This window comes from Paenibacillus sp. ov031, assembly GCF_900143165.1.
GTDB lineage: Bacteria > Bacillota > Bacilli > Paenibacillales > Paenibacillaceae > Paenibacillus > Paenibacillus marchantiae.
On sequence record NZ_FRDO01000001.1, the window covers coordinates 1,271,454 to 1,329,124 of the forward strand.

At 44.0% G+C, this 57,671-nt stretch carries 47 protein-coding genes, 1 pseudogene and 1 riboswitch (2 of these 49 cut by a window edge); of the genes and pseudogenes, 33 read left to right on the top strand and 15 right to left on the bottom strand.

Going from position 1 to position 57,671, the window contains the following annotated elements:
- Nucleotides 1-1,336, top strand: partial view of a response regulator gene (locus BUA17_RS05495; RefSeq protein WP_072732853.1) — the 3' portion only. It extends 236 nt beyond the left edge of the window; the window shows 1,336 of its 1,572 coding nt (coding positions 237-1,572); its start codon lies off the left edge, out of view; it ends in the stop codon at nt 1,334-1,336.
- Nucleotides 1,337-1,494: 158 nt separating this feature from the next.
- Nucleotides 1,495-3,543, top strand: a complete 2,049-nt coding sequence (locus BUA17_RS05500; protein WP_064638366.1) for a glycoside hydrolase family 16 protein — start codon at nt 1,495-1,497, stop codon at nt 3,541-3,543.
- Between the two features lie 267 nt (nt 3,544-3,810).
- On the opposite strand, the gene BUA17_RS05505 is transcribed toward BUA17_RS05500, so the two are convergent.
- The gene (locus BUA17_RS05505; protein WP_072732854.1) at nt 3,811-5,202 is read right to left on the bottom strand and encodes a M56 family metallopeptidase; all 1,392 of its coding nucleotides are present in this window, start codon (nt 5,200-5,202) and stop codon (nt 3,811-3,813) included.
- 9 nt (nt 5,203-5,211) lie between these two features.
- Entirely contained in the window at nt 5,212-5,586 is a 375-nt protein-coding gene (locus BUA17_RS05510) for a BlaI/MecI/CopY family transcriptional regulator (RefSeq protein WP_063565003.1), read from the bottom strand.
- Nucleotides 5,587-6,014: 428 nt separating this feature from the next.
- On the opposite strand from BUA17_RS05510, the gene BUA17_RS05515 reads away from it, so the two are divergent.
- The 4 genes from BUA17_RS05515 to BUA17_RS05530 all read left to right on the top strand — a co-directional run bounded on the left by BUA17_RS05515 (nt 6,015) and on the right by BUA17_RS05530 (nt 9,189).
- A complete protein-coding gene (locus BUA17_RS05515; protein ID WP_072732855.1) occupies nt 6,015-6,641 on the top strand; it encodes a hypothetical protein in 627 nt (208 codons plus the stop codon).
- A 247-nt stretch (nt 6,642-6,888) separates the two neighbouring features.
- Complete coding sequence (locus BUA17_RS05520; protein ID WP_072732856.1) at nt 6,889-7,482, top strand: YdeI/OmpD-associated family protein; 594 nt, start codon at nt 6,889-6,891, stop codon at nt 7,480-7,482.
- A gap of 183 nt (nt 7,483-7,665) precedes the next feature.
- On the top strand, nt 7,666-8,694 hold the full coding sequence (locus tag BUA17_RS05525) for an ABC transporter substrate-binding protein (RefSeq protein ID WP_072733492.1): 1,029 nt from the start codon (nt 7,666-7,668) through the stop codon (nt 8,692-8,694).
- A 123-nt stretch (nt 8,695-8,817) separates the two neighbouring features.
- Nucleotides 8,818-9,189: an iron chaperone gene (locus BUA17_RS05530; RefSeq protein ID WP_063565000.1), complete on the top strand. Its 372-nt coding sequence runs from the start codon at nt 8,818-8,820 to the stop codon at nt 9,187-9,189.
- Nucleotides 9,190-9,271: 82 nt separating this feature from the next.
- On the opposite strand, the gene BUA17_RS05535 is transcribed toward BUA17_RS05530, so the two are convergent.
- A complete protein-coding gene (locus tag BUA17_RS05535) occupies nt 9,272-10,162 on the bottom strand; it encodes a LysR family transcriptional regulator (RefSeq protein WP_072732857.1) in 891 nt (296 codons plus the stop codon).
- 111 nt (nt 10,163-10,273) lie between these two features.
- Between BUA17_RS05535 and BUA17_RS05540 the strand changes: the two genes are divergently transcribed.
- From BUA17_RS05540 to BUA17_RS05555, 4 genes are all read left to right on the top strand, one after another.
- Nucleotides 10,274-11,659 carry an MFS transporter gene (locus BUA17_RS05540; protein WP_072732858.1) on the top strand — a complete coding sequence of 462 codons (1,386 nt, stop codon included), beginning with the start codon at nt 10,274-10,276 and terminating at the stop codon, nt 11,657-11,659.
- A 264-nt stretch (nt 11,660-11,923) separates the two neighbouring features.
- Nucleotides 11,924-14,065 (top strand): M1 family metallopeptidase, encoded by a 2,142-nt coding sequence (locus tag BUA17_RS05545; protein ID WP_139295614.1) that lies wholly within the window; start codon nt 11,924-11,926, stop codon nt 14,063-14,065.
- 345 nt (nt 14,066-14,410) lie between these two features.
- On the top strand, nt 14,411-15,856 hold the full coding sequence (locus tag BUA17_RS05550; protein ID WP_072732860.1) for an amino acid ABC transporter substrate-binding protein/permease: 1,446 nt from the start codon (nt 14,411-14,413) through the stop codon (nt 15,854-15,856).
- On the top strand, nt 15,849-16,577 hold the full coding sequence (locus BUA17_RS05555; RefSeq protein ID WP_072732861.1) for an amino acid ABC transporter ATP-binding protein: 729 nt from the start codon (nt 15,849-15,851) through the stop codon (nt 16,575-16,577). Before BUA17_RS05550 ends, BUA17_RS05555 begins: the two co-directional genes overlap by 8 nt.
- Nucleotides 16,578-16,664: 87 nt before the next feature.
- Here BUA17_RS05555 and BUA17_RS05560 read toward each other — a convergent pair whose 3' ends face one another.
- Complete coding sequence (locus tag BUA17_RS05560; RefSeq protein ID WP_072732862.1) at nt 16,665-17,516, bottom strand: MurR/RpiR family transcriptional regulator; 852 nt, start codon at nt 17,514-17,516, stop codon at nt 16,665-16,667.
- A 180-nt stretch (nt 17,517-17,696) separates the two neighbouring features.
- Between BUA17_RS05560 and BUA17_RS05565 the strand changes: the two genes are divergently transcribed.
- The 6 genes from BUA17_RS05565 (at nt 17,697) to BUA17_RS05590 (ending at nt 23,991) form a co-directional block, all read left to right on the top strand.
- Nucleotides 17,697-18,716, top strand: coding sequence for a Gfo/Idh/MocA family oxidoreductase (locus BUA17_RS05565; RefSeq protein WP_072732863.1), 1,020 nt, complete (start codon nt 17,697-17,699; stop codon nt 18,714-18,716).
- A 1-nt stretch (nt 18,717) separates the two neighbouring features.
- Nucleotides 18,718-19,704: a Gfo/Idh/MocA family protein gene (locus BUA17_RS05570; RefSeq protein WP_072732864.1), complete on the top strand. Its 987-nt coding sequence runs from the start codon at nt 18,718-18,720 to the stop codon at nt 19,702-19,704.
- 134 nt (nt 19,705-19,838) lie between these two features.
- Nucleotides 19,839-20,840, top strand: a complete 1,002-nt coding sequence (locus tag BUA17_RS05575) for a LacI family DNA-binding transcriptional regulator (RefSeq protein ID WP_072732865.1) — start codon at nt 19,839-19,841, stop codon at nt 20,838-20,840.
- Nucleotides 20,841-21,095: 255 nt separating this feature from the next.
- A complete protein-coding gene (locus tag BUA17_RS05580; protein ID WP_072732866.1) occupies nt 21,096-21,782 on the top strand; it encodes an SDR family NAD(P)-dependent oxidoreductase in 687 nt (228 codons plus the stop codon).
- Between the two features lie 77 nt (nt 21,783-21,859).
- The gene (locus BUA17_RS05585; protein WP_072732867.1) at nt 21,860-22,768 is read left to right on the top strand and encodes an AraC family transcriptional regulator; all 909 of its coding nucleotides are present in this window, start codon (nt 21,860-21,862) and stop codon (nt 22,766-22,768) included.
- Between the two features lie 230 nt (nt 22,769-22,998).
- A complete protein-coding gene (locus tag BUA17_RS05590) occupies nt 22,999-23,991 on the top strand; it encodes an aldo/keto reductase (protein ID WP_072732868.1) in 993 nt (330 codons plus the stop codon).
- A 66-nt stretch (nt 23,992-24,057) separates the two neighbouring features.
- Here BUA17_RS05590 and BUA17_RS05595 read toward each other — a convergent pair whose 3' ends face one another.
- A complete protein-coding gene (locus BUA17_RS05595) occupies nt 24,058-24,963 on the bottom strand; it encodes an AraC family transcriptional regulator (RefSeq protein WP_072732869.1) in 906 nt (301 codons plus the stop codon).
- A gap of 193 nt (nt 24,964-25,156) precedes the next feature.
- On the opposite strand from BUA17_RS05595, the pseudogene BUA17_RS31540 reads away from it, so the two are divergent.
- The 5 genes and pseudogenes from BUA17_RS31540 to BUA17_RS05615 all read left to right on the top strand — a co-directional run.
- Nucleotides 25,157-25,483, top strand: a pseudogene (locus BUA17_RS31540) (EamA family transporter); the annotation flags it as partial.
- A gap of 6 nt (nt 25,484-25,489) precedes the next feature.
- Nucleotides 25,490-26,035, top strand: a complete 546-nt coding sequence (locus BUA17_RS31545; protein WP_244552115.1) for a DMT family transporter — start codon at nt 25,490-25,492, stop codon at nt 26,033-26,035.
- 57 nt (nt 26,036-26,092) lie between these two features.
- Entirely contained in the window at nt 26,093-26,425 is a 333-nt protein-coding gene (csaA, locus tag BUA17_RS05605) for a chaperone CsaA (RefSeq protein ID WP_063564985.1), read from the top strand.
- A 192-nt stretch (nt 26,426-26,617) separates the two neighbouring features.
- On the top strand, nt 26,618-27,808 hold the full coding sequence (locus BUA17_RS05610; RefSeq protein WP_072732871.1) for a glycoside hydrolase family 5 protein: 1,191 nt from the start codon (nt 26,618-26,620) through the stop codon (nt 27,806-27,808).
- A complete protein-coding gene (locus BUA17_RS05615) occupies nt 27,805-28,656 on the top strand; it encodes a metallophosphoesterase (protein ID WP_072732872.1) in 852 nt (283 codons plus the stop codon). Before BUA17_RS05610 ends, BUA17_RS05615 begins: the two co-directional genes overlap by 4 nt.
- A gap of 66 nt (nt 28,657-28,722) precedes the next feature.
- Here the strand turns inward: BUA17_RS05615 and BUA17_RS05620 are convergent, their stop codons facing one another.
- Nucleotides 28,723-29,364 carry a DUF2306 domain-containing protein gene (locus BUA17_RS05620; protein ID WP_063564982.1) on the bottom strand — a complete coding sequence of 214 codons (642 nt, stop codon included), beginning with the start codon at nt 29,362-29,364 and terminating at the stop codon, nt 28,723-28,725.
- 49 nt (nt 29,365-29,413) lie between these two features.
- Nucleotides 29,414-30,448, bottom strand: coding sequence for a DJ-1/PfpI family protein (locus BUA17_RS05625; RefSeq protein WP_072732873.1), 1,035 nt, complete (start codon nt 30,446-30,448; stop codon nt 29,414-29,416).
- 177 nt (nt 30,449-30,625) lie between these two features.
- Here BUA17_RS05625 and BUA17_RS05630 point away from each other — a divergent pair, with 177 nt between their 5' ends.
- The 3 genes from BUA17_RS05630 to BUA17_RS05640 all read left to right on the top strand — a co-directional run bounded on the left by BUA17_RS05630 (nt 30,626) and on the right by BUA17_RS05640 (nt 33,850).
- Nucleotides 30,626-31,312, top strand: a complete 687-nt coding sequence (locus BUA17_RS05630) for a response regulator transcription factor (protein ID WP_076288593.1) — start codon at nt 30,626-30,628, stop codon at nt 31,310-31,312.
- Nucleotide 31,313: 1 nt separating this feature from the next.
- Complete coding sequence (locus tag BUA17_RS05635; RefSeq protein WP_063564979.1) at nt 31,314-32,645, top strand: sensor histidine kinase; 1,332 nt, start codon at nt 31,314-31,316, stop codon at nt 32,643-32,645.
- Between the two features lie 203 nt (nt 32,646-32,848).
- A complete protein-coding gene (locus BUA17_RS05640; protein ID WP_072732874.1) occupies nt 32,849-33,850 on the top strand; it encodes an NADP-dependent oxidoreductase in 1,002 nt (333 codons plus the stop codon).
- A 73-nt stretch (nt 33,851-33,923) separates the two neighbouring features.
- Here BUA17_RS05640 and BUA17_RS05645 read toward each other — a convergent pair whose 3' ends face one another.
- Complete coding sequence (locus BUA17_RS05645) at nt 33,924-34,769, bottom strand: AraC family transcriptional regulator (protein ID WP_072732875.1); 846 nt, start codon at nt 34,767-34,769, stop codon at nt 33,924-33,926.
- Between the two features lie 331 nt (nt 34,770-35,100).
- Between BUA17_RS05645 and helD the strand changes: the two genes are divergently transcribed.
- The 3 genes from helD to BUA17_RS05660 all read left to right on the top strand — a co-directional run bounded on the left by helD (nt 35,101) and on the right by BUA17_RS05660 (nt 42,316).
- Entirely contained in the window at nt 35,101-37,530 is a 2,430-nt protein-coding gene (gene helD / locus BUA17_RS05650; protein ID WP_072732876.1) for an RNA polymerase recycling motor HelD, read from the top strand.
- Between the two features lie 262 nt (nt 37,531-37,792).
- Nucleotides 37,793-40,642: a glycoside hydrolase family 2 TIM barrel-domain containing protein gene (locus BUA17_RS05655; RefSeq protein WP_072732877.1), complete on the top strand. Its 2,850-nt coding sequence runs from the start codon at nt 37,793-37,795 to the stop codon at nt 40,640-40,642.
- A gap of 327 nt (nt 40,643-40,969) precedes the next feature.
- Entirely contained in the window at nt 40,970-42,316 is a 1,347-nt protein-coding gene (locus BUA17_RS05660; RefSeq protein ID WP_063564974.1) for an amino acid permease, read from the top strand.
- Between the two features lie 18 nt (nt 42,317-42,334).
- Here the strand turns inward: BUA17_RS05660 and BUA17_RS05665 are convergent, their stop codons facing one another.
- From BUA17_RS05665 to BUA17_RS05690, 6 genes are all read right to left on the bottom strand, one after another.
- Nucleotides 42,335-43,096 carry a YqcI/YcgG family protein gene (locus BUA17_RS05665; RefSeq protein WP_072732878.1) on the bottom strand — a complete coding sequence of 254 codons (762 nt, stop codon included), beginning with the start codon at nt 43,094-43,096 and terminating at the stop codon, nt 42,335-42,337.
- Between the two features lie 83 nt (nt 43,097-43,179).
- A complete protein-coding gene (locus BUA17_RS05670) occupies nt 43,180-43,806 on the bottom strand; it encodes a LysE family transporter (protein ID WP_063564972.1) in 627 nt (208 codons plus the stop codon).
- 112 nt (nt 43,807-43,918) lie between these two features.
- Nucleotides 43,919-44,542: a DUF1989 domain-containing protein gene (locus tag BUA17_RS05675; protein WP_244552077.1), complete on the bottom strand. Its 624-nt coding sequence runs from the start codon at nt 44,540-44,542 to the stop codon at nt 43,919-43,921.
- A 112-nt stretch (nt 44,543-44,654) separates the two neighbouring features.
- The gene (locus BUA17_RS05680) at nt 44,655-46,160 is read right to left on the bottom strand and encodes an amidase (RefSeq protein ID WP_072732879.1); all 1,506 of its coding nucleotides are present in this window, start codon (nt 46,158-46,160) and stop codon (nt 44,655-44,657) included.
- Between the two features lie 136 nt (nt 46,161-46,296).
- On the bottom strand, nt 46,297-47,277 hold the full coding sequence (locus tag BUA17_RS05685; protein ID WP_063564970.1) for a DMT family transporter: 981 nt from the start codon (nt 47,275-47,277) through the stop codon (nt 46,297-46,299).
- A gap of 144 nt (nt 47,278-47,421) precedes the next feature.
- Nucleotides 47,422-47,573: riboswitch (FMN riboswitch) on the bottom strand.
- Nucleotides 47,574-47,656: 83 nt separating this feature from the next.
- Nucleotides 47,657-48,154, bottom strand: a complete 498-nt coding sequence (locus BUA17_RS05690) for a DinB family protein (RefSeq protein WP_072732880.1) — start codon at nt 48,152-48,154, stop codon at nt 47,657-47,659.
- A gap of 136 nt (nt 48,155-48,290) precedes the next feature.
- Between BUA17_RS05690 and BUA17_RS05695 the strand changes: the two genes are divergently transcribed.
- From BUA17_RS05695 to BUA17_RS05715, 5 genes are all read left to right on the top strand, one after another.
- Entirely contained in the window at nt 48,291-48,851 is a 561-nt protein-coding gene (locus BUA17_RS05695; RefSeq protein WP_072732881.1) for a CGNR zinc finger domain-containing protein, read from the top strand.
- Between the two features lie 213 nt (nt 48,852-49,064).
- Nucleotides 49,065-50,441 (top strand): amidohydrolase family protein, encoded by a 1,377-nt coding sequence (locus tag BUA17_RS05700; protein WP_072732882.1) that lies wholly within the window; start codon nt 49,065-49,067, stop codon nt 50,439-50,441.
- 615 nt (nt 50,442-51,056) lie between these two features.
- Nucleotides 51,057-52,424 carry a branched-chain amino acid transporter BcaP gene (locus BUA17_RS05705; protein WP_244552116.1) on the top strand — a complete coding sequence of 456 codons (1,368 nt, stop codon included), beginning with the start codon at nt 51,057-51,059 and terminating at the stop codon, nt 52,422-52,424.
- A gap of 313 nt (nt 52,425-52,737) precedes the next feature.
- On the top strand, nt 52,738-53,811 hold the full coding sequence (locus tag BUA17_RS05710) for a hypothetical protein (RefSeq protein ID WP_072732884.1): 1,074 nt from the start codon (nt 52,738-52,740) through the stop codon (nt 53,809-53,811).
- Between the two features lie 27 nt (nt 53,812-53,838).
- A complete protein-coding gene (locus BUA17_RS05715; protein WP_072732885.1) occupies nt 53,839-54,771 on the top strand; it encodes a tyrosine-type recombinase/integrase in 933 nt (310 codons plus the stop codon).
- A 412-nt stretch (nt 54,772-55,183) separates the two neighbouring features.
- On the opposite strand, the gene BUA17_RS05720 is transcribed toward BUA17_RS05715, so the two are convergent.
- Nucleotides 55,184-56,113, bottom strand: a complete 930-nt coding sequence (locus BUA17_RS05720; RefSeq protein WP_063564963.1) for an L-lactate dehydrogenase — start codon at nt 56,111-56,113, stop codon at nt 55,184-55,186.
- A 312-nt stretch (nt 56,114-56,425) separates the two neighbouring features.
- On the opposite strand from BUA17_RS05720, the gene BUA17_RS05725 reads away from it, so the two are divergent.
- A protein-coding gene (locus tag BUA17_RS05725; RefSeq protein WP_083584590.1) for a VPS10 domain-containing protein crosses the window boundary here: on the top strand, nt 56,426-57,671 show its 5' portion. 32 nt of this gene lie beyond the right edge of the window; the window shows 1,246 of its 1,278 coding nt (coding positions 1-1,246); its start codon is at nt 56,426-56,428; its stop codon lies off the right edge, out of view.

Sequence of the window (57,671 nt, forward strand, 5' to 3'; positions counted from 1 at the left end):
CCTCATTATTAGCGGTTATAGTGATTTTACATATGCTCAAAAAGCCATCGAACTTGGGGCAAAGGGATACTTGTTAAAACCTCTGAAGCGAGAGGATCTGCAAACTTCACTAGAGCATGTATGGCAAGAAATCCAGACACGGCAGACGCTTACGTACAACATGCAGCATGTCTCCCGTCTCGCCCGAGAGACAGATCGTAAAGAATTACGAATGTTTATGCAGGGAGCGTTAAACGATGAGGCCTGGATCCTCCAAATCCAGGAACAAAATCCTTCGCTTTGGCACAATTATCGCTTATGTTTGCTGCGAGAGAAATGTTGGATCAACCAGCCGGGTTCCAGCAGCGTCCATAGCATGGAAGCTATTGCTTATAGTGTGTTCGGTAGACAAGGTTGCGTTTGCCTGCAACACAGCCCGTATCTGATCCTTGCAGTGGATGCAGCGATAGATCCGGATGCTTTGCCAGCGGCACTCAAGGAAGGAATGATCGATGCCATAACCGTTATGACTGACCCGCAGCAAGGATTAAAGATGTTGCCCGGCAGCTATACACAAGTACATGAGCTATTCCACCATAGTTATCTGTTTCCAGATCAATATATCATCCTGCCAGCAGCTATTGAGCATATGGAGCAGCAGTGGCAACTTCCCTATGAAGAACTGTATGAACTGTTCCAGTCTGTTGGGACCGACGATAGTGGTAAAATTGCTCAGGGCATTTCCGCAATATTTCATAAAAATGTGCTTCAACGCTATCATATTGGCTATACCCAACAGCTCTGTGGTGCCACAGTGCAGATGATGGAGGAATACGAACGAGTAATTCGCCCCTACATGGGTGAAGAAGCGCTGGATCTTGAATCTTTGCGTAATCTCTTTGATTATCCGGGGATGCGCGATTATATTCAAGCGCTGCAACAGCAGCTGCTTCGACTGAATCAGTTCTATTTTGAATATAAGCACAGTTATCGCAATTCTCAGGATTTAAATGAAGCCATCCGTTTTATACACGAGAGCTATCATAAGCCGCTGGACCTCGCGATGGTATCCAATCATGTGTCGCTTAATTACGCCTATTTCTCAAATCTATTCAAGAAGAACATTGGCAAAGGTTTTGCCGAATATCTGAGAGATGTACGTATGGATAAAGCACGGCGTCTCCTAGCCGAAACCGATCATAAGATTGTTGAAGTTGCTGCTATGGTAGGCTATGAAAGCTACAAAAGCTTTACGCGAGCGTTCCGCCTTGTGATGGAAATTCAACCCACAGAGTATCGACAAATGATGCGCCAAAAGGTAGAACGTGAAGTGCACTATCACAGTACAAATATATAAATTGAATCAAAACCCAAAAAAATGGGATATAACAAAAATAATTGTACCTTTTCAGCAGATTATCCTATTCGATAGAATAAAGATATTCCCCGATGTAAGCGATTACCTTTATACGCATAGATTGGGTGAAACTATGATCCTATCAAAGGAGGGCAATTATGAAACCATCTCATTTTACGGAGAAACGGTTTATGAAAAAGGTACTTGGTTTGTTCTTAGTGGTTGTGATGCTGGCTAGTGTTGGCGTGCTGCCAACTTCAAAAGTTCAAGCAGCTGGAACGACAGTTACCTCAATGGAGTACTTCTCACCAGCAGATGGACCTGTTATTTCAAAATCAGGGGTTGGCAAAGCCAGCTACGGATTTGTTATGCCTAAGTTCAATGGAGGCTCCGCTACGTGGAATGATGTCTACAGTGATGTGGGGGTCAATGTGAAAGTCGGTAACAACTGGGTTGATATTGATCAAGCCGGAGGTTATATCTATAACCAAAACTGGGGGCACTGGAGCGATGGTGGTTTCAATGGCTATTGGTTCACCCTTTCCGCAACAACCGAAATTCAACTGTACTCCAAAGCAAATGGTGTTAAGCTTGAATATCAACTTGTATTCCAAAACATTAACAAAACAACCATCACAGCCATGAATCCAACACAAGGGCCGCAAATTACAGCAAGTTTCACAGGCGGTGCAGGCTTTACATATCCAACGTTCAACAATGATTCTGCGGTAACCTATGAAGCCGTAGCGGATGATTTGAAGGTGTATGTAAAACCTGTAAACAGCAGCACATGGATTGATATTGACAATAATGCAGCTAGCGGCTGGATTTATGATCATAACTTCGGCCAATTCACCGACGGTGGTGGAGGGTACTGGTTTAACGTAACGGAGTCGATCAACGTCAAATTGGAATCAAAGACTTCTTCAGCTAACCTTGTTTATACCATTACGTTTAATGAACCTACAAGAAATTCATATGTCATTACGCCATACGAAGGAACAACCTTCACAGCAGATGCGAATGGTTCCATTGGAATTCCACTTCCCAAAATTGATGGGGGTGCGCCAATCGCCAAGGAACTGGGCAACTTTGTATACCAGATTAACATCAATGGGCAATGGGTGGAGTTGAGTAACTCCAGTCAGAGCAAGTTTGCATACTCCGCTAATGGCTACAACAATATGTCTGATGCCAACCAGTGGGGATACTGGGCCGATTATATCTATGGTCTTTGGTTCCAGCCAATCCAGGAAAATATGCAAATCCGTATCGGATATCCGCTGAACGGACAGGCGGGTGGAAATATTGGCAACAACTTTGTCAACTATACCTTCATCGGTAATCCAAATGCTCCGCGTCCGGATGTATCCGATCAAGAGGATATCTCCATCGGAACACCAACTGACCCAGCTATCGCGGGCATGAATCTCATCTGGCAGGATGAATTCAACGGAACTACGCTGGATACAAGTAAATGGAACTATGAAACAGGATATTATCTCAATAACGATCCGGCTACTTGGGGATGGGGTAATGCAGAGCTGCAACACTACACGAACAGCACCCAAAATGTTTATGTACAGGACGGGAAGCTGAATATCAAAGCCATGAATGATAGCAAATCTTTCCCGCAGGATCCGAATCGGTATGCACAGTATTCTTCAGGTAAGATTAACACCAAGGATAAACTTTCCTTGAAGTACGGCAGAGTAGATTTTCGTGCCAAGCTTCCTACAGGTGATGGCGTTTGGCCAGCACTGTGGATGCTTCCAAAAGATTCTGTATACGGCACATGGGCTGCATCAGGTGAAATCGATGTTATGGAAGCAAGAGGACGTCTACCTGGGTCTGTAAGCGGTACCGTACATTTTGGCGGACAATGGCCGGTGAACCAGTCTTCGGGTGGCGATTATCACTTCCCAGAAGGGCAAACTTTTGCCAATGATTATCATGTATACTCGGTTGTCTGGGAAGAGGACAACATTAAATGGTATGTCGACGGCAAGTTTTTCTATAAAGTCACTAACCAGCAGTGGTATTCCACAGCTGCACCGAACAATCCGAACGCACCTTTCGATGAGCCGTTCTATCTCATTATGAACTTGGCAGTCGGCGGAAACTTCGACGGTGGCCGTACTCCGAACGCGTCCGATATCCCGGCAACTATGCAAGTGGATTATGTACGTGTGTATAAAGAACAGTAATAAAACAGCCGTTTCCGCGATTGGGGTCGTGTCGAGGCCATTCACCATAGTTATGGGTGATAAGGCAAGCTGAACGGAGAAGAAAAGACAGGCAAGACCAACAACAAAATGTTGTTGGTCTTTGTCGTTTGAGAAGGTAGCCGGTTAGTCTCAAGCGAAACTAATCTTTTCTACAATAATGAAGCAGCCTTCGTTCAACAATTGAACGAAGGCTACTTGGAGTCTTTATATCAAGCCTATTTATTTTGTAATTTCATGAAAATGCTTTTAATGACGGGAAGATTCTTGCGCGGGTACTACAGAAGCCTCTTCACGAACTGCCGCTTGAGCCGAGGGACGAGCTACTACAGCTGCTTCTTCACGAACTGTGGGTTGTGCTGCCGAACGTGCTACTACAGGAGATTCTTCAGGCACAACCGGCTGTGCTGATGGACGCGTTACTACAGGAGCTTCTTGACGGGCTACCGCTTGGTCATCCGAATGTGGTACCACAGAAACTTCCTCACGAGCTGTCGCTTGAGCTGATGGGTGTGTTACTACTGGAACTTCCTCACGAGCTGTCGCTTGAGCTGATGGACGTGTTACTGCAGGAGCTTCTTCACGGACAGCAGTTTGCTGCGATGGGCGCATTACTGCGGAATCTTCTTCACTCGCAACCACCCTCGGAGTATTGCTGGAAGCCCAAGCCGTTGTCACTGTACTAATTGCACCAACAACAAATAGCGTCGATATCGCTATAACAAAGGTTTTCTTGTTCACATTCTTTACGTTAAGCATAAAAGTTAATCTCCTTTTTAGTTGTTTGCCGTCCCCGGATAAAGAGGAACAGAATTGTATAGGTAAATTCCTTGATCCTGCCACTACGTTCAGGATGGTTTCCCCATAGAGTTTACGATCCGCAAGGGACATTCCCTTTACAACTTCTTCATCGCAGGACAGTTCACTCCATGTATGAATATCTTTGGAAAGCATATGAACCAATGGATTGAACCAATGCAATGCACGGGCTACTAATATGAGCGCCTTGATCCATAGGTCTTTCCTTTTCAAGTGGATCAGTTCATGATGGAACACCATACCGATATCCACACTTTCAGAATTCTTTAGAGGCAGATAAATAGTAGGTTTCCTCAATCCAATTAGAAAAGGACTGTGAATTAGAGTGCTGTAAGCAAGCCGAACCTCTCTCTTGAGACCCAGATTCTCCTTGATTACAGGGAGCAGCATCGCAACTTCACTGTTCTTCGGAACGATAGTTCGCGTAAGTTTTAATGTCTTGAGAAACCTGTGATAACAATATGTTTGCCATGCTGCAAAAGCTATGACCCCGATTACCCATAAGCATATTAAAGCGAGAGCTACATTTGCTGAAATGGTCTGTACCTGGATGGCAGGAGTCGGATTGAATGCTCCAGGTAACACTTGTTGAACATTTAAGGGTAACTCGTTTACTGTAGTACTGGATGTGAACAACGAAAAAATCCAATTAAAGACCAGAAAGATGGGCAATAGATACAAAACTAAAGCCATTTTCCCAATTCCAAAACGCCATTTTGCAGGAATGACTTGAAAGGGAGCAAGGCGCAAAGACAGAATGAAAGCGACAACGACACTTCCGGCAACAGTCAGCGTAGACAGTAATACAAGAATGGTATTCATTGACTACACCTACTTTTCTGAAAACCATTGTCTCAGCTCTGCAATGTCTTGATCAGAAAGCTTGTCGCCATCATACAAAGCTGAAATCAAATTTTTTACAGAGCCTTGATATAATCCATCCAGGACTTGTTGTGCCTCCAATAGCTTGTAGTCTTCGGGCGAAATACAGGGAACATACTTGTTGGTACGTCCATCCCTTGTAGCTGTAAGGGCCCCTTTGTCTACTAGCCTAGAGAGAAAGGTGGAGATCGTTTGCGCCTTCCAAGCTTTACCCCTTTGGGAAAACATGTTCAGCAGTTCGGTGGAGGTGACAGGTGGCTCACACTCCCAGATCACTTCCATCAGCTCCATTTCAGTATCCGATAATTTTTGAAGATGGTTCACGGTGAACACTCCTTAACTTCGTTATGCGTCCATATCGAAGGTTATTACTACACTACGTAGTAGATACAATTTACTACAACGTGTAGTAGGTAGTCAAGTATTGAATGGATGCTGCGGAACCAAAGTTAGGTTTGTACCAGCTATATAAGTGCAACTAATGAATATTTACACTGACACTCCGATGACAGAACAACCTTCCGATCGCTGTTATCCCCAGATTTTTTTGATTCCTTTTTTGAAAGGGGAAATCCGGGGATAAAGGCGAACGCTTCGCTTCTTCAGGTTATTTCTGTCCTCTCCGTTATCGTGTAAATGTTTAGTTGAACATATATAGTAAGTTCAATCTTTGATTGATTTTAATGCAGAGACGAATGTCTGGAGTATATACTTAGTCTTAAATCCTGAAATCACTATAGAGGAGAAATCATATGAATCTGTTTCATATACAATCTACATTGCAAGAGGTCGACTGGACCGCGTCGTTCCTGGAGAATAACTTTATCGGCATTGGTTGGCCGGCGACAGGAGATTTGGAGCACGAGTCTACAGAAGAATGGAAAGCGCAACTAGTTCAACGCTACAGGATAGGAAAGGCAGAACTTAGTGATGTCTTAGATACGCTCCATACTTTTGTCTACATCATGCAGGATGGGGATTATGTCTTGATAAACGATGATGAATGGACATATGTAGGGGATTTGGGTGATTATTTTTACGATGATTCCAACGGAACCGGAGAGGAATACATATGCCACCGACGAGGTGTTACCTGGCTGGGACGTATTCCCTTAGCAGAGTTAAGTGACAGAGTACTTGCACTTGTAAGTCATTATTCAATCATTGCGAAATTCGAACATCCAATTTCTCAGGCTCAACTGGAACCTTGGGTTTCGATCACCTCTGAAACTACTGAAGGAGATAATGATTCTTCAGTTAGAGTAGATGAAGGCACTATTCAAGAAGCACTCAATGTTCTAAAAAAGGCATTGCATAGCGAAGAAGAAGATCTGCGAATCCGTGCAGCGGCGGCAATTTTACAATACGCCAAATCCTAGGGGCTTTCTCACTTTGATTTCTTTATTATCGGCTTTCTAGTAAGGGGTAAGAGGTGGGACAAAGGACATATGTATATGAGTTAAATAATAGTTAGTGTTGACCAGACGCCAAATGGTGTCATAATATTTAAGCGACACTACATGGTTTCGAATGAAATTAACTGCTTTCTCTTGGCAATCATATGTAAGAGAAGAATTATTTTAGAAAACACAATAATATGACTAGCATGATGAAGGATGGTCCCTGATGACAACTAATAAAACAAATCCCAAGGTGGATGAATATTTAAACAAAGCAAAGAAGTGGAAAGAAGAATCGGAGAAGCTAAGAGAGATCGTTCTATCCTGTGGCCTTACAGAAGACTATAAATGGATGCATCCTTGTTACACGTTGGAGAATAAAAACATCGTTATCATTCATGGATTTAAGGAGTATTGTGCGCTTCTTTTCCATAAAGGAGCCTTGTTAAAGGATAAGCAGGGTATTCTAATCCAACAAACAGAAAATGTACAAGCTGCTCGCCAGATCCGGTTCACCAATCTTCAACAAATCGTTGACATGGAAACTATCCTGAAAGAGTACATTCTTGAAGCCATTGAGGTTGAAAAGGCCGGATTGAAAGTGGAACTCAAAAAAAATACAGAATATGATGTTCCAGAAGAGTTTCAAACTAAACTGGATGAAAATCCTGCTTTGAAAACGGCATTTGAAGCATTGACGCCTGGACGTCAACGGGCATACCTTTTTTATTTTTCGCAACCAAAGCAATCCAAAACACGCGTGTCAAGGGTTGAGAAATCTACACAGCAGATTCTGGATGGTAAAGGGTTAAATGATTAAACCGTTAATGTAATTTGGGAAGCAGTTTGTTTTAAAATAATTTATATGCGTCGAAGCACCTGCCTTGGTAGGTGTTTTTTTGTTTTGTCTTTTGTCGAATATGAAAGCATCTTGTCAAATGTACTATTGCATGGTATCGTTGATAACGATTATCAATATCATTTGAAAAAAGGTGGGTTTATTTTGCTGAAACGAAAAAATTCGATATGGATTATATCCGCATTGATTGTATTGCTCTTACTGAGTGCATGCGGTCAGGCCGCAACGACAAGCAATACAACGGAGACAACAACAACCGGTGCTGCAGACACTGAATCATCAACCGACTCAACTTCTGCGTCTGGTGCCGCTACCACAACAGGTGCCGAGGGAGAGACCGTTACATATCAGTCAGATGCAGGTGAAGTACAAGTACCTGTAGATCCGAAGCGGATCATCGATCTGACGGCATTTTCAACAGGGTACTTTGTTGCACTTGATGCTCCAGTCGTCGGTGCAACGTCAGGCGCCATAAACAACAAGTACATCAAGGATCAGCTCAAAAGTGAGGGGGCAACAGATCTGGGAGAGCAGCCCACAGCCGAGCAACTGATCAGCCTAAAGCCTGATCTGATCATCGCATACACCAGTATGGAGGGTCTCGACAAGTTGTCGCAGATTGCACCAGTGGTACAGTTACAATATGGTAAGCGCAATTTCAAGGACCTCATGTTGGAGATGGGTAAACTAACCAATAGAGAAGCCCAGGCAAAAGACTGGATTTCGCAATGGGAAGCGAAGATCAATGAGCTCAAGCCAAAAGTACTTGCCGCTGTGGGAGATCGTACAGTTTCCATTTTGAATCCATACGCCAAAGGATTATTTGTATTTGGGCATAATTACGGTCGTGGTGGTGAAATACTCTATGACGAATTTGGCCTGAAGGCACCAAAAAGGGCTCAGACAGAGGCAATTGACAGTGGCACAGGCTGGGCCTCAATCTCGATGGAAGTGTTACCGGAATATGCAGGCGACATCATTTTCACCAGCCCGTGGTCAGGAGATACAACCGATCCGAAGATTGTTTATGATAATACGGTGTGGAAAAACCTAACTGCGGTCAAAGAGGGCCATGTGTTCCAGCTTGATCCGACCTCCGATACATACAACGACCCTGTATCGCTTGAAGGTCAGCTGAAATTTATCTCGGACAGCCTGCTTTCGGTGAAGTAGTCCTTGAGTAATATATATTTTTTCAGCCCTTTGGCGAATCTGGAGCAAAGGGTTTTTCAATTTCATTTTCATGATAATATGAGATGAAGTATGCGAAATAAATCTGGGTTAGGAGAAGATAATATGGACGTTTTTGCAGAATATCTAGCACGAATTGATAACCTGGGACATCGGGATCGTACGGAAGAAGTTTTAGAATGGATTATCAAGAAATACCCCAATTTAGTACCAAAAATAGCGTGGAATCAGCCCATGTTTACCGATCATGGCACATTTATTATTGGATTTAGTGTATCCAAACATCATTTGGCTGTGGCGCCTGAAAAGGCAGGGATTAATCATTTTTCCGATGAAATTGTGAAGGCCGGTTATGAGCACACCAAGGAGTTGGTGCGTATCCGGTGGGATGGGCCGGTTGATTTTTCATTACTGGAACGAATGATTGATTTCAACATTACGGAAAAAGCAGACTGTTCAACCTTTTGGCGGAAATAGGCATGATCGATAGACTACAACAAAAGACTACAACAAAAGACCTCGCTCTCACTTACGTCGGTGAGCGGGGTCTTTGTAATGGTCATTCAGCAATTGGTTTGCACATTGCACCAAAATAATCTATAACTACGCTGCGAAACGCGATAGCTGCTTTTGAGATATATCTGTTTTTATGCGACAATAAAGCAATTTCCCGCACAAGGTTCTGATCCTCGATTCGGAGATATACAATGCGTTCCTGCGGGTTTCTTGCTGTATTGGGTATAAAGGCAATCCCAATCTCCGCCTCCACAAGTGCAGTTAATCTTGCAGGCTCATCTCCTTCATAAACATACTTCGGTACGAATCCGACGGATTGGCATTTGGAGTCCACCAGATCACGAATACCATATCCTTTTGTCACCCCCACAAACCACTCATCCTTAAGCTCCTCTAATGTGATGCTGCTTCGATCCGCATATCGATGACCGAGAGGCACAGCTATTACAATCGGGTCCTGGAACAGCATCTGACATTCGATATCATCTCCCTGGATTGGAGGGGAAGACAGGCAAAAATCAATTTCGCCTCGGTGGAGAAGGATGGACATGTCTTCCAACGTAACCATTTGTACATGAAACTGAACATTCGGCTTATTTTTTCGGAATTCCCGCAAGATTCCTGGTAATGTGCTTGCTGTAGTGACTGCCAATTGAAGTGTACCGTGATCCGGGTTGGAGAGATCAGCAATTTCCTGTTTTCCCTGTTCCAATTCGAATAGGGCTTTTTCGGTCCGTCGGAGGAATGTTCTTCCGAATTCGTTTAACCGCAGCTTTCTGCCCAATCGATCAAATAACGGTGCACCCAAGTCATCCTCCAAACGTTGTATTGTCTTGCTCAGTGAGGATTGAGTGACATGCAGCTTACCCGCAGCTTCCGTAACATGTTCACATCGGGCTAACGTTAGAAAATAGCGTAGCTGAAGAAGTTCCATTTCGCACCACTCTCTTATTCCTTTTAGTTCATCAAATCATAACATAAAATGCGTTGGAATAAATAAAGGGATTCCATTAAGATGACAACAGAAGAAGGAGGGGTATACATAATGAACGCTCGAAATATATGGTTAATGATATCTGTAGGCTTGGGAATCATGCTGAATCCGCTCAATTCCTCCATGATATCTATAGCGATTGCAAGACTACAACAGGAGTTTATACTTGATGTTACGACCGTGTCATGGATTATTTTTTCCTTTTACATTGCAAGTGCTGTGGCTCAACCGGTCATGGGCAAGTGCAGTGATCTGTTCGGCCGCAGAAAGATATTCCTTATCGGTCTGGTTGTTGTCTTTGGTTCCTCCATGTTAGCTCCGTTATCTCCGGACTTTTCTTGGCTTATCGTATTTCGGATCATTCAATCTGTTGGCACAAGCATGATGGTAGCCGTCGGAATGGCGATTGTAAGAATCCACGTTACTGAGAAGCAGGCTGCTGCCCTGTCTATCCTTGCGATGTTCCTGTCCGGTGCAGCCGCGATAGGCCCTTTTATTGGCGGTGTATTGATCCATTGGTGGGATTGGCAAAGTATTTTTCTAGTGAATATTCCATTGGTGATCGCAAGCTTTATATTCGCCTGGAAAACCATTCCCAAAGAAACGACCCTCAAAACCAACCATGGTGACATGTCCATGAAGAAATGGTTCCTGCTGATTGATCCGCAAGGCATACTCTTGTTCACAGTCGCATTGGTGACTCTGCTAATGAGCGTGCTTTCCGTTAAATCAACCGGACATCTTTTAACTTGGCACCTTATGGCAGGGGGGATCGGTTTGCTTGCATTAGCAAGTTTTATACGACATGAATTGAAAACAGCCTCCCCTTTTATTCCGCTGAAAGTATTTGCCAAATATCCTGAAATGACCTGGGTTAATGTACAATTTATGCTGGTTAACACTCTGTTTTACGCTCTGTTTTTTGGTGTGCCATCTTATTTACAGCAGGTACGCCATCTGAACGAAGTTCATACAGGACTAATGATGCTAACCCTCGGTTTATGTTCACTCATCAGTTCTCCTTTTGCCGGACGCTGGATTGACAAATCAGGTACACGGCCAGCTTTGATCGTTTCAGCGGTGTTAATGACGTTCGGGTCCATCTTGATTGTGGCATTGGATAAGACTTCACCAGTGGTGAATGTCATCTTGCCCTTATCTGTATTTGGTATAAGTAATGGGCTCAACAGTGTTGGTATGCAGGCGGCTTTGTTTAAGAGCACACCCAAAGATATGATCGGTGTCGCTTCAGGTATTTTTAATACATCGAGATATCTGGGGACCATTTTGTCATCGTTGTTGATTGGAATTGTCATGGGAGACACATTCAGTTTTATAGGATTTCAAATGCTCGGAATCATCCTGACGGTATTAGCTGCATCTTTAATCATGATGACCTTACGACGCCAGAAATCATCGGCAACGCAGACGTTATAGTGTCGAATCTCACAATTCACATCATTACGTAGTCATATATTGCTTTCGAAATTGAAGCGGAGACAATCCGATATAGCGTGCTCATTTAATACAAACAGCTTCTTTTTTTAAACGAAATTTAAGATACGCATTAATCCAGTGTAAGGTTGATCTTCTATACTTGCCTCTGAGCTTCAAAAATCATTCGAGGGAGAGATTTATATCAATCATTCACGTTCATACACATCAAATCGAATCAGAATAACAGCCATCAGCGCACTCGCTATGATTCTGACCACATGCCCGATCATAAGTACGGGTAGTGCTGCCGCTAATGCAGCTCCTGTATCTGCTATTTCACAGGCCACAAAAGATATTCAGGCTCAAGCGCCTATCCAATATCGAATTCAAGCCCGGCTGGATGAGAAGAAGATGACCATAGAGGGGAGTGAATCCATTACTTACAGAAATACGAGCAAAGATACATTGAAGCAACTGGTTTTTCATGCTTATGCTGATGCCAATCTTTCGGAATCGACACAGACGACCATGTTTAAACATTCCAATGAAGAGATTAGCAAAAATAACCCTGATAAGAAACCGGAAGACTTTCTTGGAGGAATTGATATTGAGAAGGTGACGACCGGTGGGCAAGCCCTTGATTTCAGTAATAAAGACCAAGCGATGTCGGTGAAATTGGAGCAACCCCTTCAGCCTGGTGAATCCGTGACGGTTCAAGTCCATTTTAATCTGAAGATTCCCTATGGCTCACAGCGGTTATCGTATTACAAAGATATTATCAATGGGGCTCATTGGTTCCCTGTAATGTCAGTCTATGACGAGGCCAAGCATGAATGGGATAGCAAACCTTACAGTAAAACATTTGAAACGGATTATTATACTTCCGCGGATTATGAAGTTCAGTTCAATGTTCCCGATCAATATCAGGTAGTTATGCCTGGTACGATAACCACACGGGAGGATGCAGAGACTGGACGCAAACTGGTATCCACCGTAGCCAAGAATACGAGGGAGTTTGCTTTCTTTGCCAGCCCGAACTTCAAAGTGGACAGCGTAACCCGGAATGGCCTCACCGTAGAGTATTATTATTTTGACAACCAGCCAGGTAAGAAAAAGATCGTTGATGGGTATGTTGATCAAGCATTCAAAGCCATTGATTTTTTCAGTGATAAATACGGTAAATACCCTTATCCTGAATTCCGGATTGTTGAATCATATGTAGAAGGTGTAGCTATCGAATATTCAAGGCTTATCCAAATGGGGCAAATCGGAATAAATTCTGCTCCAGAACAGGACACCGTATTTGTGCATGAAATCGCGCACCAGTGGTTTCATGCGTTAATCGGGAATAACTCGGAGACAGAGTCTTTCCTGGACGAAGGATTTGCAGATTTCTCCAAAGTGTATTTTTCTGAGAAGCAGGGGGATACGATGAATGGGTTCAAGTCCATCCAATTTGACGATTCCACTGTGGATAAGGCCATTGCTTCAACTAATGACGAGGTGGGAGATTGGGCAAGCCCAGTTTATTACGATAAAGGCCGCCAAGCGATATACCAATTGTACCGTTCCGTCGGGGAAGAGAAATTCGATGCCTTTATGAAAGAGTATTTTAAACGTTATGTATACCAAAACGCTACGATTGACGGACTTCTGCAAACGATAGAAGATGTACTGGGGAAAGAGGCGCGAGATGATATGAAGACGGCTTTATATGTGCCTAATTTTGCGCTGAAGCCCGAATATCAACTGTCGAACGAGGAGAAAACGGCATATCTGCATGATCAGTTTCAATCGTTGTATGAATCAGCATTAACTCAGGTTCCGAATTTACCTTTTGAAACGATGAGCCGTGTGATGGATAAAGCCCTTCAAGGTGAGCCATTAGCCATTGTGCTCAGTGATCAGGAGAGCAAGGCAGCGAACAAACAACAGGAAGCTATGGTAAACCAACTGACAACTCTGCTGGATTTAACCGGAGTGAAGTATGACCTGATCCAGGACCGGCAGGAATTGAAGCAAAAAATGAAAAAAGAACTAGCTACCAGCAACCTGATTGTACTTGGTAACGCCAAATCAAATGGTTTTGTACAAGCATTAAAATCCAGCATTATAGACCGTGCTACCCATATCGGGTTTAAATGGAAAACGACTATGAACCAACCGTCTGCTGCTGGAGCCTATGTGATCAAACACCCTTATAATCAAAATCGTTTGATGCTGCACTACTTCTGGAATGAAGATCATCTGAGCAGTGGGAGTCTTGAACCATTTATGATGAAGATGCAGCAATCCATTGGATTCAGCAGCGCTTATTATCAGTACTATATGTTGGACAAGACGGGCAAGGTAACCCTGGATAAAAAAGTGGAAAATCCACTTTCAAAATTATTCGCTGAGGAATAACCCGAAGTGTTCATTCTTATAAAGAAAGATTAAATACCTTGGCAATTGTCATCGGAAGATCATCATATTGTTTGTTATAGAGTCGCCTATATGGCGACTTTTTTTATTTAAGTTCAATTTAGGTTTTTAAAAGTAGTCCTGAAGGGTAAATATAACGTGGATCTTTAAATGGATGTCAAATAAAACGTTGCGGAGGAAAGTGAAGAATGTTAGGGAAAGCATTGATTGTTAATATACTGCAAATAATAACAATATAATGTGCAAAGACACCTAAAAATGTACGACAGTAACATCAATGACAAGAAAATGATTAGGATTCGGAGAACACCGAGATGAGGAGGACATATGAAAACAACCAAGGTCTCATTTTTTGTACTATCACTAATTCTGCTCCTAGTGGCGGGGTTATCCGGATGGTCGGGGGATGCCAATGCAAACTCCAATTCAGGTAAAACCTATGTGATCGGTACGGACATCACATTTGCACCGTTTGAATATCAAGATGAAAACGGGGATTATGTAGGCATCGATATGGATTTGCTGGATGCGATCGCCAAAGACCAGAACTTTAATTATCAAATCAAAGCCCTGGGATTTAATGCGGCTGTGCAAGCTCTTGAGTCCAATCAGGTGGATGGCGTTATTGCCGGGATGAGTATTACAGATGAACGGAAACAAAAGTTTGATTTCTCAGAGCATTACTATGAATCAGGCGTTGTTATGGGGATTAGTGCCAATAATGATACTGTAAAAAGCTACGAAGATCTTCGCGGAAAAAAGGTCGCCGTGAAAACGGGCACAGAAGGATACAGCTTTGCTGAATCCATCGCCTCAAAATATGGTTTTACCATTGTTCCATTCGACGATTCTTCGCAAATGTATGATGATGTGAAAACTGGAAACTCGATTGCATGTTTTGAAGATGAACCAGTTCTAAGATTTGGGACAAATCAGAATAACGGTTTGAAAATCGTGACCAAGAAAGAAGACGGGGCTTCCTACGGATTTGCAGTAAGTAAAGGGCGAAACCAGGAACTTCTAAAAATGTTTAATGAAGGATTAGTGAATATCAAGGCTAACGGTGAATTTAAGCGCATTACCGAGAAATATCTTGGTGAAAATGCCGTTGTCGCAAACCAAGGTCGTTGGGAATTAGTCCAAAAATCTCTGCCGGCACTGTTCAAAGGTTTGGGAAATACCCTCTTATATACGATAATTTCGCTGTTTTTCGCTTTTATCATCGGCTTGATCTTTGGCTTTATGAAAGTGGGTCAAAATAAGTTCCTTCGTGGGGTCGCTACTGTATTTGTGGATATTTTCCGCGGGATACCGTTGATCGTCTTGGCATTCTTTATTTATTTCGGAATTCCTCAGGCCATGGGCTTCACCATGCCACTGTTCCTGGCCGCCATTCTCACGTTGAGTCTGAATGCAGGGGCGTACGTAACGGAAATTATACGCGGGGGTATTCAATCGATTGATCGTGGACAGATGGAAGCTGCCCGTTCATTGGGACTTCCTTATCGCAAAGCGATGATAAAGATTGTAATCCCTCAGGCCATACGGGTTATGATTCCTTCATTTATTAATCAGATGGTTATTACATTGAAAGATACGTCGATCTTGTCCGTCATTGGTCTGGTGGAGTTGACGCAATCCGGTAAGATTGTCATCGCAAGAACTTTCGCCTCTTTCGACATTTGGTTGACTGTTGCGATTATGTACCTGATTGTTATCATCACATTGACTAAAATTGCTGACTACCTGGAGGTGAGGGTTCGTCGTGGGTAAAATTAACGTTGAAGGATTAAAGAAAAGTTTTGGCACGAACCATGTGTTGAAGGGCATCGATATATCGGTCAACGAAGGTGAAGTTGTCTGTGTCATTGGACCTTCAGGTTCAGGTAAAAGTACGTTTTTGCGCTGCATTAACCAGTTAGATGAGATCACAGCTGGACGGGTTATCGTAGATGATCGGGATCTAAATGATCCCAAAACGAACATTAACAAAGCTCGCGAGAACATAGGTATGGTATTTCAGCATTTTAACCTGTTTCCTCATTTCAGCGTGCTCAAAAATATCATGTTTGCACCCAGAGAACTTGGGATTTTAAAAGAACAGGAAGCACGCGATACGGCACTTCGTTTGCTGGATCGGGTTGGTTTGTCGGATAAAGCTGACAGCTATCCCAACCAACTTTCGGGCGGACAAAAACAGCGCGTAGCAATCGCTCGTGCGCTTGCCATGAATCCGGACGTTATGTTATTCGATGAACCAACTTCGGCGCTCGACCCCGAGATGGTAGGCGAAGTCCTTGGTGTAATGAAGGATCTTGCGAGCGAAGGTATGACGATGATTATCGTGACCCATGAAATGGGGTTTGCCCGTGAAGTTGCGGATCGGGTTGTCTTCATGGACGGTGGATATGTTGTAGAACAGGGCACTCCTGATGAAATATTCGGAAATCCAAAAAATGAACGGACGATCAGCTTCCTGGAGAAAGTACTCTAAAACCATACCAAAAAGCCTTCAAGGCTTCGTTCTTGAAGGTTTTTTGGTATGTTGTAATTACCTGGTTCTACACCCGGACCTCTCATATCACTCATCCAAATTGAAATTCTTCAACGAATAAGTAGTCATTTGCATGTTATTGGCGTAGTCAATTTGAAAAATACAGGAATAAATCACGTTTAATACGTAGTCAAAGGCAATTTGTGATGAAAATGTACCGATCTTTGCATGTTTTGTTTCGTCATTCGGCACCTGGATACAGATCGTGCTCATTTTGGCCAACTCACTTTGATGATTCGCGGTAATCGTAATAAATGGAATTTTTTCACGCGAGAAATGTTGGGCTGCCTTTAGGAAAATGGGCGATTTTTCATGATAGGTCAAAAAAATGGCGCAATCCTGTGGGGTAAGATTTATGGTGTGGTAGGCCCATTCAGATAGCTCTGTTGTGATCACGACGTATTTATTGATTTTAATCAATTTATTCTGAAAGCTCTTCGCGCGAATCTGAGAATCCCCCAACGCATAGATGAAGATTCGTTTCGCCTGATCGAGCAAATGGGCTGCTTCTGTTAGAGAGGCTTCATCCATAAAAGCAAAGTTTTTCTCAATCGTTTCTTTCATTAGTTCAGCTATATCTTTTGCCACCTGGAGTGAAGATTCACCGAGAGCGAACGGATAATTGGGATCGATATTGGAGATGTTCTGAGCATCTTGTTGAAACTCTCGAGCAAGCTTAATGCTGAACTCCTTAAACCCCGAAAGTCCAAGCTTATGAGTCAATCGATTGATGGCAGAATGTGACGTGTATGTAGCTTTGGCAAGCTCTTGAATATTCAAGTGAAGCATTAGCTCCTTATGAGTCAGAATATAAGAAGCAATGCTTTTTTCATTTGGTGTAAAGTTGTTCATGTCTGTTAATTGGGTCAATATTTTCAACAGGTTCACCCCGGATTCATTGAAATAACGTTGATGTAGAGCGTCCAGTAAACATTTTGTTTAAAGAGAGGGCATCCGAAATACGAATTATTGGTCAAATGTACCGTAATTTCTTCAAAGCTCCTCCGGAGGATTTTCTTCTTCTATAATAAATGAAAAAGAGCCTAAGGGGGAATTCATATGTTAACCATCGGTTATATTGGCAATGGCAAAAGTACAAATCGTTATCATCTTCCTTTTTCATTGAATCGGGATCATTTGAAAGTAAAAACGATATACGCCCGTCATCCGGAGAAAACAGAGTGGGAGAAGGCTCCTGGTGTTCTGTATACAGATGATCTTGCAGCTTTAATGAATGACGATGACATTCAGTTGGTCGTGGTCTGTACACATACCGAATCCCATTATGAGTATGCAAAGAGGGCACTTGATCACGGAAAACATGTACTTGTTGAAAAACCTTTTATGCTGACCAAAGAAGAAGCCGAATCCATTTTCCAATACGCCAAAGAAAAAAATCTCTTGATTCAATGTTATCAGAACCGACGATATGACTCGGATTTTCTGACGACCAAGAAAGTGATTGAATCAGGAAAGCTTGGCGATTTGCTGGAAGTGGAGATGCATTACGATTATTATCGACCGGAGATTCCGAATGCTACCACCCATTTTTCCAAATACAAAAGTTATTTATACGGGCACGGTGTTCACACCATTGATCAGGTATTATCCTATTTCGGGCAACCGGACAAGATACATTACGATGTTCGTCAATTACTGGGTCCTGGCAGAATGAATGATTATTTCGATCTAGACTTTTATTATTCTTCGCTGAAAGTATCAGTCAAATCCAGCTTTTTCCGCTTAAAGCCACGCCCGAGTTTTGTAGTATACGGCAAAAAGGGGGTATTCGTAAAACAAACTGAGGATCGTCAAGAGGAACATCTGAAGTTATTTTACCTTCCCAAAGGACATCCCGATTTTGGTAAGGATATGCCTCAGCACTATGGCGTACTGACGTATCTGGATGAAGAAGGAATCTATCATGAAGAAAAAGTAACTTCTGAACAAGGCGATTATGCAATAGTGTACGACGATATCTATGAAGCCATCAACCATGGCAAAGAAAAAGTGATTCAAGACCAAGAAACGATCGCGGTTATGGAAATATTAGAAAAAGGTATGGAGGAGTGTAACTAATATGAAACTCGGAATTGTCGGAGCTGGAATGATTGTAAAGGATCTATTGAGCTTTATTCATGAAATTCCAGCGATTACCTTGGAGGCCATATGTTCCAGACCTAGTCATCTGGATAAATTGCTGACTCTGCAAGAGCAGTATGGAATTGCTCGAATACATTTAGAATATAGCGAAATGATTACGAATGATGAAGTGGATACGATCTATATCGGGCTTCCGAATCATCTTCATTATGCATATGCCAAAGAAGCGTTATTGGGCGGCAAACATGTTATCTGTGAGAAGCCGTTCACTTCCAACCTGCAAGAATTTCTTGAACTTAAAGAGACTGCACGGCAAAAACAGCTAGTGTTGGTCGAAGCCATCACAAACCAATATTTGAAGAACTATTTGTCTATGAAGGAGAATCTGCGCAAACTGGGTGACATCAAAATTGTGGAGTGTAACTATTCCCAATATTCATCCCGCTATGAGGCTTTTCAGGCTGGAGAAGTGCTGCCAGCATTTAATCCGGAAATGTCTGGTGGAGCCTTGATGGATATTAATTTGTATAATATTCATCTGGTCGTAGGGCTTTTCGGAAGCCCGAAGAAGGTGGAATACTGGGCCAACGTGGAACGCGGAATTGACACTTCAGGCATGTTGCTTTTGGACTACGGTGAGTTCAAGTGTGTTTGCATAGGCTCCAAAGACAGCACAGCCCCCAATGCAATGAACATCCAAGGGAATAAAGGATATATCCATATGACGAGCTCGGCCAACAAATGTGAATCCTTTGATCTTGCGCTTCATAAGGAAACGCCGATTCGGGTAGATATTAAGGATCATCCTCATCGCATGTATGACGAGTTTGTTGAATTCGAGCGTATGATTCGTGAACAAGATCTGGAGAAAGTCACAGCTATGCTTGAGCATAGCGAGAAGGTGATGGAGGTTATTGAACAAGCCAAACAATCTGCCAATCTTGTATTTGGACCTGATCGATAATATATTTTGAAATTTCAGAATGATTGTATTGTAACTTTTTGTGCACTTCCCAAGATGACTGTGTTAAAATGCGGTGAAAGATATAAGAATTCATGTGTCAGTGAACCAATAACAGTCTTCTTGGGGAGTATTTAATGATAACGATTAAAGACGTAGCAAAGTTAGCGGGTGTCGCGAGTTCAACCGTGTCCTATGTACTCAACGGCAAAAAACATGTAAGTGAGCACACAAGACAGAAAGTACTTGCAGCAGCAAGTGAGCTTAATTACATCAAGCATGGAGCCGCATCCGAATTAAAGCGAAAAAACACACAAACGATTGGTGTTATTGTTCATGATATGTCCGTCCCCTATTTTTCCGACTTGGTGAGTGGGATTGAATCCAGCGCCATAAGTCAGGGATACGACTTGATCGTATGCAGCTCTTTAGGCGGAGAGCGATCGACAGCTGCACGCTTTATCAGGGAGAGAAGGCTGGACGGCGTGATTGTAATCGCTGAAAATATTGAAGATGAGTTGTTGTTGCAGGCTGCCGAAACGGGATTTCCTATTGTAGTGATGGACCGGGAACTCCATAGTGAGCATATTGTAAATGTTCTGATGGATGATGAGCAAGGTGGTTATATGGCAACCCGTTTTCTTCTGGATAAAGGTCACCGCGCAATAGCCTATATTAGCGGGCCTTTAAGTTCGGATTGTAATCTGATGCGATATCAGGGTTATCTGAGAGCTATGCATGAAGCAGGGGTGGAAGAGAATGAGAATTGGAGACTTGGCGGCCAATTTCTGAAAACAGGTGGCTACAACGCAGCCAAGTTGCTAATGGAGGGAGAGCTTCCAACGGCAGTCTTTTTTGCGAATGATGAAATGGCCATTGGTGGCTTAGAGGCATTTAAAGAACACCAGGTTTCCATACCCGAAGATCTATCCATTATTGGATTTGATAACATACATGTAACCGAATACTTAAATCCACCTCTTACGACTTTTCGACAACCCAAAACAGATGCAGGCTCCTTTGCTGGACATGTACTCATTCAAATGTTAAAAGGAGAAGCTGTTGAGTCTACTTATAGGATCAATATACAGTGTGTCGAGCGAGACTCTGTTTCGCAGATGATCCTTTCTGAACCATGAGTGCACATACATTTTCAATGAACAGCCCTACAGCCCTAATCACGGGGCTGTTTTTCTTTTTGTAGAAACCATCCATCACATTCGCCATATCTGACACTTGTCTTAAAGTCACAATGTTGACAAGAGGAGAACTCTCCGTTTAATATTTAATAGAGGTTAAGTGGAGAACTCTCCTCTTATCCTTTAAGTACGCCATTTTAGATAATGGTTCAAATTGTTCGCTTCATAATAACAATCTGAGAGGATGGATTGAAGATGGTATTGATGAAGAATAAAGTAGTCATTGTTACAGGTGCAGGAACCGGCCTTGGTAAAGCTGTGGCGATAAAACTGGCTGAAGAGGGAGCACAAGTTGTTTTAGTTGGACGTCGAAAAGAAAAATTGCAGGACGTGGCACAGATCATAAAAAACTCAGGAGGCCAATCTTTGATCATTCCTGCGGATATAACGGATCAGGATGACGTTCAGCGCCTCCGTGACCAAGTGCTGGAGCAGACAGGACGGATAGACGTATTGATCAACAACGCAGGGGGTACAGGTGCGCACATCCCCATTCATGATATGACATTGGAAACATGGGATGATAACATCCGCCTCAATTTATATAGTCCATTTTTGGTGACCAAAACATTTCTTCCAATCATGAGAGCTCAGCATTATGGACGCATTGTATCCATTACTTCCATAATGGCCAATCTGAACTATCCGGGATTCGGGGCATATTCAGCTGCCAAAGCCGGGCTGGAGGCATTAATGAGAACGATAGCAATTGAGGAAGCAAAACATGGAATATTGGTTAATATGTTCGATCCGGGCAATTTGAGAACTGAACAAAATCCAAGGGGTGAGAAGGAACCGAATTCAGTTGTTGATAAAATTGTTAATCTCGCTTCCTTGACGGAAAACGGCTCCAGTGGAGAAGTTGTTAGAGCACTAACGTAGGTTAGAGAAGCCCAAAATGCATTGAATTCCGTTTCCTGTTATTCTATTATTAAAAGCTAAAAAGGCGGGACTAATTCATGTCCATGAGAAACGGAAAGATAATGAAAGCACCACAAGGACTGGAACGTGCACCAGACAAACAAGGAAGCTTAAAGCAGAATGGGTTATCCGTCATTCAATTCTGTTTACACACACAAGGGACAACAGGCTCCTATTTTCTGAAAGATCATATGTTGTTGTTCGTTATATCAGGCATCTACACGGTTCGATTCATGGATCAGGAGTACACTGTACGCAGTAATGAAATGGTGTTTCTTCACAAATCAATTCGCATTGATTACATAAAGTCGGGTGAACAAGGATCGGAGTTCATACTGGACTATATGATGTTTTTCCTGAACGAAAATATGCTTGCGGAGTTTATTCAGTTTTCTGGCTTCAAACCGACGGATACCGTGAATGAAATCATGCCGGTGTCCATTATTCCGGTCAATGAACTCACTCGCTCTTATATAGCGTCATTGAAACCCTATTTCGAAAATCCAGATGAGGTAAAAGACGGTCTGATCCGCCTCAAATTCATGGAACTCCTGTTTCATCTGGCGCAGGCCAACGATCATTTCTTACACCAACTTCTGCTACCGAATCATGATAAAAACAGTAACTTCGGCAAAATAATGGAGGAGAATATCACCAATCCCATCTCCATAAGTGATCTGGCTTATTTGTCCGGCAAAAGCCTGTCTACCTTCAAAAGGGATTTTCAGGACCTCTACCACACTTCACCCTTGAAATGGATTCGTAATCAGAGGCTGGATAAAGCCAAGAAACTGTTGGCCGAGACGTCTCTGTCCGTTACCGATGTCTGTTTCTCAACAGGTTTCGAAAACGTTGCTCATTTTTCCAAAGTGTTTAAGCTTCAGGTCGGGCTTCCGCCCTCGGAGTTTAGACAGCAATGCAAACGAAGCGAGGGAAAAACAACATAAAGCCAGCTTAATCGGTCCATACTTTAAGCATAAGTGACTATGTACCACTGTTGAGTAAAGCGCTTCGCGATAAAATATCGTGAAACGCTTTTTTTCATTATTTGAGACAAATGAGCTAAATAAACAAATCCAATGAGCTTAGCAGCAAAGAAATGCATCTATTTTCTTGTTATTCTTGTCTCATGCGTTACAACGTTGTCTCAACCTAAATGTCTGAGGAGGATTAACCAATGGAATATGTGAAATTAGGAAAGACAGGCATGGAAGTATCTCGACTTTGTCTTGGCTGCATGGGATTTGGTGAACCAGGGCATGGATTTCATCAATGGGTGCTGGATGAAGAGAATAGTCGTCCCGTCATTCAGAAAGCCTTGGAGTTAGGTATTAATTTCTTTGATACAGCAAATGTATATGCAGGCGGAACAAGTGAGGAAATCCTCGGTCGGGCTCTCAAGGACTACGCTAATCGAGATGAAATTGTCCTTGCAACAAAAGTGTTTTCCCGCATGCATGATGGTCCGAATGGCGCCGGACTTTCTCGAAAGGCAATTATGAGTGAGATCGACAAGAGCCTCAAGAGGCTGGGAACGGACTATGTGGATTTGTATCAAATTCACCGCTGGGACAACCATACCCCTATTGAAGAGACCATGGAAGCATTACATGATGTGGTGAAGGCAGGGAAGGCAAGATATATTGGTGCATCTGCCATGTCAGCGTGGCAATTCCAAAAGGCTTTGTATGTTGCCGAGAGAAATGGATGGACCCGCTTTGTATCGATGCAGAACCACTATAACCTGATCTACCGTGAAGAGGAAAGGGAAATGATGCCTCTTTGTCAGGAAGAGAAAATCGGAGTAATTCCTTACAGCCCACTTGCTTCTGGCCGGTTGACCAGGGATTGGCAGGAAACAACACAACGTTCCGAGACGGATCAGGTTCAAAAGGCCAAATACGATGCGACAGCCAGCACCGATCAATTGGTGGTAGAGCGGGTTGCAGAAATCGCCGAAAAACGCGGCGTTCCCCGTGTACAAATCGCTCTTGCCTGGTTGCTGCACAAGAATCCGGTTACGGCTCCGATAATTGGCGCTACGAAGACATCCCATCTCGAAAATGCAGCTGAAGCTCTGTCGATTGCATTAACATCAGAAGAAATGGCGCGCTTGGAAGAGCCGTATGTACCTCATCCGGTATATGGACTTAATGTTGGATTTAAGTAATGTAAGAAGAAGAACCAATCCGGAAAGCGGATTGGTTTTTTTGAGCAGAACAACAGAGAAAACAGACTAATTCTTTCTTTGTTGTTTGATCTCATTACTCGAATTCCGAAAACCCTTAGGCGTTTGGTTTTGATGTTTTTTGAAAGACTGAATGAAGTTATTTACATGGTTAAAACCAACCCTATGAGCTATTTCAGTTACTGTATAATCGGTTGAAATTAATAACTCCATGCTCTTTTTGATCCGGTACTTAATTAAGTAATCATACGGTGTCATATGAATGGTCTTCTTAAAACTCCGTGTGCACTCCGAGATGCTCAGATGTGCTGTATCAGCAATTTCTTGCAGGGTAATATTCGTTGAATACTGCTGATGGATAAAGCTGAGCATGAGTTGAAGGCGCTCTTGCTGAAGTTTTACATATTTGGGCGCCTCCTCGGAGGAAAGCGTAATATTATGAATCAAAATTAACCACAATTGTACGGTTTTGATGGAAACCTCATATTCCCATCCCCATTTTTTTTTCATATCAAATCTCTTTTTCATATCCCATAACATATCTAGCACAATCTGTTGCCATTCTACATCGCCCTTGATTACTAGCGAAACCAGGGCAGAGTCCGTATAAGGTAATACATAATTTTTCTCCATGGCACTATCCGCGTAGAAGGCTAATAGCTTTTCAGGGAAATTAAAGCTCACATATTGTCCGTTGTGGGTCAGATGCGTCGTAACATGCAGAACTCCCTTATTAATTAGGATAGCTTGACCAGCCAATAGCTCATGATCCATACCGTTTACCTGTATAACTAACCTTCCTTGAGTAACCAATGTAATCTGTAGTTCTTCATGCCAATGCAGGTCATTAAATCCTCTACCTTCAGGAATAATTTTCTCGGAATTAGCTGTGTACATAATGTATGGAAATGAAGCATCAGGGAAAAGGATCGTCTCGTGAAGCTGCTTTGACATTTAAATGTATCCTTTCGAAGATGATATTTATATATAATATAGCGATATTATTACACAATTAAAACATTAACGATGATATTATTATATCCAATCTTTGTTTTATCACTATAATCCTGTGCACAGAATTTGGATAGAACATGTTGAAGGAGCAAGTTTAGAAATGAATAAATCGTTGTATCCGCCTCATCCGTACATGCTGCTATTTATCAGCATTTTGTCCATCTCAATCTCTTCCATATTGATAAAGTCCTCAGAGACGCCAACCTCTGTAGCTGGGATGTACAGATTGTTCATAACCGTAATACTAATGCTTCCTTTTGTACCTTGGAAAAGTCTTCGAAACCTTAAGATGAACAAAAAAGATTGGAGTGTTGTGTTGTTAGCCGGACTCTTTCTCGGGTTACATTTCTTATTTTGGATGGAGTCATTGGTGCATACCTCTGTTGCAAGTTCCATGGTCATTTTATCGTTGCAGCCCTTATTTGTAATGGTCGGGTCATACTTCATCTTCAAGGAACGAGCAAACATGGTTACCATCCTATGCATGGTCACTGCTCTTGCAGGATCAGTCATTATCGCATGGGGCGACATCGGGGTGTCAAGAGAGGCACTGATCGGAGATGGATTATCTTTATTAGGTACAATCGCGGTTTCGGCATATATGCTTGCTGGACAAAAAGTAAGTCATAAAATCAATGCAAATGTGTACAGCGTTATTGTTTTCTTCCTTGCGGGAAGTGTCTTGCTTATCTACAGTCTATTCAATCATATCTCCCTGACCGGATATAACACTTCAGATTGGATGTATTTCTTGTTGCTTGCCATAATTCCAACCATCTTTGGACAATTACTAATTAATCTATTATTGAAATCTTTAGGCGCAACGACTTTATCTGTGGGTATTATTGGAGAGCCTGTTCTTGCCATCATACTCGCCTTTGTATTTCTGGGAGAAACCATCTCTCTGTTTCAGTTTATAGGCGGGATGCTGACCGTACTCGGCATGGGGGTTTATTTTTGGGCAAAATCATTGCCTTATACCACTTCTAACGTTTCTGAGTATCGAACTTGACATGAATTTACAGGAATTATTCTAACCATTAGACAAGTAGAAGAGGAGAATATATATATGGCTACCATTGATGATTTTTTGAAACTGGATATTCGCGTCGGAACCGTTACAAAAGCTGAGTTTTTTGCAGAAGCGAAAGTGCCTGCGATCAAACTTGAGATTGATTTTGGGCAAGACATTGGAATAAAAAATTCTAGTGCACAAATTACTAAAAGATATGCCGCCGAGGAACTGATCGGGAAACAAATCATAGGGGTAGTCAACTTTCCACCGCGCCGGATAGCCGGGTTTAAATCAGAGGTATTGGTTCTGGGAGGAATACCCGAAAAAGGGGATGTCGTTCTGTTAAAACCAGATATCAAACTGCCCGATGGAACTCCGATTGGATAATAGCTCGTTTTGTCATATTGGCGTAACAGACAACGGGTAAGATGGCTATCGAGGTGATTGACTTTGAAGAAAATATCAACCAAATCGAGTTGGCCTATCGGAAAAAATGTTTTACTCTCAGCGGCCATTTTGATTGCACTAGCTGGATGCAGTTCTAATTCAGCTTCTCCAAAGCCATTGGAGATTTCAGGGATGAACAGTAGTCAGGAGGAGAAGGAGGCCGTTCCTTCGGAGAAAATGAGCTATTGGAATGAACAGCGAAAAGGGACTAATTTTATGAACTCCACATCCCTCCCTGACAACTATGAAGCAGCCAAGGAACAGGGCATAGAGTTTGTACGGCTTGCGCCCGATAAGTGGAGTAAGGATCGAGATTTTTTGTTTAACGACAAGCCAGATGCCAATATCAACGCAGATTTTTTGATAGGCAGCTCGGATAAGTACGAAGGTATCGTGGAAGAAGATTTTGCCCGACTCAAAGCGGATCTGGACGCCGCGGAAGCTAAAGGGATGAAAGTGATTATTACGGTGCTTAGCTTACCGGGAGATCGTTGGCGGCAGTTCAACGGGGCCAAAAATGATGATCGGATCTGGAATGATACTGAATATCACAAGCAGGCCGCTCAGTTTTGGAAGGATCTTGCACAACGATTGAAGAATCATCCTGCCGTCATCGGCTATAACCTGATTAATGAGCCTCATCCGGAAACGGGTACGGGTTTTCATGACTTCTGGACGCAGGATTATTCAGAGTGGTATGCCAAAGTGGAACATACCGCAGCTGATCTGAATTCACTCTATGACACGATAACCAAAGAGATCAGGACGGTAGACCAGACAACTCCCATCATTTTGGATTCGGGGCTCTACGCAACGCCTTGGGCCTTTACGTATCTGAAACCGATTGATGATCCTAACGTGCTGTATGCTTTTCATATGTATGAGCCTTATGAGATGACAAGCCAGAACAAGAAAAAAGGATTTACGTATTCTTATCCGGGGAGCGTAAAGGTTGGAGATGATAAGACTGAAAAAGAGTTTAACCGTCAGACTCTGAAACAATTTGTCGAGCCTGTCGCCAAGTGGGCTTCTGATCATAACATACCTGCGAACCGGATTATAGCTTCGGAATTCGGAACGAACCGAATGGTTCAAGGTGCAGATCGATACATGGCGGATCTAATATCTATCTTTAATGAATACGGATGGCATTGGGCTTTCTATGCATTTCGTGAAGATACATGGGATGGGATGGACTATGAATTAGGCAGTGAGAAGCCCAACTGGAAGTATTGGGATGCTATTGAAAAAGGAGAGCAGCCAGCACGCGGTACGGCAGACAATCCGATTTGGAATGAGATCAAGGAAAGCCTGACGAAGTGAAATGGAGAAAGATCACCATTGCAATATTGCTTGTTCTATTAGGAATCGGCTGTTATGCAAGGGAGATTGAACCTAAAGCTCTGGCAGTAACTCGCCTGGATATCGTCAATGAATTTGTGCCAATATCAATGAATGGAATTCAAATTGTGCAATTCTCTGACACCCACTTGGGTCCCGATTATTCGGTGGATCAGCTTCAATCTTTAGTTGATCGTATGAATCGTCTGAATCCAGATATCGTGGTGTTCACTGGAGATTTAATGGATCATTACACACGCTTTGGCTCGGAAAATAGAAAGAAAGCACAGCGAGTGTTAGCGAAAATAAATGCCCCTCTCAGAAAATATGCGGTTTACGGAAATCACGACAGGGGAGGCGGCGGCAGCCAAAAGTATAAGCAATACATGGAGGACGCGGGATTTACCGTATTGGTTAATGAGGTGCATACGATCCGTACCGCCACAGGGGATAAAATAAACATAGCCGGACTCGATGATTTTTTGCTTGGAAAGCCGCAAGTTAAGCGTACGCTGCAATCGCTCCGTAAAGAGGATTTCAACCTGCTACTCGTTCATGAACCTGATGTTGCGGATCAATTGAGCGCATATCCGATTGACCTGCAGCTGTCCGGCCATAGCCATGGAGGGCAAGTCAGAATTCCTTTGATCAAACCGCTTATCACAACTGCATTAGCTCACAAATATGTCGCAGGACTATACTCCTTGCAAGGCCAAAGCAAGCCGCTAAAGCTATATGTCAACCGAGGAATCGGAACCACCCGAATGCCTCTGCGCTTCTTCGCAAAACCGGAGTTAACCGTGATTCGTTTGACTGCCGCTGTAAGCTGATGTTAACTAAGTAAAGCTACCACTCACGGCAGATGCAACCTAGAATGCAGAACAGCCTCCGAAAAATTATTCGGGGGCTGTTCTTGATTTGAAGTTCATTCTGATGATGAATTCTGGAATAACTAGCAGCAAAGCAATAGAGCCATAAATACTTACAGTGTAGCTTGTAACATAAGCCAACCCGAATCCCAGATGAAAAAGGGAAGTGATGAGGTGAATCAACATGTTCGTGAAGCAAAAGGCATAACTTCGAATCATCCAGTTCCGGTGTTGAACCATTCGTTTCTGTTTAATTTGAATGAGAGCGGTAATCGTAATGAATAGCCAGATGATATTAAGCGCATTGAAACCGATACTGCTTATTTTCCCTCCAGTAGCGTAAGGGGCCATATAACCGGAAGTCAGTACAACAAGCGCTACGGACACAATGTAAACATAACCATTTATACGGTGGAACCTGCGGCTCTTTTCAAAAATCCGATTAGAGAAGTTGAGTAATCCAGACGCCATGGCCAAACATGCAAACGCAACATGAACGTACATGACATTCAGCCAAATCGGAAGATGAAGCTCACGCTTCGAACCGGTCTTATGGCTTAAAAAGCTTGAAGCTTCAGGGTCTATCCAATAGTTCTTCACTAGCGCATACACAATAAAGAAAATACTGACGCAGGCCAGCCATCCGTATAACGTTCCTCGTTTCTTCATATCAAACTACAACCCCCGAAACTCTTTTTTGTGCACATAGCTAACCAGGCTAGTTTATTCGTTTTCCTGTTAATTTGGAAGCAGGAAGAAGGCCAGCCTTAGCGATTCCATTCATTTTATCTCCATCCACGGCAACTTCGAATTTCAGATTCAAACGCATAGGTTTAGTAATTGACAGGCTCCAGGTCAACTTGTTGTCGCAGAGTACAGGGTTCAAAAATGGGATTGTTTCGTTACCTTGTGTTGCTGTGCCCTGGATCACATCAGAAATTGTCTTTATGTAGAGTTTGACCTCCAGTTTACCGACTGGTGTAGCGATTGTTGTGTCCCAATTCCCATCAAAGACGGTTGTCTGAGTTTTCTCATTAAGCAATATGACAGAGGTCACTACCGTTTGATTCATTACAATGTTCGGTTCGTTGTCTGTCAACGACTTGTGAGTGGTGGGCGCAATGCCCTTTGCTCTCCAAACGGTTCCTCTCCGCTCATACTCAAACAACTGCTCTATCTCGTGTGCGATACGTGGCCCCAGTTCACGTTCGACCAGATACAACGCAACATCAAGCCCCGAGGTCACACCGCCGCCAGTAACCAGATTACCATCATCCACTACGCGTGCCGGGACAGGAATTGCCCCAGTCGCACCAAGTAAATCCATACCCAAACGATGTGTTACAGCAGATCTTCCTTCCAGGAGTCCTCCCATAGCTAACAAGAGGGAACCACCGCAGACTGTAGCGACTAAGATGTCTTTGTGCTCGAGAGCTGTCTTGATCATTGTAGTCAATTCCGTATTCATGGCTTTACCAAGAATGGCAGGAATCGAGTCTGGACCATCTCCTTCAACATTACCGGCTGCACCAGGCACAAGTATGATACCCCCACGTTCCGGGTCAAGAGTGTTGTTCGCTTCAATTGTCAAACCATTCATACCACTAGTCACTGGTCTTGGACCTTCAGCCGTGACCATCTCTACTCTTACGTCGTTGTCGGTATGCATGGAAGCGGCGCAAAATACTTCGTAAGGTGCAACGGCATCCAATAGGTCGAAGCCATCAAATAACACGATTTGAACAGTTAACATTGCATCCATCCCCTTATCTTTAAGTCGTCCGTACTCACAGTTAGAATCGTAACAAACAAATATCTCAAAGGAAGTCCTAAAAAGGTCACAAAACGATAAACAAATCATCACAGAATTTAGTCTCGACTTGGTAAAGGAAGAAAAAATGATAAACTAGATGGCAGAGGTGGGATAAGCATGAGTATGTATCATACGATACTTGTTGTAGATGATGATCAGAGCATCGTTGAGCTATTAAGGGACTTTCTAGAGAATGACCAATTTCACGTAAAGACTGCTTGTGATACGGAACAAGCTTGGGCCATACTGCAACAGCATTCCATAGATTGCATTGTACTGGACATTATGATGCCGGGACAAAACGGATTTGAGCTATGCCGTAGAATTCGAGGGGACAGCAATGTTCCAATCCTTTTCTTGAGTGCTCGCAGTGATGATGTGGACAAGATCCGTGGCCTTACGCTCGGAGGAGATGATTATATCGTCAAAACGGCTTCGCCTGGGGAAATTGTTGCCAGAGTGAAAGCCGTGTTACGGCGCACTACTTCCAGGCAACCCATGGAAAGGAAGATCTTGGATTATGGACGCATTCAGTTAAATCTGACTGCAAGAGAAGTCCTGGTCGAAGGGGGAAAAGTCGAGCTTACACCTAAAGAATATGAGTTGTTGCGATTATTTGCGGAGCACCCGAGGCAGGTTTTCTCCTACGAACAACTGCTTGCAAAGTTTTGGGAAGGTGTAGGCGACAGGCATACCATTCGGGTACATCTTAGCCGGCTTCGCGAAAAAATTGAATCCGATCCAAACCATCCACAATTCCTCATCAACGTGTGGGGAGTAGGATACCGTTTTGAGGGAGTGTAACATGAGAAAACTCCGTATTCGTACATTTACTATGCTTTGTTTATTCTTCTTGCTTACATTGCCTTGGATCTTTTTTGTCACGGCTCACTTTATGGACACTCAGTCGTTTAGCATCTCTACAAGCCAACAGCAAAATGAAACGCTGCAAAGACATCTCACTGAGATGATCCACATGATTGAAGTTGGTACGGATAAATGGACGGATACCGGTTGGCAAAACGAACTTCATACTGAGTTGAGCAAAGCAAAGATGGATGTGGAGATTGAATCTGCGTCCAATTCGGAAATATATCGTTCCAGCCCGAAGCGTCACAGTCGATTCTCGTCGACCGAACAGTTCTCTGTCATAAAGGATGGGGAATTGCTGGGGAGGGTTGTTCTTTATCTGCCTAAATCCAACGGAGTTCCAATGATTGCTGCATTTTTCGGACTGCTGCTTTCTTTCTTTGTGGTTGGAGTTGAAATGAGAAGATTCCTTCTTAAACCTCTTGAGAAAATGAGCAAGGCGGCCAGAAAAATTGCAGCAGGACATTGGGAAGTCCAATTACCTAAATCCAGAATCACGGAAATTGCCGAAGTCCGTGATGGATTCGAAGTTATGGTGAAGGGGCTTGAACAATCCCACCGTAAACAAGTGGAGCTTGAGGAAGAACGCAGATTTGTCACCGCAGCCGTTGCACATGATTTACGCACACCGTTGTTTGCCTTGCGGGGGTATTTGGATGGATTGGAACAAGGAATAGCTCAGTCACCGGAGAAGGTCACCCGATATATTGCCGTATGCAAAGAGAAATCTGCTCAATTGGATCGATTGGTTGAGGACCTCTTCACTTTTACAAAAATGGAGTACTTGGAAAGTGAACTTAACACAAGAACGCTAGATTTAACACAGATCCTCCGAAGGTCGATAGAGAGTGTGAGTCCACAAGCTGAGCAGAAACATATTTCTATCTTAAACCAATTAACTGACGGTTGTTTTATTAACGGAGATTCGTATGTATTGGAGCGTGCGATGAACAATATATTGGAGAATGCCGTTAGATATACGCCATCAGGTGGCGCAATAACAGTCCGATGCTGTAAAGACGGCAAGAAAATCAGGTTTACAATCCGTGATACTGGACCTGGTTTCTCTTTCGAAGAATTAGAGCGCGTTTTTGAACCTTTGTATCGTGGGGAAACGTCTCGAAGTCGTGCAACTGGAGGCAGTGGATTAGGATTAACGATCTCACAACGAATGATGAAGCAACATGGAGGCGAACTTATGGTAAGTAACCACCCTGACGGTGGAGCAGTTCTGACAGGATGTTTACCGCTAACTGACCCGAATTAAAAAGATTTGAGCGGTCCTTGTCTCCTAAGATTAGCGTATGTTATTTAACGCATATTATGATGGATTTTGACTTCAGACTGGAAGAGAGGTAAGCCTTATCCCAGCTTCCAGTCTGGATATCACGATATTATGCTTGATTTGTTAACGTGTTAGATATAATATGTTCATATGTTTAAACTCTTAAACGTAATGGAGTGATTTAAATGCAAGCCATGGTAATTGAGAAATACGGGAAGAATGTTCCCTTGATACAGAAAGAAATGCCTATTCCTCAAATCGGAGATCATGATGTCTTGGTGGAAATCCATGCAGCAAGCTTAAATCCGATTGATTTTAAAATAAAAGAGGGCAAGGTAAAGCTCCTGCTGAATTACAAGATGCCATTGATCCTTGGAAATGATTTTTCCGGTGTTGTGGTCAAGGTGGGTAAACAGGTAAACGCTTATAAACCTGGAGATGAGGTATATGGAAGACCTCGTAAAGACAGAATTGGAACTTTGGCTGAATACATTGCTGTCCATGAAGAAGACATCGCGCTGAAGCCCCAAAACTTAAACTTTGAAGAAGCAGCATCCATACCACTGGTCGGTCTTACGACATATCAAGCCTTTTACGATATTTTGAACCTTCAGAAAGGCCAAAAAATATTGATTCACGCAGGATCAGGAGGGGTTGGCACGTTCGCCATCCAGTTGGCCAAATTAATGGGAGCTTATGTTGCCACTACTGCCAGCGATAGAGGTTACGCATTGGTCCAATCCCTTGGTGCCGATCGTATTATCAATTATCGTAAAGAAAATTTTGAAGAAATGCTGTCGGGATATGACGCGGTGTATGACACGATAGGAGGCGAGGTGCTGGAAAAATCCTTCCAAGTACTTAAGCCGAATGGGAAAATAGTATCTATTTCCGGTTTGCCGAACGCGAGATTCGGGCGAGAAGCCAACTTAGGCTGGTTAAAGACCACACTGCTATCGATTGTGAGCCATAAGATAACAACTCTTGAGAAGAAAAACCAAGCAAAATATCATTTTCTGTTTATGAAACCAAGCGGGTTGCAATTAGAGCGAATAAAGGGTTACTTGGAGGAAGGTCTCATTAAACCAGTGATTGATAAGGTTTATGATTTCAAGGATATCGGGCAAGCATTTCAGTATCTTGAAGGTGGAAGTGCTAAAGGAAAGGTCATCGTTAAAATGAAGTAAAGTGTTCAATGGAGATGAATACCGTTCTTGTCCGAATGGAGGGCAAGAACGGATACTATAATTCACATTCTCTTTATTTTATCGGTATCCAGATTTGAGGCGGCTGGTGAGGTCCTGGATATACTTCAAGTTCAGGTATACTCGCATGCTTGTAAGGGTTGGAAGGGAACCATTCAGAAATAATCTGCTTCCATAAACGCTGCATACTCTCCGGCATCGGACCTTCGACTTCAAAGACACTCCATTTGGAAGCTGGAATTGTAAAGGATGATAATCCTTCAGGTACTTCACCATCATACGACGTAGCAATCCAGTATTCCATCTGCTTCTCCTGAATCTCGTTCTGATCCACACAGACGCCTAGCAATCCTTGTATGACACCATTATTCAAATCAAATAAACGATCTTCTGTACCACTCGTATACGCATCCTGCCACATTTTGGCTATGCCTCGTAAGTTTTCCCCATCAATATAAGAGAAAGCCTGCTTTATCCCTACTAATGTAAACGCAGCTTGTTCAACAATTCTGTGATTCATCGGTTCTGCTCCTTTTAGACTTAATTGAATAACCAAACGATTATACGATTTGATAGAAGTACTCTTCTTACGCGCTTCACTGGGGGCAATTCCGTGCTGCCTCCGAAAAGCTTTGGAGAAAGATTCAGGAGTGTCATAGCCATACTTGAGCGCCAGATCAATGATTTTGTGATCACTCTGTATAAGTTCATTTGCTGCCAATGTTAATCGTCTTCGTCTGATATATTCGGCTACGGTAACATCAGTTAATAAGGCAAACGTACGTTGAAAATGAAAGGGAGAAATATGAGCTTGTGCTGCAATTTGCTCCATTGTCATATTTTCGAGTAAATGTTCTTCCATATATGCAATAGCTAGCTGTAATGATTCGATCCAGTTCATACGGTTAACCACTCCTTGATTCCTATAATAGATAAAGACTGATTCAAAAACCTGTCATTATGTGCTTTCATTTGTCCGGTTAGGGAAAGAGGGAGAGGGAAACCCAATACACACGAAAAAAGATGACCCCCTGATAAATGCAAAGGCCATCTTTTGGCAAACGAAAAAAAGAATTGAACGAAAAATAACGCTATGATATAATCGTTAGCGCCATTGACAAACAAAATTAAAGTATGTACTTATTTTTATCCCTACATTAATTTTACATCTGGAATTTTGATTTGTCAATGCTCTTTTTCATCCAAAAATAGGAAAAGGAGTGGTTAGAGAGATGCAAACAAAAGATTGGCAGCTGGAACAGGAACGGCTGGAGTCTGTAAGGAACAAACTGCAGGCCAAAATCGCAGAATTGGAGCCAAAGGTTGCCGGAATGCATGACCAGGCTACGGAAATTCGCAAGCGCTTTTGGGAAGAAGTTACGATCAACACTAGCACCCACGAAGATTTCGAAGAGACCTTCTACACCATTAACCAGCAGTCCGCGGTATTGGCCGAGCGGGAACGTGTTCACATGCGGTTGACGCAGCAATGGAATAACATGAAACGTTTGCTCCCATCCCCTTATTTTGGCCGCATCGACTTTCAGGAGAAAGGTCTGGCCCACACCGATCAGATCTATATCGGCGTATCTTCTTTTGTCGACCAAGATGGATTGAGCTTTCTGATCTATGATTGGCGTACACCGATCGCGAGCATGTACTACGATTCTTCCCCCGGTGTAGCGTCCTATGTGACGCCGATCGGAAGAATCGATGGCACAATAGAGCTCAAACGGCAATTTCAGATCCATAACGGAGAAATCCGCAATATGTTTGATGCAAACGAGACGATTGGAGACCAATTGTTGCAGCAAGTGCTCGGCAAAGGTGCGGATTCACAAATGAAAAGCATCGTGGCAACCATTCAGAAGGAACAAAACGCCATTATCCGTAATGACACAAGCCGAATGCTTATCGTACAAGGAGCAGCGGGTAGCGGTAAAACTTCGGCAGCCTTGCAGCGAGTGGCGTACTTATTGTACAAACACCGCCAGACGATCAGTGCTGATCAGATCGTCCTGTTCTCACCGAATCCGATGTTTGGCAGTTATATTTCCACTGTCCTTCCGGAGCTCGGTGAAGATAATATGCAGCAGACTACTTTTCAACAATTTCTCGACTATTGGCTCGGCTCTTCGTTGCGTCCGGAGGATGTCTTTGATCAGATTGAATATGTACTGACCTCGCATGAAGCTCCGGGCTATGAGGCTCGGCTTCAGGGGATTGAATATAAAGCCTCCGATGCTTTTCTGCAAGCCTTGCAGAATTATGGAAACTGGTTGGGGCAGGAAGGCATGCGATTCAACAGCATTCGGTTTCGAAATCGTGATTTGATTACTGCGGAGCAAATGAGAGCCGAATTTTACGGTTATGATCGTTCCCTGCCCTTGTTAAATCGCGTTGTACTCTTACAGGAGTGGCTGCTGAAAGAGCTGGCTTCCCTGGAACGTATGGAACGTGAAGAATCATGGGTACAGGAAGAATTGAATTATCTCGACAACGATCAGTATGCGGATATCTTCGAAGTACTGCATAAAGATAAGGAAGTATTTGATATCGCGGAACAGTACGCCCAAATTCGTGAGAAAATAAGCAAGAAGCTTCGAGAAGATGAAGGTGATTTTGACTTTGCCCAGAAGGAGGAGGAACTGCTCGGCCGCAAGATCGTGAAAGAACGGTTTAGCCCACTAAGAAAAGGTATCAAGAAATTCTCGTTTGTTGATATCAAAGGCATATATGGCGAATTGTTTGTTGACGAAGCCACTTATCGGGAGAAAACGAATGCTACGGTTATCCCCTCGCTATGGCCTGAGATATGCAGTCAAACCAAGGAAAGCCTGATCCGGAACGAGTTGTTCCATGAGGATGCGACGCCCTATTTGTATGTAAAAGAAATGATTGAAGGTGTCCGGACAAACACGGAAATTAAGTATGTCTTCGTTGACGAGGGTCAGGATTATTCAACATTTCAATATGAATATCTCAAAAAGCTGTTTCCTCGAGCCCGTATGACCGTGCTCGGCGATTTCGGGCAAGCGATCTTCACGCAGGCTACTAATTTGGCCGCAGCTGATTCACCATTAGTCCGTCTCTACGGTGAAGCCGAAACAAGTCTTTTCTCCCTAGTACGCAGTTATCGCTCAACGAAGGAGATCGTTGAATTTACAAGAGCGATGCTTCCAGACGGAGATGAAATTGTACCCTTTGAAAGAAAAGGCCTAAAGCCCCTGCTGACGAGAAGAAACGACAGAGAGCAGCTGGATGCACAAATGGTGGCAGATATCGCTGCGCTAAGAGCCGAGGGCTTTGATTCCATCGCTATTATTACGAAGACCGCCGCCGAAAGCCACAAGGCCCATGAATCGTTACAGATTCAAGGAGGCGAAGTGTTGCAGCTCGTTACGAAGGAAACGTTCAACTTTGAAAAAGGTGTAATGGTCATTCCTGTGTACCTTGCCAAAGGTGTCGAGTTCGATGCAGTCTTGGTCTATGATGGTTCGTATGGAGCTTATAGCCGCGACAATGAACGCAAACTTCTTTATACGGCGTGTACGCGCGCTATGCATCGCCTTCATCTGTACATGGCGGGCGATTGGTCGCCATTCATACAGGCCTTGCCAGCGGATTTGTACGAGGAATCGGAGGCCTATAAAGCGGAGTAAACATGCCGGGTATGTCTGATCTAACAGCGTATGAGAATTGAACTACTCAAATAAGTAGCACTAGTCGCCTTTTAGGCGACTTTTTTTGAATTTCTAAGTCATTATAGAGACGAACTTGTCAGCGATAACCTTTGGATTATTTCCATATTGTTATACTCAGCATAAATTTTATTATATGGGTGGACTAAGATTACAGTTATATAATAGAAATACGTAAACAGAAGAATAGATTGCATACATAAAGTATAGAGGAGCTAAGATCATGTTAACCAAAATGAACTTGCAGGGAAGCTGGGAGCTTCAACTGGATGAACATAAACAAGGCGTACAAGGCCCATTTGACGATACCATAACGCTGCCGAACACGACTTCTCATGCACGCAAAGGAAGAAAGAATGTTGTGGCTCACATCGGGTCTTTGACTGATGAATATGCATATGAAGGATGGGTGTGGCTGAAAAGGGAGATTGATATACCTTCAACGCTTGCTGGCAAGAAATGCAGTTTGTATCTGGAACGCACGCGCATAACCAAGTTATGGGTCGATGGTGAAGAAGTTGGAGCACAGGATAGTCTTAACACCCCCCATATATACAGCTTACCGGAAGGGCTATCGCAGGGAGAACACACCCTCACCATCCGAGTCGATAATACGGACTATCCGACGAAAGGCGGGCATCTTACATCCGTCGATACTCAGACCAACTGGAACGGAATTACCGGGAAGCTGGAGATTCAATTTTACCACGAGGTGCATATGGGTGAGGTACAGATCTATCCCAATGCTACAGAGCGAACATTCAGAATCACAAGTACATTGTCCAAATCGATATCAGGTACTGTATTGTCCGTTACTGCGCAAACCTTCAAGCCCCTTTTAAAAGAGACACATGGATATGTGGCATCAGACAGAAATCATGTGGTGAATGAGCAAACTTATCCATGCAGCCAGGACGAAGTTCATGTGCTCTACAAGATGGGAGACGACGCATTGCTCTGGAGTGATTCAGATCCACATCTGTATGTGCTGACCCTTACTCTGTTGGGGGAACATGGCGATGTGCTGGATACAACCGAAATCATAACAGGACTGCGAGATTTTGAAGCGAATGGAGATGCTTTTACCATCAACGGTCGAAAGACCTTTCTTCGTGGAAAACATGATGGTCTAATCTTCCCACTTACAGGTTACGCGCCAACCGATGTGGATGAATGGCTGCGAATCCTGAGCATTTCCAAATCATACGGTATAAATCATTATCGTTTCCATACCTGTTGTCCGCCTGAAGCAGCGTTCACCGCTGCAGATCTGCTTGGCATCTATATGGAGCCTGAATTGCCATTCTGGGGAACAATCACGGATGAACTTGACCCACAGCATAATCAGGCTGAACAGGACTATCTTATTCGTGAAGGCTTTGCCATGCTCAAGTCGTATGGGAATCATCCTTCTTTTGTAATGATGTCACTCGGTAATGAACTTTGGGGCAGCAAAGAAAGACTGAATGCCATTATCAAAGCGTATAGAGCATTTGATCCACGCCCTCTGTACACCCAGGGTTCAAACAATTTTCAGTTCACTCCGCTGATTCTAGAGGAAGAAGATTTTTACTGTGGCGTACGTTTTTCCAAAGATAGACTTTTCCGCGGCTCTTATGCCATGTGTGATGCCCCGTTGGGTCATGTTCAAACCGACGTGCCTGGTACTCTGAAGGACTACAACGACATGATTTTGCCCGTTGGAACAGTTTCAGAGAATGAGAGAATTCAAGCAGAAGAATCTGAAATTCAAATTCAATATGGCACGGAGGCCAAGATCGTGAAAGCCGCTTCTGTTGAACAACAGCTCATTCCACATTTACCCGTCATCTCCCATGAGATTGGACAATATGCCATGTATCCCAATTATGAAGAGATCGAGAAGTATACCGGATCGCTGAAGGCAAAAAACTTCGAGGTGTTTCGGGAACGATTGCAATCCAAAGGAATGGGACATCTGGCTGAACCCTTTTTCAAAAGCTCTGGCAAACTTGCAGTAGCCTGCTATAAGGAGGAGCTTGAGGCGGCATTTCGATCCAATCATCTGGCAGGATTTCAATTGCTCGATCTTCAGGACTTTAGTGGACAGGGGACCGCACTGGTAGGTATTTTGGATGCCTTCATGGATCCGAAAGGGCTGGTTACTCCTGAGGAGTGGAGGACGTATTGCTCCGATGCAGTACTTCTGGCCCGATTCGAGAAATTTAACTACAATTCGGGTGAAGATTTCAATGCCTTTATTCAATTAAGGTACTACCGAACAGATTCATTGAGGGGTCAGACTGTGGAGTGGGAAATGCGTGATTCGGATCAGCGGATTGCACAAGGAAAAGACGAGATTTCCTTTGTATCTGGAGAAACTTGGTTTGAGATTAGCCAAATAAAGTTCAAGCTGCCTGATGTGAAAAAGATGACGCCAATCACTCTATCCCTGCATATTCCAGGTACCGATATTCGGAAACAATATGACCTATGGGTATACCCTGATCATGATGTGACAGCTATTGAACATGACTATATTTATAAGGAATTGTCCGATGAAGTAATTGCCTTACTTGAAAAAGGTGAGAACGTGCTGCTGCTCCCAACACTCGAAGATAACGACAGTTCAGTCGAAGGCACATATTGTACCGATTTCTGGTGTTATCCGATGTTCCGATCCATTTCGGAAAGCATGAATAAGCAAGTTCCCGTCGGCACACTAGGCCTTCTAATCAATAACTCACACCCGGCATTGAAGCACTTTCCAAGTGAGAACCATTCCACTTATCCTTGGTGGCATATCGTTATGAATTCACGGTCTATTATTTTGGATAAAGTCGCAGAGAATGTTCAACCTTTCGTTCAAACCATCGATAATTTTGAACGCAATCATAAGCTGGGGCTGCTGTTTGAATGCCAGGTTGGAAAAGGTAAGCTGCTTGTTGGGGCACTACATTATGATAAATTGATTAAACAGACAGAAGGGCGCCAGTTACTTTACAGCCTTGCACAATATGTAAAAAGTGAGGACTTCCAACCGGAAGCGAAGATAGAACTGGATGAGCTTCAACAGTTGTTAGGCAAGAAATAGAAACTGCATAATGCAGGTTATTACCGATAAGAACATACACCGATCAGATTCGCCATACTAAACGAGAAGTTTGTTTTCAGAAACTAACAAGAAACCCTTCAAACTGTTTTTTTTACAGTTCGAAGGGTTTTTCTTTAATTATAGCCGTTTAAAGAATCACTTAAGATCTGTTACCAAAAGTATCGACACATCAACAGTAATGATATTAGTTAACGTAAAAATTATTATGTAAACTTATTCAAGTCAGTTTTATTTCTTTTTACCTTAATGACATAAAACCTCCATCATATGTAAACCGTAATGGGGTACGCATGAAGGAGGATACATATGAAAAGTCATGTGCATCAAAAAGAAGAAGAGAAACTGAGCTGGATTAGTCTTTCCTTATTTGGAGCGGGGTGTACGCTGGGAACCGGATTTTTCCTCGGAACAAGTCTGGCTATTCATTGGTCCGGTTTATCCGTGCTTGTACTTTTGGTGCTGGCTGCTGCGGGGACCTATTTTGTATTTGGAGCATTAGCTCAGATGACGGCAGAAGATCCGAAAGAAGGGGCTTTTCGAACATATGCCGGTGAAGCGTTCGGCCCATGGGCCGGTTTCGGAAGCGGATGGATGTATTGGTCTTCCGAAATGCTGATCATGGGCAGTTCATTAACGGCTCTCGGATTATTCTCTCAATTTTGGTTTCCCAAGTTTCCGTTGTGGGTGTTTGTGGCAGTATACGCATGTATTGGATTGTTCATCGCCGCATTGGGAGCCAAAGGGTTAACTCAAACAGAAAATGTACTCGCAGTAATCAAGTTAGCTGCAACGGTTGCTTTTATCGCGATTGCAGCAGCGGCTTGTCTGGGCTGGTTAGATGTGAAGATTACGCCGCAGAAAATAACGAATGAATGGTTCCCTCACAAAATAAAAGGCGTGTGGACCGGGTTTATTTATGCCTTTTTTGCCTTTGCCGGGATTGAGGTCATGGGTTTAATGGCAGCCAAGCTGAAAGAACCTAAGGATGCAGTGAAATCAGGCAGAGTGATGTTATTAACCGTCAGTACGCTGTATGTTGTGGCAATTGCCTTAATCCTTCTTCTGGTTCCTGCTGCTAAATTAACACCAGACGAGAGTCCTCTCGTCAAAGCGATGTCATCGATTGGATTTACGGTCGTGGTTCATATTCTCAATGGAATTTTGATAATCGCCGGGTTCTCCACGATGGTCGCTTCAATCTATGCGATTACGTCCATGTTGGTTAAACTGGGTGAAGACGGAGATGCACCGAAGATGTTTACGAAGACTTGGGGAAAAAAGAACATGCCCCTATATGCATTAGGATGCACAGCGGCTGGATTAATCCTTTCTACTCTCCTGGCATTATGGATGCCTAAGAGCCTATTCGAATATGTAACAACCGCAGGCAGCTTGGTATTAATGTATACCTGGCTTCTGATTTGCATCACGTATATCAAGAAAATGAAGCCAACAAGTTGGAATCGCATCAAAGTATGGATCGCCATGGTCCTTATACTTGCAGCAGTAGCTGGCACGGCTATGGAAAAAGCCAGCAGAAGAGGTCTGCTGGCAAGTATAGGTCTTGTTGTATTGATAGCCTTGATTACTTACATTGTAAACAAAGTACGAAAACCGCAACCTTCGCCATCTACTGAGCCATCAAAGCCCTGAATTCGTGTCTCGTATCAGCTATTTCGTCAATTTGCTAATGGCTTGCTTCATGCGCATAAAAGGACATTTGGAAGGGGTCTGCTCGTCATCGGGCAGGAAATATTGTTTCCATTCCAGATTATCCTGCTCCCCATACCACATGAGCGAAGGATGAGCAGGAACGGCATCATAGGCTGCCAAGCGCTTGCGAATCAAGGTTTTCATTTTCCGGCCAAGAGGTGTGTTGTCATTAATGGATTCAAACACCCACCTTGGTTGAAAAGCAAACATAAGATAAGGGAAGTGTCTACTGGCTCTAAGTTCGTGCGCGGGAGTGGCACAGAAACAAAAGTAAGGCTCCCCGCCAAAGCAAAATTCCCATGTGGCTTCATGCGGATCAGTCGAAATATGTTCAGGCCAGGAGGCAGTATCGAGTGAACTTACCCGGTTAAGCATCTCCCAGAACAAGGACTGATACTGCTCCACCGTTGTGTTGTTTCTCAAATCATCCGGTGTCTCGCAAATGACAACCAAAGAAGCGTAATGTCCCGTTTCCCGAGAAACAGGCCCATATTGACTAAGTAATTCCGCCATGTCTTCAGCAGAAGCTTGGGTTCGCGGATCCCTTGTGAATCCGTATCTCAAATGTCCGGAGAGAAAACCCATACGTCCGGGTACACAAGGATACGTATTACCCTCATCTGCAATCATATTGGCAAATTTTGAATAAGCGTCCTGCTGCCATTCGGGCAGACCTTTGAATGATGCATTTATTTCATCGGCACTGTACAGCTCTGCCATGGATTCCCCAACTCCATTCCACATGATACCGTTAACGTATTAATGCGGATGGCGTTGGGTGACTGTCCAGTGTAGTTTTTATGTCAGAAAAAGATAGATCGTACAGCTTCAAAACCGAAGTACAGGCCAAATCCGATCAGACAGATCCCTGAGATAATGGAGATCCAGCGCAAAACGGTTTCGTTGCTGCGTTTATGAAATCGACTAGCCATGCCAGCCATGATGACATCCCAGACAAGGATTCCTATGAAAATACCAGAACTGTATAGTAGCAGATGAGCGGTGTCGGTATGCTTCACGGTTGTAGCAAGGATAGAGCCGTAAATGCCGAGCCAGAATAAAATATTCAGGGGATTGGACAGGGCCATGAGAAAGCCAGAGACAAAAGATTTCCCAACCCTCGCTTCTGCTGTAGAAGAGGTTTGGATACCGTCTTTTAACTTGGAAAGTGTTTCCACACCGGTATACACCAGAATAAAACTGCCAAAAGACCAAAGAAAAGAGCGCATGAAAGGCGTGTCCAGAAAATGGGCAACTCCAAAGTAGATCAGAAGCATGTACACCAAATCGGCAAACATGGCTCCCAGTCCCAGAATCCAGGCATGCATAAATCCGTGGCGGGCTCCGCGATCCAACTGAGCGGCATTAATCGGACCAATTGGAGCGGATAGTGAGATTCCCAGAATAATATAACTAAACAGTACAGACATATACGCGTTCACTCCTTAACGGGTTCGACGAATTGTACCGGTAAGTCACACACATATGGGTACAAGTCATCGTATTCCCGTCTGGAGCAAATTAGAACAAGCTGTGTGTCGCTTAATCTGATAAGGACTCTACATCCAGCTGAATGGCTGTACAATGATATCCGTTGCATGAGCTTTCTTCACAAGGACAAGCTGACAGACCGATAACCAAATCAATCAATGCCTCCATCTCCACATAATCACCGGCGCGCGAATCTGGAGTTACGACATCAATCTTGCCCAGATCATCTACGACCGATTTCATAAACAAATTAAATGGATAATGCTGATCCGGCGGCAAGATCCCGAACGGTTCAAGAGCCTGATTTAGGTTATGATAGCAGCTGGCATGATCCTTTTTGTCATATAATACTTCATACATTTCCGGACGACAGGCGGAGTTGAAGAAATCATGAACACCAACCGTGTCACGAACGATTTTAAGCAACGGCTGATATTGATTGGAATACACGGACTGTCCTGGTTTGATCCGGTAGGACCGCAGTACGTCCATCGTTACACCTGGGTCTAATCGATTATTGGCATTTTGAGCATCATATGCAACAAAATCAACGACCTGCTGACCCTCCAAATCGGTCACCCGAATTAATGAACCTTTATTTACCTTGACGGCATAACCCGTTTTGGCAGGGATACGAACAGACTGCTTATGGCGTTCCGTAGTATTCATTTTCATTCGTCACATTCCTCCGCTGTTTTTGCTTTCAGTATGCGGAGCTGACATGGCTTTCATGCACTTTGGCAAACATACGGCTCACATTGAAAATGATACAGGTTGTATTCAGCGTTTATGCTGGAAACAGTGGATTACCCTTCATGCCGACCCATAGTTCGGATGTTTCCAGCTGACCAGCCAGATGAAGCAACCAGTCTTCACGGCCTTTGGTTGCCATAATCTGTACACCCATGGGCAGGCCTTCAGGAGTCAGATGCACAGGAACACTCATGGCGGGTTGACCCGTCAGATTCGCGAGCTGAGTGAACGGAGTGTAGGTAAGACTTGGCTCAAACATCTCATAAATCAACTGCTGCTGCTGGATCTTGTCCAAATCGCTAATACGCATCAGATGCTGAATTTGTTCATCATGAGGTGTCAATTCGCCGATTTTGGGTGCTGGAAAAGCATTGACAGGTGTGACATAAAAATCATAGCGTTCAAACAATGTGGACATCTGAGCTGCGGCAACATCCCATTCGGCCAGACTATGTACGAATTCGGCAGCGGATACTTTTTTGCCGGCTTCAGCCAGAACCCAGGACTCGATCTCCATATCAGCAGAGGTTAATGTTCTGCCCATAGAACGTTCCATCGAAGAGATCATCGCCGCCATTTCGCCGCTGTTCATCATGTAATAGTTCTCCATCAATTTGACACCATTAACCGGGCTCAGCTTTTCTTCAACCTCATGACCTTGTTCTTCCAGCCAGCGAACCGTCTTATATACAGCTTCTTTGGCTTCATCACTCACAGGTGTTCCTACAGGCGAAGCTGTCGTGTAAGCGACTTTCAGTTTGCGTTGATGAGGATAGTTCATATCAGCCAAGTAGCTGCCTGGAAAGAGGGGAGCATGAAACGCAGCTTCGGGCTGAATCACTTGCAGTGTATCCAGCAAAGCAGCGCTGTCGCGAACGGAACGGGACAAGGCAAAATCAATCGAAGCACCCTGCCACTGACGACCAACTCCCGGTCCAACAGGTGTCCGTCCACGTGTAGGTTTTAGTCCGAACAAGCCGCTGAATGAAGCAGGGATTCGGATGGAACCGCCACCGTCACTGGCTCCCGCAAGGGGTACAATTCCCGAGGCTACCGCGGCAGCGGCACCTCCACTTGAACCGCCTGGCGAGTGATTCGTATTCCATGGATTTCGACTTGGACCGTGAAGACGGGGCTCAGTAATATTTTTCAGGCCAAATTCCGGTGTATTGGTATGTCCGATGATAATGAAGCCTGCATCGCGCAGACGGGAAACGAAATTAGAATTCCGCTGTGCCCGATGCTCACTGAGAAGACGAGAACCCGAGGTGAGAATTTCACCTTCCAGGGATTGAGAGATATCTTTCAATAACAAGGGCACGCCGGCAAAGGGCTGCTCTCCCGGGCGAACTATACTCGCTTCCTGACGTGCACGTGTTTCATATGTACGAATGACTGCATTGAGCTGTGGGTTCACTTCTTCCAGGCGTGCATACGCCGCTTCCAGCAATTCGACAGGCGATATCTCCCGTGCGCGAACCAATTCAGCCAAACCTATAGCATCGTAAGATGTATACGAAAATGATGAAGACGAAGACATGATGATCGTTCCTCTCTAAATTGACTTAATCTACTATTCCATAAGTCATCGTACCACCGGAATAGCGAAAAGACAAAAGGCACTGAACATCTCAAAGGATGTCCAGTGCCTTAATTGATTTGCTTTTATATAAAATTCAATCCGTACGGAGCTTTGGTGCACCGTCAGCCGGAGTCGCTGATCGTTCTTGCTGTTTGGAGATGGCGAATAGGGCAATCCAGATGAGGATGAAGCCCACCAGTTGCTCCCATGTAATTAATGTACGGAATGCAATCCAGTTTACCAGTACACCGGCCATCGGGAAGCTCAGTTCTGCGAGCGTTGCGACTGAGGCCTTGGTGGAGGAGAGCCCTTTGTAATATAACAGAAGACTCAGTAACCCTGGCAGTAATGCCTGACCCAGAATATTAAGTGCTACAGCCGCCTGTTCACCTGTAGCGGAAGGGAATGTCCAGGCAGCACCTTCGTTCCACGTCATAAAGATCAGCAGTGGCAAGGCTACGACAAAGCGCAGAGAGGTGACCGTTTCATAACGGGTTTGCCCCAGCATCAGCCGCCCCATAACTGTTGAACCGCCCCACAATGCAGCTGCACCCAGTGATAACAGGCTACCTGCATGAACCCAATTGTCCCAGTTGCCAAGGGGAAGGGTAAATCCAAACGTGAGCAGGTATGTTCCTGCAAGTGCAATGATAAACAGTCCACCGAAGCGGCGAGGCAATGTTTCTTTCAGCAGCAGCTTAGCCAGAACAATCGCAAATAGCGGCTGCATCTTTTGCAATAACAAAACGGTGTTGGGATCGTTATGCGTAAGTGCCAGGGTGAACAATACCGTGGCGAGAGCAGATCCTCCCCAGGAGATAAATATCACGGCAATCCAGTGGCGAGCACGCAGGTTTTTCAGATCGGCCCGGAACTTCCATAACACGGGAATCGCCACAAGGCTGACAATAATATGTTCCACCAGTACAATCTGCGTGGAGGTCATCGTTTTGAGCAAAATAATACGGAACAGTGGATCTACACCCCAAAGGGCGGCGCCGAGCACGACGAGCCAGAATCCGGTATTACTTCGTTCCTTGCGGTAAACTGTTGATGCAGGTTGTGTCTTTTCCATATTCAGGACTCCTTCGTCAGAACACGGAATCTTCAGTTGGCAAAATCGACAAAAGCCCCCGTTTTGGTATACACCAAATAAACGGGGGCTCAATCATTGACATGTCGTACGAAAATAAGCCTTTCGGTAACGGCATGTCAATGTGTTGATCTTCTCTCATCCGGACTTTACCGTCGGCCTTGGAGTCACACCAAGTCAGTCGCTGAATCCCTACATCGGGTCAAACAGCGAGTCGCGGGCTGGTTCCGAAGAACATCACCGCCGGTTGGGAATTGCACCCTACCCCGAAGATCCTATTCAATTATATTGTGTATTGAACAAGCTGTAACATTAATAAGTCCATCTTATTCCTGTAAGCGCTAGCAGTTCAAGTGTTTTTTTAGAATATGATATTCCAGCTTCCTTGTTGTCTGCGTAATAATACAATCTGTCCTGCATGATACGCATCGTGGAGTACCCAGCGGGCAAGCTCATGTGCCCATTTTTCATCTGTATCCATGTACGGGGCTTCAAGATCGGATTCTTCTAATGAAGCGAGCTGATCACGAAGCTGTCCGGCTAATTGCGTTGTATTTTGCACAAGTACACTCCAGCCAGCAGTATCAGAAGGGGCGCCCGGATCTCCGAAGGTGGATTCATTGTTTTCGGCAGGTGCACCAGAGGGTGTTGTGCCCTGAATACGACTCAACAAGCGATGATTATAGTAATACATATGGTTAACCAACTGCCAGATGCTTAATCCACCGGATGATGGAACCCAGGCTGCCTGTTCAGCAGTCAGTCCTTCGAGTGCCTTGGATAAAGGCACAATCCAGTTACATTGATCCCAGGTATCATCTTTCTGAATGAGCAATAGTTCTGTTGCTGTTGTAGTCATTGATTTTTCCTCCCTAAAATGAATTCATGGTAACTAGCTAAAGTGCTTAAATGTGGTTACAATTAATATAACCCAAACATGAATGTTTGTAACTATCTTTTTGAATTTAGGTAGTTACATTTTATCGGAGGTACGTATGGATAGACTATGGACTGATTTTGTGAACAGTGATTACCATGACTGGCGTGGTGGGGATCGTTCAGAGGACAAGCTTGGTAAAACCGAATGGCAGCAAGCATTTATCAAACAATGGCAACTGGTTGCACCTGTACCTGCTTCTCCGGAAGAGGAGGGAGCCTTGAGAAACTTTAGAAATGAATTGCAGGCTCTTGCAAGTCGTTTATCTGACGGAAATGCATTATCGAACCAAGACCTGGAATGGCTAAACGCCATGATGAAGGAAGGTCAAGTCATAAGAAAACTGAACGTTGGAGATGAGGGACTTAAGCTTTCACTTATTCCTGTAGGAACTCAATGGAAGCAGGTCATGGCTGAGGTAGCAGCCGATTTTGCCATAACCGTAGTTGAAGGGGATGGGGGAAGGATTCGTATCTGTGACAATACGGATTGTCGTTGGATGTTCTATGACGATACGCGCAGTAGAACCCAGAAGTATTGTGATGACAAGATGTGTGGTAATCTGATGAAGGTTAGAAGATTTAGAGCAAAACAGAAGAAGGATCAGCAGCAAGAGTAAAGTGTATGAGAGTAAGGCGTATGCACAGAGTGATTTGCGTTACTTTTCGACAACCGGGAAATGTTCAATAGGTTTTTTTGTAATCAAAATTGAATGTTTCCATCCTCTTCTATATAATGGTTATATACTTAAAATATTTCAGCTAGTCATTTCATCATCAGAGATTAACATCCGGGATTCAAGCGTATATCCAACAAAAAACAATGATTGGAGATGTGTCTTGTGGGGACAAGTTATCTACTGAAAAATGGTTGTGTATTGTCTATGGATTCGTCGGTAGGTCAGTATAAACGGGCGGACGTTCTTATTGAGGATTCTCTTATAACTGCTATCCGGCCCGACCTGAGTTGTATTGAAGCGGAAGTAATAGATGCATCGGAGATGATCATACTCCCTGGACTTGTAGATACGCACCGGCATGTATGGGAATCACTTGTAAAAACAGCGGGAACCAACTGGTCACTGCCGGTCTATCTGCAGAATCTCTACTATGGAGCGATGGGAAGTAAACTCCGGCCACAAGACAGCTATATCGCTAATTTGCTCGGTTCTTTGGAAGCGCTTAATGCAGGAGTAACCACGGTGCTTGACTGGAGTATGCCGTATTCACCGGAGCATACGGATGAACTGATTCGCGGACTTCAGGATGCGGGTATTCGGTCGGTTTTCGCTTATGGTCTACCGGGTGAGACGCCCTACTGGAACAGAGAGAGCAAGCTGACGTATTCGAATGATGTGAGAAGAGTCAAGGAACAGTATTTTTCTTCACGGGATCAGCTTCTCACGTTCGGCCTTGCAATTCGTGGTCCGGAGTTCAGCCATTGGGATACCACAGTGAAGGAAATTCAGCTTGCCCAAGAGCTTGATGCGATATGTTCAATGCATGTTGGCTTTGGAAGCTGGGGATCCGTAGATCGTTCGATAAGTAAAATGTATGAGGCTGGTTTACTGAGCCCAGGTCTGAACGTCGTACACGGAAATACGATGGATACGGATGAGTATAAAATGTTGGCCGATAGCGGCGCCTCACTGTCCGTCACACCAGAAGTAGAGATGATGATGGGGCATGGGTATCCGGCAACGGGGTACTTCCTTGAAAACGGAGGAACTCCAACGCTCGGAGTCGATGTTGTAACATCGACGGGTGGGGATATGTTCTCCCAGATGAAATTTGCAATTCAAGCTGAACGTTCCCGTGAAAATGAACAACTTTTGCTGCAGGGTGAAATGCCTGGCGAGCTTAATCTGCAATCCAGTCAAGTTCTAAGATTTGCAACTTCTGCTGGGGCGAAGGCTCTGGGACTTGAGCGGAAGATCGGTACACTTACGCCAGGTAAAGAAGCAGATCTGATTATGATCCGAACCACCGATCTTAACTTGTTCCCGGTGCATGATCCGGTTGGAGCCGTCGTTCAATTTGCCAATCCATCCAATGTGGATACCGTGTTTGTAGCAGGTCGGCCGGTGAAGCGCGAAGGCAAGCTGCTGCATGTCGATCTGAACGAGGTTCGGCGGAAGGCTTTGGACAGCAAGGCATATCTGCTATCTCAATATCAGATGTCGGATGCAGAGCGAATTGTATTTTCATAAGTTAGATGATCCGTGTGAGTGAAAGAGTGATTCTCTTCCTGAATGAATAGAGTGGATGTTCTTATCTCGTTTATAGATCTAATAGCGTTACAAGTGATGGGCCGCATACGGATATGCGGCTCTTTGGCGTAGTGTTTATCGTGCAACAGGACAGGGGGAGCAAGGAATAAACCGCAAAAAGAGGCGAAAAGGCACTGTATTTGCTCAGTTGCATGTAACAACGATTTTGTGATGTTTTGGTAAAGAAAAAAGCTATTAAAAAACTGCGCATAATATAAATTATACGCAGTTTTCTTTTAAATCGATTTTCATATTCTCCCCTGTCCAACAGATCATGATAAATTTCGTCTAGAACGCACAAAATATACCTTCATCCGAAAAATAAATTTAACAAAGCAACGCGACAAAGTGTAGAAATCGATAGATTTTTGTAGTTGATCGGTAAGATAGAACAAAGGACTTTTTCATAGAACAGATGACCCAAACAAAATATTTGAAGTAAAGAGACACATTCATCATTTTCAATACGAGAGGAAACTGTGTATGAACCAAAACCAGAATCGATCTTCCCTGTTTAGAAAAAAACCGATTGCCACCGGAGATAACGAAAGCAACATGTTGAATAGGGTTCTGGGTCCGCTTGATCTGATGACCCTCGGGGTAGGTGCGATCATCGGTACGGGTATCTTTGTATTAACTGGTGTTGCTGCCGCAAAATATGCAGGTCCCGGTTTGGTACTTTCTTTTCTGCTGGCAGGTATTATCTGCGCCTTCGCTGCATTGTGTTACTCGGAGTTTGCATCCAGTGTGCCTGCTTCAGGAAGTGCGTATACATATAGCTATACCGCTTTTGGCGAAGTCATTGCCTGGATTCTCGGATGGGATCTTATTCTGGAGTATGGATTTGCGAGTGCGGCTGTTGCCAGCGGATGGTCTGGATATTTTCAAACGTTATTGTCCGGATTCGGGTTGCAATTACCCCATGCGCTCACAAGTGCATTTAGTCCTGAAAAGGGAACCTATTTTGATATCACCGCAGCGGTGATTACGTTAATCATTACATTCCTGCTCACCCGAGGGGTGAAAGAGGCTGCTCGTGCCAACGGAATCATGGTAGCGATTAAAATTATCGTGGTGCTGATCTTTATCGGAGTGGGTGTGTTCTATGTGCAGCCGGATAACTGGCAACCATTCCTTCCGTTTGGCATCTCAGGGGTAACCGCAGGGGCGGCAACGGTATTTTTTGCTTACATTGGTTTCGATGCGGTATCTACGGCTGCGGAAGAAGTGAAACGTCCTCAACGGGACTTGCCAATCGGTATTATTGCATCTCTTGCGATCTGTACCGTGCTTTACATCGTTGTATCGTTGATCCTGACAGGGATTGTACCTTATCACATGCTGAATGTGAGTGATCCGGTTGCCTTTGCCTTTGAATTTGTACAGTTGAAAGGATTGTCCTGGATTGTTTCGCTTGGAGCGATTACGGGAATTACCACTGTATTACTTGTAATGATGTATGGTCAGACACGTTTGCTTTATTCCATGTCAAGAGACGGACTATTGTCTCCGGTGTTCTCCAAAGTCAGTGGCAAAAGCCAAACACCTGCTACAGGTACTTGGGTTGCTGGGATCATCGTCGCTTTATTCTCGGGTTTCATCTCACTTGGCCATCTGGCGGAGTTGACCAACATCGGAACACTGTTTGCTTTCGCGGTGGTAAGTCTGGGGATTATCGTATTGCGAAAAAACAACCCGGAACTCAAAAGGGGATTCCGCGTACCTTTCGTCCCATTGATTCCTATTCTGAGTGCTGTTGGTTGTATGTATCTCATGACACGTCTTGCAGCTCTCACCTGGATTACGTTCTTCGGTTGGTTAATTATTGGTTTAATCATCTACTTTGCCTACGGTCGTCATCACAGTCATTTGAATCCGGCACGGCGTATATCGGACACGTTCAAAACAACAAAGGGGAAATAGCTGTCATAGCTGATTCCTACATTGTAGAGATATCTTGAAAGGTTAGTAAATTAATTTGTCACACTGAAACTATACGTTAATAGAGTCAACTGCATTGTCTCATACTGCATCGCTAAAGCGGCGCGGTATGGGGCTTTTTTTGTGAGAGCAGTTCGAGTAATGCGAAAAAAAGCAGAGATGGATAAGGCTATATTTGGGTATCTAATAAGTAATACATCTATCCTTGTGAGTGGAACCGGGGTTGCGGTCAGGGCAAATATGACATATATTTGGGGGTGTGATATGCCATCAGACATAGGAGAGGGGATGTATCATGAACACACCATTACATACCAATCAACATCACCATAATTCGAATTTCGGTTTTGCATTGGCTGACTCAGCCGTACTTGCCGAGACGAAGCTAATCCTTTCACATCCAGAGGACACAAAACAATTTCAATTGGACATTGATCCGCAGCGCCTTTTGAAGGATGGACGCAAGGTATCGGTTATTGCGCAGTATATGGATACACCGCCGGATAGGCAAGATACCATTATCATATATGGGGAGGAGCTGGGATTTGCACAATATGCAGTTACCCTGCGACCAGACAGTACATGCTCACTCACTCCCATTGAAGGAATAGATCATCCGATCGTATTGAATTTGGGTGACTTTGCAGAAGGGGAGTACGAGCTGCGAATTTCACTGCATGTCAAAACACCCCGCATCGCAGAGGGACCGCTGGAGCCCGAGCAGCATGCCATGGTGAAATACGCTCAGGTGGTAACAGTTGCGATATGTCTGTTTCCAGCCGAAGCTTCGCAGATGAATACAGCGCTTGAAACGGTATGGACACGGGATAATCATGTGTTTGACTCCTACGGCAGTGGTGGCTTTATTCTCGCAGATCTGCCTCGTATGGCGAAACGTGTAGAAAATCTGACCGGTTCTGGAAACCATAATCTGATTGAACAATTCAGTGAGGGTGACCTTTCGGACACCTTGCTTGAGGAAGGTCTCATGGCGATTGCCTGGGGAGTAACACCTTGGTGTTATTCGATATATTCGGCTCCGGATGAACATTCGAGAACTATACTTTCGGTAGACAAGCTGGGTGATGAACCTCAGACCACGGGGATATACCGTGTGCATCCTGAAATTAAACAATTAAGTATCGTGCCGGTAAACGAATTGGCATACTGGCCATCCTGTGCAGAGAAAGCATGGCCTGTAATTGATGTTGCGGGTGAAGGCGAGACGTTGCGTATGGACTTGTATGTTCAGATCTGTGAATCAGTGAATGGACTGCACGAAAATCCACTACCTTCATTTGTACTCACCCGCAGTGAGGGACAACCCGAAGCGATCATTCCACTAATCGATGTCGTAATTGTAGATTAATAAATAGAAGTGTGGTGACGAACACAGATGATGACCGAAGAGATTCAGGAGCAATACGCCGATGAGCTTGAAGCTTTTCATATATGGATGAAAGATGCGGGCTACACGGGACATACGGTAAAATCATACACAGGTGACGTTGCTGAATTTCTCGTCTCTATTCATGGAAAGTCACTGGAGCAGGTCAAAAAACTTCATGTGTTATCCTTCTTGTCCCGGGCGCGGGAAAGAGGGGTCAGTGACTCGACGCGGAATCGGAAACACGCAGCGGTGAACTGTTTTTATAAGTCATTGATTGAGCTTGAATTGGTGACCAATAACCCAGCTTTCGGAATCAAGAAATCCAAAACCGAGCAAAATCGGGCCCCCGTCTTCCTTGATGAAAGCGGTTTGGAACGATTTTTGCAATCGGTTGAGGGTAAGTACCGTACACGAAACCTGGCTATTTTTCTACTCATGGGATACATGGGATTGCGGGTCGGAGAGGTGCATGCCTTGAACTGCAAAGATTATAATGCGGAACGGCGCACACTGGATGTATTCGGTAAGGGCCGGAAATGGCGTACATTGCCTGTGCCTGAGACCGTTGCCGAACTGTTATCCCAGGCTCTTCAGGAGCGGCTGGATCCATGGCGGGCGAAAGAAGAGGCATTATTCGTGTCTCAAAAGGGGAAACGATTGTCGATACGCAGTATTCAGCTTATATCAACCGAAACTTTTGAACGCTTTCAGCAGGAATCAGCCTCCAATCAGCGTGTGAACTATTCCAGTCATAAACTGCGTCACTCATTTGCGACCATGATGCTTAGACGCGGAGCAGATCTGCGAACGGTTCAGGAGCTGTTGGGTCACTCCTCCATTCAAACCACCACAGTGTACACCCACGTAACCAGCCGCGAGAAGGAAGAAGCGATGGCCTTGCTGGATGTCAAACTTCCCGCGTTTGTGGCTGATATGTAAAAGATAAGCTTCGCTTATATAATAGAAGAAAGTAATGATAAAGAAGCTGTCCAAAACGACAGTTTTTTTTTCATTTTGATGGAGTGGATTATTAATACTTTTAATGGAAAATGAGAGGCGATCTGAAATTACAAAATAATTTCGTTTTTATTGTTACAGAATAATTATTATGTAAACTAAAAATCGAAATCAATGTTTACTTTTCTTACCCATATGTGATAGGGTGATAAACTAGCCAGAGAATGACCTTCAATTGAAACTTAACGATATACAACAGTGTAAGCTATTAATAAGACCAAAGGACCACTCGCATCTTGGCAATGAAGATACAGGTGGTCCTTCGGTTATACAACCTTAACGCTATTTACTCATTATAAAATAACGTGATTAGTCAACATGCCTGGAATTGGATTTACTCCAGTCCGGCAATCTGTTCCTTCAATTTGTTGGCAGAGGCTTGGAAAGCGACTTTCTCCGTCTCATTCAAAGGAAGTGGCAGAATCTCGCGCACACCGTTGCGATCAACTACACATGGAACACCCAGATATACATCGGATACGCCATTGTAGTCTTCCAGCAATGTGGAAACGTTCAGTACGGAGCCTTCATTGCCCAGAATGGCAGCCACAATACGGTCCAAAGCGAGCGCAATTGCATAGGAAGTGGCACCTTTGGCATTAATAATCTCATAAGCTGCATTTTTGGTCCGGTCGAAGATATCTTGTTGTGTTTCTTCATCCAGATCCAGATTCGTTCCTGCAACGTTGGCGAGACTCCATACCGGTACTTCGGAATCGCCATGCTCCCCGATAATATGAGCGTGAATACTGCGTGGATCAATTCCTTTGTTTTTACCAATAAGGTAACGGAAACGTGCGCTGTCCAGCAAAGTACCAGAACCAATTACGCGTGAAGCGGGCCAACCGCTTTGTTTCCAAGAAGTATAGGACAAAATATCTACAGGGTTCGTTGCAATCAAAAGAATACCATGGGAATTAACCTCAGTTATACGTTCAATGATCTCTTTGAAAATGCTTGCATTTTTCTTCAGTAGATCAATGCGAGTCTCTCCTGGTTTTTGGGAAGCACCTGCAGTAATAATAATGATGTCTGCGTCTTTGCAGTCGGAGTAATCGCCTGCCCATACTTTAACGCCTCCGGTAAATGGGAGACCGTGGTTCATATCCAGCATTTCGCCGGTAGCCTTATCATGATTCACATCCACAAATACCAACTCGGACGAACGCTGTCTTAACATCAGCGTGTATCCCGTTGTTGTTCCCACCGCACCCATGCCTACAATAACGACACGACTTGGTTTGAGCGCTGCACTGTTTACCATTTTCATATCCTCTCCTTTTTGGGGTATACTTCCATCCATATTAAGGGATAAGCGTGCGAAAAGCGAGCCATGTCTATAAACTTTTTCACATTTCATGTCTTTTTACGGAGGATTTCGTCGAAAACCTGGTTTATGTTTTATACAAGAAACAGATGCAGTAAAATGATCGCTGTCTGCTTCCAGAGAGTGGAGATGAACCTTTTCGACATCGTTTGTGGTAGAATAGGAGCAGTGGATTCAGATGAATCGTAAAAACAACATGAATGGACAGGCATGCGCGCCTGCTTATTGGATGAGAGAGGTGGAAACCACTTGCGTTCGCAATGGATCAAAATCGCGCAGACAGCATTGCTGTCTATCGGTATAGCTGCTATGCTGGCGGCTTGCACCGATTCGGGAGAGACCCCGGTGGCAGAACCGCCGCAGGAGCAAGAAGATAACGGGAATATGGGCCAGACATTAACTGTTGTTCCTCCCGCAAACAGTACACAAGCTGCGGATACAGCCAAATATCAAATTCAGACCCGTTTAACCGATTTCCAGTTGCTTAATGGTAACGGTGGATTAGCGTGGGGAGTGACGCGGAACGCCCTGCGTCTGTATTATACTCAGGATCAGGGAAGTACCTGGACTAACATCTCACCTTCGGAAAATGTTCAGTTTCCGGCTAATCCGCAATATGGACAAAGCATTTATTTTGTAGATAGTACACATGGATGGATTGTTCGTGAAGGAATGGGTGGAACAGATACGATGGTGCTGCGCACGAATAATGGTGGAGCGAGTTGGAGTCTGTCCTCCTTATCGAAGACGGATAAAGTGACGGCCATTACATTTGTTTCTCCTGAGAAAGGCTGGATACTGACAACAGTGGATACTTCCATTGGCAAGCAAGACAAGAAATTGTATCTTACCGAAGATGGCGGTATTACCTGGAATCAGATGACTTCGAGTGACGAAGATGGTAAACCAGCATCTGCAGAGATCCCTACACGGGGTTATTCAACTGGGATGACGTTCTCGGACTCGGATCACGGGTTCTTGACCGCTCTAGAGTTCGGTACGCCGAAATTGTACGTTACAGCGGACGGTGGCCAACATTGGAAGTCGGGCCCGTCATTCTTTGACCGAAACAAATTTAACGGATGTGGTAATTTTAACATCAGCTCGCCACAGTTTTTTGGACGGGAAGCTCAAACTGCCTGGATGTCAATATCCTGTTCTCAAGGGGAAAGCACCAAATTCAACGGGTTTTTCACAACAAATGGCGGAGAGAGCTGGCAGTTATCAACGTTCAGTCTGAATAAACAAACCGGAATCAATCGCGGTCTGACTCCTACATTTCTAAATCCCTTGGAAGGCTGGATCATGCAGAAAGGCAAGACTTATTACACGAAAGATGCCGGCAAGACTTGGAAAGCACTTCCTACAAGTGAAGTACTGGAAAACATTCTTAAAGAGTACCCTGAGATCGTCAAGCTCCAAATGGTTTCTTCGAAACTAGGCTGGATTTTGGTCGAAAATACAGATGCCAAAAGATCACTGTTGCTGCAAACCG

Bases quoted from the DNA above. Each gene is read 5' to 3' on its own strand.
- BUA17_RS05695 (WP_072732881.1), top strand. From the start codon at position 48,291: ATGGATAGACTATGGACTGATTTTGTGAACAGTGATTACCATGACTGG.
- helD (WP_072732876.1), top strand. From the start codon at position 35,101: ATGCAAACAAAAGATTGGCAGCTGGAACAGGAACGGCTGGAGTCTGTA.
- BUA17_RS05520 (WP_072732856.1), top strand. From the start codon at position 6,889: ATGACAACTAATAAAACAAATCCCAAGGTGGATGAATATTTAAACAAA.
- BUA17_RS05570 (WP_072732864.1), top strand. From the start codon at position 18,718: ATGAAACTCGGAATTGTCGGAGCTGGAATGATTGTAAAGGATCTATTG.
- BUA17_RS05700 (WP_072732882.1), top strand. From the start codon at position 49,065: ATGTGTCTTGTGGGGACAAGTTATCTACTGAAAAATGGTTGTGTATTG.
- BUA17_RS05665 (WP_072732878.1), bottom strand. From the start codon at position 43,096: ATGGCAGAGCTGTACAGTGCCGATGAAATAAATGCATCATTCAAAGGT.
- BUA17_RS05550 (WP_072732860.1), top strand. From the start codon at position 14,411: ATGAAAACAACCAAGGTCTCATTTTTTGTACTATCACTAATTCTGCTC.
- BUA17_RS05580 (WP_072732866.1), top strand. From the start codon at position 21,096: ATGGTATTGATGAAGAATAAAGTAGTCATTGTTACAGGTGCAGGAACC.
- BUA17_RS05710 (WP_072732884.1), top strand. From the start codon at position 52,738: ATGAACACACCATTACATACCAATCAACATCACCATAATTCGAATTTC.
- BUA17_RS05545 (WP_139295614.1), top strand. From the start codon at position 11,924: ATGATTCTGACCACATGCCCGATCATAAGTACGGGTAGTGCTGCCGCT.
- BUA17_RS05530 (WP_063565000.1), top strand. From the start codon at position 8,818: ATGGACGTTTTTGCAGAATATCTAGCACGAATTGATAACCTGGGACAT.
- BUA17_RS05500 (WP_064638366.1), top strand. From the start codon at position 1,495: ATGAAACCATCTCATTTTACGGAGAAACGGTTTATGAAAAAGGTACTT.
- BUA17_RS05720 (WP_063564963.1), bottom strand. From the start codon at position 56,113: ATGGTAAACAGTGCAGCGCTCAAACCAAGTCGTGTCGTTATTGTAGGC.
- BUA17_RS05585 (WP_072732867.1), top strand. From the start codon at position 21,860: ATGTCCATGAGAAACGGAAAGATAATGAAAGCACCACAAGGACTGGAA.
- BUA17_RS05610 (WP_072732871.1), top strand. From the start codon at position 26,618: ATGAACAGTAGTCAGGAGGAGAAGGAGGCCGTTCCTTCGGAGAAAATG.
- BUA17_RS05595 (WP_072732869.1), bottom strand. From the start codon at position 24,963: ATGTCAAAGCAGCTTCACGAGACGATCCTTTTCCCTGATGCTTCATTT.
- BUA17_RS05625 (WP_072732873.1), bottom strand. From the start codon at position 30,448: ATGTTAACTGTTCAAATCGTGTTATTTGATGGCTTCGACCTATTGGAT.
- BUA17_RS05505 (WP_072732854.1), bottom strand. From the start codon at position 5,202: ATGAATACCATTCTTGTATTACTGTCTACGCTGACTGTTGCCGGAAGT.
- BUA17_RS05635 (WP_063564979.1), top strand. From the start codon at position 31,314: ATGAGAAAACTCCGTATTCGTACATTTACTATGCTTTGTTTATTCTTC.
- BUA17_RS05535 (WP_072732857.1), bottom strand. From the start codon at position 10,162: ATGGAACTTCTTCAGCTACGCTATTTTCTAACGTTAGCCCGATGTGAA.
- csaA (WP_063564985.1), top strand. From the start codon at position 26,093: ATGGCTACCATTGATGATTTTTTGAAACTGGATATTCGCGTCGGAACC.
- BUA17_RS05645 (WP_072732875.1), bottom strand. From the start codon at position 34,769: ATGAACTGGATCGAATCATTACAGCTAGCTATTGCATATATGGAAGAA.
- BUA17_RS05715 (WP_072732885.1), top strand. From the start codon at position 53,839: ATGATGACCGAAGAGATTCAGGAGCAATACGCCGATGAGCTTGAAGCT.
- BUA17_RS05680 (WP_072732879.1), bottom strand. From the start codon at position 46,160: ATGTCTTCGTCTTCATCATTTTCGTATACATCTTACGATGCTATAGGT.
- BUA17_RS05670 (WP_063564972.1), bottom strand. From the start codon at position 43,806: ATGTCTGTACTGTTTAGTTATATTATTCTGGGAATCTCACTATCCGCT.
- BUA17_RS05575 (WP_072732865.1), top strand. From the start codon at position 19,839: ATGATAACGATTAAAGACGTAGCAAAGTTAGCGGGTGTCGCGAGTTCA.
- BUA17_RS05660 (WP_063564974.1), top strand. From the start codon at position 40,970: ATGAAAAGTCATGTGCATCAAAAAGAAGAAGAGAAACTGAGCTGGATT.
- BUA17_RS05705 (WP_244552116.1), top strand. From the start codon at position 51,057: ATGTTGAATAGGGTTCTGGGTCCGCTTGATCTGATGACCCTCGGGGTA.
- BUA17_RS05515 (WP_072732855.1), top strand. From the start codon at position 6,015: ATGAATCTGTTTCATATACAATCTACATTGCAAGAGGTCGACTGGACC.
- BUA17_RS05690 (WP_072732880.1), bottom strand. From the start codon at position 48,154: ATGACTACAACAGCAACAGAACTATTGCTCATTCAGAAAGATGATACC.
- BUA17_RS31545 (WP_244552115.1), top strand. From the start codon at position 25,490: ATGGTTACCATCCTATGCATGGTCACTGCTCTTGCAGGATCAGTCATT.
- BUA17_RS05565 (WP_072732863.1), top strand. From the start codon at position 17,697: ATGTTAACCATCGGTTATATTGGCAATGGCAAAAGTACAAATCGTTAT.
- BUA17_RS05655 (WP_072732877.1), top strand. From the start codon at position 37,793: ATGTTAACCAAAATGAACTTGCAGGGAAGCTGGGAGCTTCAACTGGAT.
- BUA17_RS05630 (WP_076288593.1), top strand. From the start codon at position 30,626: ATGAGTATGTATCATACGATACTTGTTGTAGATGATGATCAGAGCATC.
- BUA17_RS05685 (WP_063564970.1), bottom strand. From the start codon at position 47,277: ATGGAAAAGACACAACCTGCATCAACAGTTTACCGCAAGGAACGAAGT.
- BUA17_RS05620 (WP_063564982.1), bottom strand. From the start codon at position 29,364: ATGAAGAAACGAGGAACGTTATACGGATGGCTGGCCTGCGTCAGTATT.
- BUA17_RS05675 (WP_244552077.1), bottom strand. From the start codon at position 44,542: ATGAAAATGAATACTACGGAACGCCATAAGCAGTCTGTTCGTATCCCT.
- BUA17_RS05590 (WP_072732868.1), top strand. From the start codon at position 22,999: ATGGAATATGTGAAATTAGGAAAGACAGGCATGGAAGTATCTCGACTT.
- BUA17_RS05640 (WP_072732874.1), top strand. From the start codon at position 32,849: ATGCAAGCCATGGTAATTGAGAAATACGGGAAGAATGTTCCCTTGATA.
- BUA17_RS05540 (WP_072732858.1), top strand. From the start codon at position 10,274: ATGAACGCTCGAAATATATGGTTAATGATATCTGTAGGCTTGGGAATC.